At 61.3% G+C, this 54,709-nt stretch carries 62 protein-coding genes (2 of these 62 cut by a window edge); 31 read left to right on the top strand and 31 right to left on the bottom strand.

What is annotated here, in order from left to right:
* From K3177_RS02530 to K3177_RS02520, 3 genes are all read right to left on the bottom strand, one after another.
* Positions 1-131, bottom strand: partial view of a glycosyltransferase family 4 protein gene (locus tag K3177_RS02530; protein ID WP_221596853.1) — the beginning only. Its footprint begins 952 nt before the window's first position; the window shows 131 of its 1,083 coding nt (coding positions 1-131); it begins with the start codon at positions 129-131; the stop codon falls past the left edge of the window.
* Positions 128-1,012, bottom strand: coding sequence for a UDP-2,3-diacylglucosamine diphosphatase (locus tag K3177_RS02525; protein WP_103024699.1), 885 nt, complete (start codon positions 1,010-1,012; stop codon positions 128-130). Before K3177_RS02525 ends, K3177_RS02530 begins: the two co-directional genes overlap by 4 nt.
* 100 nt (positions 1,013-1,112) lie before the next feature.
* Complete coding sequence (locus K3177_RS02520; RefSeq protein WP_247714196.1) at positions 1,113-2,150, bottom strand: NAD(P)H-quinone oxidoreductase; 1,038 nt, start codon at positions 2,148-2,150, stop codon at positions 1,113-1,115.
* 83 nt (positions 2,151-2,233) lie between these two features.
* On the opposite strand from K3177_RS02520, the gene K3177_RS02515 reads away from it, so the two are divergent.
* The 8 genes from K3177_RS02515 (at position 2,234) to K3177_RS02480 (ending at position 12,080) form a co-directional block, all read left to right on the top strand.
* Complete coding sequence (locus tag K3177_RS02515; protein ID WP_103024700.1) at positions 2,234-2,434, top strand: DUF1192 domain-containing protein; 201 nt, start codon at positions 2,234-2,236, stop codon at positions 2,432-2,434.
* A 129-nt stretch (positions 2,435-2,563) separates the two neighbouring features.
* Entirely contained in the window at positions 2,564-4,951 is a 2,388-nt protein-coding gene (clpA, locus tag K3177_RS02510; protein WP_103024701.1) for an ATP-dependent Clp protease ATP-binding subunit ClpA, read from the top strand.
* Between the two features lie 229 nt (positions 4,952-5,180).
* Positions 5,181-6,119, top strand: a complete 939-nt coding sequence (locus tag K3177_RS02505) for an ABC transporter ATP-binding protein (RefSeq protein ID WP_221596852.1) — start codon at positions 5,181-5,183, stop codon at positions 6,117-6,119.
* Positions 6,119-7,624: an ABC transporter permease gene (locus tag K3177_RS02500; RefSeq protein WP_221596850.1), complete on the top strand. Its 1,506-nt coding sequence runs from the start codon at positions 6,119-6,121 to the stop codon at positions 7,622-7,624. Before K3177_RS02505 ends, K3177_RS02500 begins: the two co-directional genes overlap by 1 nt.
* A 48-nt stretch (positions 7,625-7,672) precedes the next feature.
* Positions 7,673-8,680 (top strand): ligase-associated DNA damage response exonuclease, encoded by a 1,008-nt coding sequence (locus K3177_RS02495; RefSeq protein WP_221596848.1) that lies wholly within the window; start codon positions 7,673-7,675, stop codon positions 8,678-8,680.
* 66 nt (positions 8,681-8,746) lie between these two features.
* Positions 8,747-9,784 carry an OmpA family protein gene (locus K3177_RS02490; protein WP_221596846.1) on the top strand — a complete coding sequence of 346 codons (1,038 nt, stop codon included), beginning with the start codon at positions 8,747-8,749 and terminating at the stop codon, positions 9,782-9,784.
* 4 nt (positions 9,785-9,788) lie between these two features.
* Complete coding sequence (locus K3177_RS02485) at positions 9,789-11,381, top strand: cisplatin damage response ATP-dependent DNA ligase (protein WP_221596844.1); 1,593 nt, start codon at positions 9,789-9,791, stop codon at positions 11,379-11,381.
* A 30-nt stretch (positions 11,382-11,411) separates the two neighbouring features.
* Entirely contained in the window at positions 11,412-12,080 is a 669-nt protein-coding gene (locus K3177_RS02480) for a YoaK family protein (protein ID WP_221596842.1), read from the top strand.
* Here K3177_RS02480 and K3177_RS02475 read toward each other — a convergent pair.
* The 6 genes from K3177_RS02475 to K3177_RS02450 are packed head-to-tail and all read right to left on the bottom strand — an operon-like array spanning position 12,077 to position 16,675.
* Positions 12,077-12,358: a DUF167 domain-containing protein gene (locus K3177_RS02475; RefSeq protein ID WP_221596840.1), complete on the bottom strand. Its 282-nt coding sequence runs from the start codon at positions 12,356-12,358 to the stop codon at positions 12,077-12,079. The genes K3177_RS02480 and K3177_RS02475 overlap by 4 nt on opposite strands.
* Complete coding sequence (locus K3177_RS02470) at positions 12,339-12,926, bottom strand: gamma carbonic anhydrase family protein (RefSeq protein ID WP_221596838.1); 588 nt, start codon at positions 12,924-12,926, stop codon at positions 12,339-12,341. The genes K3177_RS02475 and K3177_RS02470 overlap by 20 nt, the downstream gene beginning before the upstream one ends.
* A complete protein-coding gene (locus K3177_RS02465; protein WP_221596837.1) occupies positions 12,923-13,480 on the bottom strand; it encodes a GNAT family N-acetyltransferase in 558 nt (185 codons plus the stop codon). The genes K3177_RS02470 and K3177_RS02465 overlap by 4 nt, the downstream gene beginning before the upstream one ends.
* On the bottom strand, positions 13,473-14,036 hold the full coding sequence (locus tag K3177_RS02460) for a GNAT family N-acetyltransferase (protein ID WP_221596835.1): 564 nt from the start codon (positions 14,034-14,036) through the stop codon (positions 13,473-13,475). The genes K3177_RS02465 and K3177_RS02460 overlap by 8 nt, the downstream gene beginning before the upstream one ends.
* Entirely contained in the window at positions 14,029-15,027 is a 999-nt protein-coding gene (gene hemB / locus K3177_RS02455) for a porphobilinogen synthase (RefSeq protein WP_103024712.1), read from the bottom strand. The genes K3177_RS02460 and hemB overlap by 8 nt, the downstream gene beginning before the upstream one ends.
* Before the next feature lie 43 nt (positions 15,028-15,070).
* A complete protein-coding gene (locus K3177_RS02450; RefSeq protein ID WP_345725343.1) occupies positions 15,071-16,675 on the bottom strand; it encodes a peptidoglycan DD-metalloendopeptidase family protein in 1,605 nt (534 codons plus the stop codon).
* A 270-nt stretch (positions 16,676-16,945) separates the two neighbouring features.
* On the opposite strand from K3177_RS02450, the gene K3177_RS02445 reads away from it, so the two are divergent.
* The 7 genes from K3177_RS02445 to K3177_RS02415 all read left to right on the top strand — a co-directional run bounded on the left by K3177_RS02445 (position 16,946) and on the right by K3177_RS02415 (position 23,043).
* Positions 16,946-19,381 (top strand): helicase-related protein, encoded by a 2,436-nt coding sequence (locus K3177_RS02445; protein WP_221597425.1) that lies wholly within the window; start codon positions 16,946-16,948, stop codon positions 19,379-19,381.
* Between the two features lie 10 nt (positions 19,382-19,391).
* On the top strand, positions 19,392-19,649 hold the full coding sequence (locus tag K3177_RS02440) for an RNA-binding S4 domain-containing protein (protein ID WP_103024714.1): 258 nt from the start codon (positions 19,392-19,394) through the stop codon (positions 19,647-19,649).
* A gap of 50 nt (positions 19,650-19,699) precedes the next feature.
* Positions 19,700-20,038, top strand: a complete 339-nt coding sequence (fdxA, locus tag K3177_RS02435; RefSeq protein ID WP_103024715.1) for a ferredoxin FdxA — start codon at positions 19,700-19,702, stop codon at positions 20,036-20,038.
* 252 nt (positions 20,039-20,290) lie between these two features.
* Complete coding sequence (locus K3177_RS02430; protein WP_103024716.1) at positions 20,291-20,824, top strand: CarD family transcriptional regulator; 534 nt, start codon at positions 20,291-20,293, stop codon at positions 20,822-20,824.
* A gap of 161 nt (positions 20,825-20,985) precedes the next feature.
* Complete coding sequence (locus K3177_RS02425) at positions 20,986-21,723, top strand: head GIN domain-containing protein (RefSeq protein ID WP_221596833.1); 738 nt, start codon at positions 20,986-20,988, stop codon at positions 21,721-21,723.
* Between the two features lie 119 nt (positions 21,724-21,842).
* On the top strand, positions 21,843-22,661 hold the full coding sequence (locus K3177_RS02420) for a head GIN domain-containing protein (RefSeq protein ID WP_221596831.1): 819 nt from the start codon (positions 21,843-21,845) through the stop codon (positions 22,659-22,661).
* A 55-nt stretch (positions 22,662-22,716) separates the two neighbouring features.
* Entirely contained in the window at positions 22,717-23,043 is a 327-nt protein-coding gene (locus K3177_RS02415; RefSeq protein WP_103024719.1) for a hypothetical protein, read from the top strand.
* Here K3177_RS02415 and K3177_RS02410 read toward each other — a convergent pair whose 3' ends face one another.
* Positions 23,044-23,973 carry an L-threonylcarbamoyladenylate synthase gene (locus K3177_RS02410; RefSeq protein ID WP_221596829.1) on the bottom strand — a complete coding sequence of 310 codons (930 nt, stop codon included), beginning with the start codon at positions 23,971-23,973 and terminating at the stop codon, positions 23,044-23,046.
* Positions 23,974-24,019: 46 nt separating this feature from the next.
* Here K3177_RS02410 and K3177_RS02405 point away from each other — a divergent pair, with 46 nt between their 5' ends.
* Positions 24,020-25,759, top strand: a complete 1,740-nt coding sequence (locus tag K3177_RS02405; protein ID WP_345725342.1) for an acyl-CoA dehydrogenase family protein — start codon at positions 24,020-24,022, stop codon at positions 25,757-25,759.
* 1 nt (position 25,760) lies between these two features.
* Here the strand turns inward: K3177_RS02405 and K3177_RS02400 are convergent, their stop codons facing one another.
* Positions 25,761-27,215 (bottom strand): PQQ-dependent sugar dehydrogenase, encoded by a 1,455-nt coding sequence (locus K3177_RS02400; RefSeq protein WP_221596825.1) that lies wholly within the window; start codon positions 27,213-27,215, stop codon positions 25,761-25,763.
* Between the two features lie 76 nt (positions 27,216-27,291).
* Here K3177_RS02400 and K3177_RS02395 point away from each other — a divergent pair, with 76 nt between their 5' ends.
* Entirely contained in the window at positions 27,292-27,774 is a 483-nt protein-coding gene (locus tag K3177_RS02395; protein WP_221596823.1) for a GAF domain-containing protein, read from the top strand.
* A 117-nt stretch (positions 27,775-27,891) separates the two neighbouring features.
* Positions 27,892-28,773 (top strand): glycine zipper 2TM domain-containing protein, encoded by an 882-nt coding sequence (locus K3177_RS02390; RefSeq protein WP_221596821.1) that lies wholly within the window; start codon positions 27,892-27,894, stop codon positions 28,771-28,773.
* On the opposite strand, the gene K3177_RS02385 is transcribed toward K3177_RS02390, so the two are convergent.
* The 10 genes from K3177_RS02385 to K3177_RS02340 form a co-directional block, all read right to left on the bottom strand.
* Entirely contained in the window at positions 28,770-31,112 is a 2,343-nt protein-coding gene (locus K3177_RS02385) for a fimbria/pilus outer membrane usher protein (RefSeq protein ID WP_221596819.1), read from the bottom strand. The genes K3177_RS02390 and K3177_RS02385 overlap by 4 nt on opposite strands.
* A 40-nt stretch (positions 31,113-31,152) precedes the next feature.
* Positions 31,153-31,890 (bottom strand): fimbrial biogenesis chaperone, encoded by a 738-nt coding sequence (locus K3177_RS02380; RefSeq protein ID WP_221596817.1) that lies wholly within the window; start codon positions 31,888-31,890, stop codon positions 31,153-31,155.
* Between the two features lie 51 nt (positions 31,891-31,941).
* Positions 31,942-32,427, bottom strand: coding sequence for a Csu type fimbrial protein (locus K3177_RS02375; protein WP_221596815.1), 486 nt, complete (start codon positions 32,425-32,427; stop codon positions 31,942-31,944).
* A 170-nt stretch (positions 32,428-32,597) separates the two neighbouring features.
* A complete protein-coding gene (locus K3177_RS02370; protein ID WP_221596813.1) occupies positions 32,598-33,095 on the bottom strand; it encodes a Csu type fimbrial protein in 498 nt (165 codons plus the stop codon).
* A gap of 75 nt (positions 33,096-33,170) precedes the next feature.
* The gene (locus K3177_RS02365) at positions 33,171-34,145 is read right to left on the bottom strand and encodes a ParB/RepB/Spo0J family partition protein (protein ID WP_221596811.1); all 975 of its coding nucleotides are present in this window, start codon (positions 34,143-34,145) and stop codon (positions 33,171-33,173) included.
* Entirely contained in the window at positions 34,142-34,933 is a 792-nt protein-coding gene (locus K3177_RS02360; protein ID WP_103024727.1) for a ParA family protein, read from the bottom strand. The genes K3177_RS02365 and K3177_RS02360 overlap by 4 nt, the downstream gene beginning before the upstream one ends.
* On the bottom strand, positions 34,930-35,556 hold the full coding sequence (rsmG, locus tag K3177_RS02355; RefSeq protein WP_221596809.1) for a 16S rRNA (guanine(527)-N(7))-methyltransferase RsmG: 627 nt from the start codon (positions 35,554-35,556) through the stop codon (positions 34,930-34,932). Before rsmG ends, K3177_RS02360 begins: the two co-directional genes overlap by 4 nt.
* The gene (gene mnmG / locus K3177_RS02350; RefSeq protein ID WP_221596807.1) at positions 35,553-37,406 is read right to left on the bottom strand and encodes a tRNA uridine-5-carboxymethylaminomethyl(34) synthesis enzyme MnmG; all 1,854 of its coding nucleotides are present in this window, start codon (positions 37,404-37,406) and stop codon (positions 35,553-35,555) included. The genes rsmG and mnmG overlap by 4 nt, the downstream gene beginning before the upstream one ends.
* 58 nt (positions 37,407-37,464) lie before the next feature.
* Positions 37,465-38,730, bottom strand: coding sequence for a tRNA uridine-5-carboxymethylaminomethyl(34) synthesis GTPase MnmE (gene mnmE, locus K3177_RS02345; protein ID WP_221596805.1), 1,266 nt, complete (start codon positions 38,728-38,730; stop codon positions 37,465-37,467).
* Between the two features lie 14 nt (positions 38,731-38,744).
* Positions 38,745-39,008: a DUF6489 family protein gene (locus K3177_RS02340; protein WP_221596803.1), complete on the bottom strand. Its 264-nt coding sequence runs from the start codon at positions 39,006-39,008 to the stop codon at positions 38,745-38,747.
* Between the two features lie 97 nt (positions 39,009-39,105).
* Here K3177_RS02340 and K3177_RS02335 point away from each other — a divergent pair, with 97 nt between their 5' ends.
* The 3 genes from K3177_RS02335 to K3177_RS02325 are packed head-to-tail and all read left to right on the top strand — an operon-like array spanning position 39,106 to position 41,815.
* Positions 39,106-39,804 carry a dienelactone hydrolase family protein gene (locus tag K3177_RS02335; protein ID WP_196847272.1) on the top strand — a complete coding sequence of 233 codons (699 nt, stop codon included), beginning with the start codon at positions 39,106-39,108 and terminating at the stop codon, positions 39,802-39,804.
* Positions 39,805-39,821: 17 nt separating this feature from the next.
* Entirely contained in the window at positions 39,822-41,420 is a 1,599-nt protein-coding gene (locus K3177_RS02330; protein ID WP_420493661.1) for an FMN-binding glutamate synthase family protein, read from the top strand.
* On the top strand, positions 41,417-41,815 hold the full coding sequence (locus tag K3177_RS02325; RefSeq protein ID WP_221596802.1) for a nuclear transport factor 2 family protein: 399 nt from the start codon (positions 41,417-41,419) through the stop codon (positions 41,813-41,815). Before K3177_RS02330 ends, K3177_RS02325 begins: the two co-directional genes overlap by 4 nt.
* A 12-nt stretch (positions 41,816-41,827) precedes the next feature.
* Here the strand turns inward: K3177_RS02325 and K3177_RS02320 are convergent, their stop codons facing one another.
* The 4 genes from K3177_RS02320 to hemE all read right to left on the bottom strand — a co-directional run bounded on the left by K3177_RS02320 (position 41,828) and on the right by hemE (position 45,222).
* Positions 41,828-42,226 carry a BLUF domain-containing protein gene (locus K3177_RS02320; RefSeq protein WP_221596800.1) on the bottom strand — a complete coding sequence of 133 codons (399 nt, stop codon included), beginning with the start codon at positions 42,224-42,226 and terminating at the stop codon, positions 41,828-41,830.
* 67 nt (positions 42,227-42,293) lie between these two features.
* Positions 42,294-43,559 (bottom strand): transcription termination factor Rho, encoded by a 1,266-nt coding sequence (gene rho, locus K3177_RS02315; protein ID WP_103024735.1) that lies wholly within the window; start codon positions 43,557-43,559, stop codon positions 42,294-42,296.
* A 160-nt stretch (positions 43,560-43,719) separates the two neighbouring features.
* Positions 43,720-44,163: a CopD family protein gene (locus K3177_RS02310; RefSeq protein ID WP_221596798.1), complete on the bottom strand. Its 444-nt coding sequence runs from the start codon at positions 44,161-44,163 to the stop codon at positions 43,720-43,722.
* 33 nt (positions 44,164-44,196) lie between these two features.
* A complete protein-coding gene (gene hemE / locus K3177_RS02305) occupies positions 44,197-45,222 on the bottom strand; it encodes a uroporphyrinogen decarboxylase (RefSeq protein ID WP_221596797.1) in 1,026 nt (341 codons plus the stop codon).
* A 379-nt stretch (positions 45,223-45,601) separates the two neighbouring features.
* Between hemE and K3177_RS02300 the strand changes: the two genes are divergently transcribed.
* From K3177_RS02300 to K3177_RS02265, 9 genes are all read left to right on the top strand, one after another.
* Positions 45,602-46,387 carry a pyruvate, water dikinase regulatory protein gene (locus tag K3177_RS02300; RefSeq protein WP_234003251.1) on the top strand — a complete coding sequence of 262 codons (786 nt, stop codon included), beginning with the start codon at positions 45,602-45,604 and terminating at the stop codon, positions 46,385-46,387.
* The gene (locus K3177_RS15275) at positions 46,384-46,989 is read left to right on the top strand and encodes a Maf family protein (protein ID WP_247714193.1); all 606 of its coding nucleotides are present in this window, start codon (positions 46,384-46,386) and stop codon (positions 46,987-46,989) included. The genes K3177_RS02300 and K3177_RS15275 overlap by 4 nt, the downstream gene beginning before the upstream one ends.
* A complete protein-coding gene (aroE, locus tag K3177_RS02295; protein WP_345725341.1) occupies positions 46,986-47,840 on the top strand; it encodes a shikimate dehydrogenase in 855 nt (284 codons plus the stop codon). The genes K3177_RS15275 and aroE overlap by 4 nt, the downstream gene beginning before the upstream one ends.
* Positions 47,837-48,451, top strand: coding sequence for a dephospho-CoA kinase (coaE, locus tag K3177_RS02290; protein ID WP_221596793.1), 615 nt, complete (start codon positions 47,837-47,839; stop codon positions 48,449-48,451). Before aroE ends, coaE begins: the two co-directional genes overlap by 4 nt.
* A 41-nt stretch (positions 48,452-48,492) precedes the next feature.
* Entirely contained in the window at positions 48,493-49,188 is a 696-nt protein-coding gene (gene dnaQ, locus K3177_RS02285; protein WP_221596791.1) for a DNA polymerase III subunit epsilon, read from the top strand.
* Between the two features lie 78 nt (positions 49,189-49,266).
* Positions 49,267-49,836: a ribosome hibernation-promoting factor, HPF/YfiA family gene (gene hpf / locus K3177_RS02280; protein WP_103024742.1), complete on the top strand. Its 570-nt coding sequence runs from the start codon at positions 49,267-49,269 to the stop codon at positions 49,834-49,836.
* Between the two features lie 15 nt (positions 49,837-49,851).
* On the top strand, positions 49,852-50,316 hold the full coding sequence (locus tag K3177_RS02275) for a PaaI family thioesterase (protein ID WP_196847265.1): 465 nt from the start codon (positions 49,852-49,854) through the stop codon (positions 50,314-50,316).
* Positions 50,317-50,321: 5 nt separating this feature from the next.
* Positions 50,322-50,660, top strand: a complete 339-nt coding sequence (locus tag K3177_RS02270) for a DUF1491 family protein (protein WP_221596789.1) — start codon at positions 50,322-50,324, stop codon at positions 50,658-50,660.
* Positions 50,661-50,862: 202 nt separating this feature from the next.
* Positions 50,863-51,516, top strand: coding sequence for a cell wall hydrolase (locus tag K3177_RS02265; RefSeq protein ID WP_221596787.1), 654 nt, complete (start codon positions 50,863-50,865; stop codon positions 51,514-51,516).
* Between the two features lie 56 nt (positions 51,517-51,572).
* Here the strand turns inward: K3177_RS02265 and xth are convergent, their stop codons facing one another.
* Genes xth through K3177_RS02250 form a run of 3 tightly spaced genes read right to left on the bottom strand, consistent with a single transcriptional unit; the run spans position 51,573 to position 53,189 of the window.
* On the bottom strand, positions 51,573-52,358 hold the full coding sequence (gene xth, locus K3177_RS02260) for an exodeoxyribonuclease III (protein WP_221596785.1): 786 nt from the start codon (positions 52,356-52,358) through the stop codon (positions 51,573-51,575).
* Positions 52,359-52,396: 38 nt separating this feature from the next.
* Positions 52,397-52,726 (bottom strand): HesB/IscA family protein, encoded by a 330-nt coding sequence (locus K3177_RS02255; protein ID WP_221596783.1) that lies wholly within the window; start codon positions 52,724-52,726, stop codon positions 52,397-52,399.
* Positions 52,727-52,757: 31 nt separating this feature from the next.
* Complete coding sequence (locus K3177_RS02250) at positions 52,758-53,189, bottom strand: CBS domain-containing protein (protein ID WP_221596781.1); 432 nt, start codon at positions 53,187-53,189, stop codon at positions 52,758-52,760.
* 112 nt (positions 53,190-53,301) lie between these two features.
* Between K3177_RS02250 and K3177_RS02245 the strand changes: the two genes are divergently transcribed.
* On the top strand, positions 53,302-53,592 hold the full coding sequence (locus K3177_RS02245; protein ID WP_221596778.1) for a hypothetical protein: 291 nt from the start codon (positions 53,302-53,304) through the stop codon (positions 53,590-53,592).
* On the opposite strand, the gene K3177_RS02240 is transcribed toward K3177_RS02245, so the two are convergent.
* The 3 genes in view from K3177_RS02240 to K3177_RS02230 are tightly spaced (at most 17 nt apart) and all read right to left on the bottom strand, a layout consistent with a single transcriptional unit that may run on beyond the window.
* Positions 53,589-53,963, bottom strand: a complete 375-nt coding sequence (locus K3177_RS02240; protein WP_221596776.1) for a (2Fe-2S) ferredoxin domain-containing protein — start codon at positions 53,961-53,963, stop codon at positions 53,589-53,591. The two genes, K3177_RS02245 and K3177_RS02240, sit on opposite strands and share 4 nt — an antisense overlap.
* Before the next feature lie 16 nt (positions 53,964-53,979).
* Positions 53,980-54,468 (bottom strand): DUF2497 domain-containing protein, encoded by a 489-nt coding sequence (locus K3177_RS02235; RefSeq protein WP_103024751.1) that lies wholly within the window; start codon positions 54,466-54,468, stop codon positions 53,980-53,982.
* A gap of 17 nt (positions 54,469-54,485) precedes the next feature.
* Positions 54,486-54,709 carry the 3' portion of a TolC family outer membrane protein gene (locus tag K3177_RS02230; protein ID WP_196847259.1) on the bottom strand. It continues 1,294 nt past the right edge of the window, so the window shows 224 of its 1,518 coding nt (coding positions 1,295-1,518); its start codon lies off the right edge, out of view; its stop codon occupies positions 54,486-54,488.

Here is a 54,709-nt window from a genome sequence, read left to right as displayed (position 1 = left end):
CACGTCGTCGACAGCGTGCGCACGACACCGTTCATCTGCGGGTGCCAGGCATCGGTGATGATGGCGATGCGCTGCGGGGTCTGGGGAGCAATCGACCGGGCCGGCCCGGGAATGGATTGCATCAGGGTCATGCAGCCTCGGGCACCGTCACGGCGACGTCATGACGCCCGGCGTCGCGCCGCGCGACTTCTTCGGGCCAGTTGAGGATTTCCATGCTTCCGTCGAAATGTTCGACCAGCGCATTGCATCCTTCGACCCAATCGCCATCGTTCCAGTATTCGACGCCGTCGAAGTCGCGAAATTCCGCGGTGTGAATGTGGCCGCATACCACCCCGTCGACGCCGCGTTCGGCGGCTGCGCGGGCAACCACTTCCTCGTATTTGGAAATGAACTCGACCGCGTTCTTGACCTTGTGCTTGGCCGCGCGGGAAATGGACCAATAGGGCAGGCCCAGCCGTTTGCGCAGGCTGGCCACCCAATTGTTGAGCTTCATCATCAGGTGATATGCGGCATCGCCGATGAAGGCGAGCCAGCGATGCGCCAGCATGATGGTATCGAATTCATCGCCGTGCAGCACCATCAGGCGCCGACCGTCGGCGGTTTCGTGGAAGGCGGCACGCATGATCTCCACCCCGCCGAAGTTCATGCCAGCGAAGGGGCGGATCATCTCGTCGTGATTGCCCGGGATATAGACGATACGCGTACCGCGCTTGGCGCGCTTGAGAATGCGCCACACGATGTCGTTATGTTCGGCCGGCCAGTAAAACTTCTTCTTTAGCCGCCAGCCATCGATGATGTCGCCGACCAGATACATGGTTTCGCTGTCGGTGTGGTCGAGAAAGTCGATCAGCAGTTCGTGATTGCACCCCTTGGTGCCGAGATGGACGTCGCTGATCCAGATCGTGCGGAAGCGGCGCCGTTCCCCCAGCGTGCGCTCCGGCACGCTGGGCCTGATCGATGGAAAATTCGCCACCTTGTGGGCGGCGTCGAAGTGTTTGGGCAAATCGTTCATGGGCCAGACCCCCGATCACTGTCGGGTATGCCCTAGCCCATGATTGTTACAGGCGATTCACAGTGCCGTTACGGAATGGCGACATTGCGACGATTGCGCGTCAGCTTTCGGCGACCTCCAGCACGATTTTTCCGATATGATCGCCGCCCTCCATGCGGGCATGGGCCGCCCCCGCTTCGGTCAGCGGGAAAATCTTGTCCATGACGGGCGCGATGGTGCCATCCTCGAACAAAGGCCAGGCGTGATTGTGGATTTCGTCGGCCAGCAATGCCTTGAAATCGTCGGAGCGCGGCCGAAGCGTGGAGCCGGTCAGCGACAGGCGCTTGCGCATCACGGTCGCCATGTTGATTTCGGCCTTGAGGCCGCCCAGCACGGCGATGGTCACATGGCGCCCATCATCGGCCAGGCATTCGATATTGCGCGCGACATAGTCGCCCGACACCATGTCCAGCACCACATTGACGCCCTTGCCGCCGGTGAAGGCCTTCACCTCCTCCACGAAATCCTGGCTTTTGTAATTGATGGCGAGATCCGCCCCAAGGTCGCGGATCGCCTGGCACTTTTCCTCGCTCCCCGCGGTTGCGATCACCGTGATGTCGAATGCCTTGGCGAGCTGGATCGCCATGGTGCCGATCCCGCTGGTGCCGCCATGCACGAGCAGCGTGTCGCCATCGCTCGCCCAGCCGCGTTCGAAGACGTTGTGCCACACCGTGAACAGCGTTTCCGGAATGGCCGCAGCCGTGGCCATGCTCATCGTTTCGGGAACGTGGAGGCAATGGGCCGAATGGGCGAGGCAATATTCCGCATAGCCGCCGCCCGACACCAGGGCGCAGACCCGCCGATTGATCAGTTCGGGCGCTGCGCCCTTGCCGACGGCCACCACCGTGCCCGACACTTCGAGCCCCGGAATGGGCGAAGCGCCCGGCGGCGGCGGGTAGAAGCCCTGCCGCTGGATCACATCGGGCCGGTTGATGCCGGCATGGGATACGCGGATGAGAACCTGATTCTCGCCCGGTTCGGGCACCGGCAATGTTTCGGGACGCAAAACATCCGGGCCTCCCGGATCGTCAAAGCCCATTGCGGTCATCGTCTCGGGCAAATCGGCTGCCACTCGCGCCCCCGTTATCTGTCTGGTCATAGTGGCGCTACTGCCACTTTTGCGGTGCAATACCGTTCGTACCCGTTGACAGCAACCGGGCATCCTTGCGAGATTGCCAATCGATGGATGACGATGACCGTCCACGCCCCCGAGGCGATGCCGCGAGCAAGCTCGCCACCGAAGACCTCGGCCCTTATTCGCAGGACGAACTGCAGGAGCGGATCAGGCTTCTCGAATCCGAAATCGTCCGCGTCGAGAAACACCGCCTCTCCGCCGCTGCCCACCGCGATGCGGCAGAAGCGTTGTTCGGGCGAAAGGAATAGTTGGCGATGCGGGGGCTGATATTTTCCGGCTCCGCACCCATATTCGCCATGCATACAGCAATGGCTAACCTCCGGCCCGTAGGCTGTTTCCAGTTCGCCCCAAGCGAGTCGCCCAAGAAAGACAACTGAATGCCCAGCTTTGCAGCCAACCTCGAAAAGACCCTCCACGCAGCGCTCACCGACGCAGGCGAGCGCCATCACGAGTACGCGACTCTGGAGCATCTCCTTCTCGCGCTCATCGACGATGACGATGCCGCGCAGGTGATGAATGCGTGCGGCGTCGATCTGAGCGAACTGACGGCCGTGGTGAAGCAGTATCTCGAACAGGAATACCAGTCGCTGCAGTCGGACGAGAGCGCCGACCCGCAGCCAACCGCCGGTTTCCAGCGCGTCATCCAGCGCGCCATCCTGCATGTGCAGTCTTCCGGCAAGGATACGGTGACCGGGGCCAACGTACTCGTCGCCCTGTTTTCCGAACGCGACAGCTACGCCGTCTATTTCCTGCAACAGCAGGACATGAGCCGGCTCGATGCCGTCAGCTTCATCAGCCACGGCATCGGCAAGGGCGGCAAGCAGATCGAAAACCGGCCACCCGACGGCGCGGAAGGCGGCGAATCGCAGGCCGAGGAAAAGGCCGGCGAAAAGGGCAAGAAGGAAACCGCGCTCGACCAGTTCACGGTCAATCTCAACAAGAAGGCCGAAGACGGACGGATCGATCCGCTGATCGGCCGCGGCCCCGAAGTCGACCGCACCGTCCAGATTCTCTGCCGCCGGAGCAAGAACAATCCGCTGTATGTCGGCGATCCGGGTGTCGGCAAAACGGCGATCGCCGAAGGTCTCGCCCGCAAGATCGTGGAAGGCGACGTGCCCGAAGTGCTGCAGGATGCAGTGATCTATTCGCTCGATATGGGCGCGCTGCTTGCCGGTACCCGCTATCGCGGCGACTTCGAAGAACGGCTCAAACAGGTCGTGAACGAACTCGAAGGCATGCCCGAAGCGATCCTGTTCATCGACGAAATCCATACCGTGATCGGTGCCGGTGCGACCAGCGGCGGGGCGATGGACGCCTCGAACCTGCTCAAGCCCGCATTGTCCAGCGGTGCGATCCGCTGCATCGGATCGACCACCTACAAGGAATTCCGCAATCACTTCGAAAAGGACCGCGCCCTGCTGCGGCGCTTCCAGAAGATCGATGTGAACGAACCCACGATCGAGGATACGATCAAGATCCTGAAGGGTCTGAAGTCCGCATTCCAGGATCACCACAAGGTGACCTACACGGTCGATGCGCTGAAAACCGCGGTGGAATTGTCGGCGCGCTACATCAATGATCGCAAACTGCCCGATAAGGCGATCGACGTGATCGACGAAGTCGGCGCGATGCAGATGCTCGTGGCCCCCAGCCGCCGCAAGAAGAAGATCACCGCCAGGGAAATCGAAGCGGTTATCGCGACCATGGCGCGCATTCCTCCCAAGTCGGTATCGAGCGACGACAAGAAGGCGCTCGAGAATCTCGAACGCGACCTGAAGCATGTGGTTTTCGGGCAGGATGCGGCGGTGCACAAGCTGTCTACCGCGATGAAGCTCAGCCGTGCAGGGCTGCGGGATCCGGACAAGCCGATCGGCTCTTTCCTGTTCTCCGGCCCCACCGGCGTCGGCAAGACCGAAGTCGCCCGCCAGCTTGCCTCCATCATGGGGATCGAACTCAAGCGCTTCGATATGTCCGAATATATGGAACGCCACAGCGTTTCGCGGCTGATCGGTGCGCCTCCGGGCTATGTCGGCTACGATCAGGGCGGATTGCTGACCGATGCAGTCGACCAGAACCCGCATTGCGTGCTGCTGCTCGACGAGATCGAGAAGGCGCATCCCGACCTGTTCAACATCCTGCTGCAGGTGATGGATAATGGCCGCCTGACCGACCATCACGGCAAGACGGTCGATTTCCGCAATGTCGTGCTGATCATGACCACCAATGCCGGGGCAGCCGACATGGCGCGCAGCGGTATCGGCTTCGGCGATGTCAGCAAGGAAGATGCGAGCGAAGAAGCGGTGAAGCGGATGTTCACGCCGGAATTCCGCAATCGGCTCGATGCGATCGTGCCATTTGCCTATCTCGGCAAATCGACGGTGGGCCGCGTGGTCGACAAGTTCATTCTCCAGCTCGAACTCCAGCTGGCCGAACAGAATGTCGACATCCAGTTCGACAAGGAAAGCCGGTCCTGGCTGGCGGACAAGGGTTACGACCGCCTCTATGGTGCCCGTCCGATGGGCCGGTTGATTCAGGAGAAGATCAAGCAGCCTCTCGCCGAAGAACTGCTGTTCGGCAAACTGGCCGATGGCGGCGAGGTGTCGGTAACGATGAAAGACGGCAAACCGTCCTTCGAACTGACCCCCGCCCCGCCCAAGGCGAAGAAAAAACCAGCGGCCAAGAAAAAGGCCGCCCCGAAACGCAAGTCGGCTCCGAAAAAACCCGAAGCCGATACGCCGGAAGGCGCCGACGAAACCAAGGGCTGATCAAACCTGCAATCGATGAAGGGGCACCACCGGGAACGGTCGGTGCCCTTTTTTCTATCCGCGACGGTCATTGGGTAAATATCTTCCGAGGGCGGGCCGTCGGGAATTTTTTCGGCAAATACCAGCTAGCGACACCCCTCGATGGGGCTCTGTTGATCGTTCACCGAGCCACGCTTGTGAAGGTGGACAGCTTCACTTACGCCCTACCGGTACATAGTCGGGGGGATGCATGTCGGTTCTCAAAATATCCAATCTGGTCAAGCGGTTCGAAGGCGTGGTCGCTGTCGACGACCTGTCGTTCTCGGTCTCCCCAGGCGAGATTTTCGGATTTCTCGGTGGTAACGGCGCCGGCAAGACAACGACCTTGCGCATGGTGCTCGACATCATCCGTCCGACGTCAGGGACGATCAGTGTGCTGGGCAGCCCGCCCGACCGACGCAATGCGCAGGCCATCGGTTTCCTCCCGGAAGAGCGTGGTCTGTACGCCGGAATGAGCGCGATCGACACGATCGTGTATTTCGGACGGCTGAAGGGGATGAAGCCCGCCGATGCCCGTAATCGCGGAATGGAACTTCTCACCCGCTTCGATCTCGCCGACCGCGCCAAGAGCGATATCGGCGACATGTCGAAGGGGATGGCCCAGAAGGTCCAGCTTGCCACTTCGCTCGTCAACGATCCCGAACTGCTGATGCTGGACGAGCCGTTTTCAGGTCTCGACCCGGTTAATCAGGGGCTGCTGGAAAACGAAATCCTGCGCGCATCCCATCGGGGCGCAGCGGTGATCTTTTCGACCCATGTGATGCAGCACGCCGAACGCCTGTGCGATCGCCTGCTGCTGTTGCGCAAAGGCCGTAAGCGGTTCGAAGGCACGCTGGATAAAGCGCGCGCGGCCTTGCCCGCGCGGCTGGTCGCTATGGCCAAATCGGATCTTTCGCTGATCCCCGGCGTCGCCCGCGCTGAACGTGGCGAGGCACATGGCGATGGTTGGCACGACTGGACCCTGCATCTATCCGATGGCGTCGATCCCGCTACGGTCCTCGAACACTGCAGCGCAAATGCGATTGCGCTACGCCGCTGGGACGAACACCGGGCAAGCTTGCACGATGTGTTTGTTCAGTTGGTCGGGGCGGATCCCGATCAAGCGGCGATGGAAAGGGAGGCCGCCTGATGAGCCCGTCGATCGACATGAATAATGTGCTGCTGGTCGCGGGGCGCGAAATTCGGCAGATCCTCAAGATGAAGAGCTTCTGGCTCACTCTGCTGATCCTGCCCGTCGCATTCGCGCTCGGGCCGATTTTTGCTGAGAGTTTGGATGACGATGAGCCCACCCGGGTAACCGTGGTGGATCGGTCCGGAGGCGATGCGGCGCAGGCTCTGAAGGCGCGGTTCGCGGCCGAAGATGCCCAATGGCTGCTGCGCGACCTGTCGCGCTACGTCCAGCGCTACGGACTGGAACAGGCCGATCCGAAAGCAAGCTGGGCGCGATATGACCGCTGGTATACCGACGCGGACATCGCGGCGTTCGAGCGGGCGGGCGGGCTGGACGCCGCTCTTGAAAAGATCGCTGCCGTCCGGCCGGAGGGCGTCCCCCAATTCGAGCCTGATCCGCCCGCCTATGCCTTTTCCGCTCCGTCAGCAGAACTCTCTGCCGCAAGGGGAGGGGATTTCGGTACCGAGGCCCGTGCCCTGTTCGATGCAGATGACGATGCTTCGCCGGAAATCGTTGTTCTGATCGGCGAGAATTACCCCGCCGATCCGCGTATCCAGCTCTTCTCCGCCAACCAGCCCCGCGGCAGCTTCGTCACTACGATGCAGGAAGTGCTGACAACCGATCTGCGGGCGCGCCTGTTGGCCGCTCAGGGCGTCTCACCTGCGAATGCGGCGGCCGTGCAAAGCGCAAGCCCCGTCATCGCGGTCGATACACCTCCTCCCGGCGGCGGCGCGCGCGAGGCCTTGCTGGTACGCTCGATCGTGCCGCTGGCCCTCGCCTATATCCTCGTGATGAGCCTGATGCTTTCGGGCAGCTGGATGCTGCAGGGCTCGGTGGAGGAGCGCTCCAACAAGCTCCTCGAATCGCTCCTTGCCTGTATTCGCCCGGAAGACCTCATGTACGGCAAGCTCCTGGGCTCGCTCAGCGTCGGTCTGCTGATGATCCTCGTCTGGGGCGCCTGTGCAGGCGTTGCCGCTTATGCGACGCAGGGCGCGATATCGGATATGATCCGCCCCGCGCTCGATCCGGTCTCCAGCCCCGGCATCATCGCTGCGATCCTGTTCTTCTTCATCGCCGGCTACATCGCGATTTCCGCCCTGTTCGTGGCGATCGGTGCGATGGTCGATTCGATGAGCGAGGCGCAAGGCTATCTTATGCCCGTAATGCTCCTGATCCTGCTGCCGGTGACCTTCCTGATTCAGGCGATCCTGGCGGGGAATTCGGGCTGGATCGTACAGGTTCTCACCTGGGTTCCGCTATGGACGCCGTTCACCGTGCTGGCGCGCCTCGGAATGGGCATCGAGTGGTGGGAAATGGTCGGTTCGGGCGTCCTGCTTGCCGGTGCCATCGTAATCGAGCTGGTCCTGATCGGCCGGCTGTTCCGGGCCAGCCTGCTCTCAACCGGCCAGAAACCAAGCCTGAAGCGCGTTATCGAGCGTCTGCGCGCCTCTCCCGCTCGATAGCTGGCACCTGCGCGGGAACGCTTGTGCGTTCCCGCGCTTGAATCGGGGATGGCCGCCGCCCCCTTCTCCTGGATCAAGCCCGAACCGCACGGTATTCACATCGTCCCTGCCGATTGCTGGGTCGATCCCAGCCGCGCGGTCGACCGGGCGCTGGTGACGCACGGCCATGCCGATCATGCGCGCGGCGGGCATGGGCAGACCGTCGCCACGCCCGAGACACTGGCGATCATGGAGTTGCGCTACGCGACTCGCGACGGAGCGACGCCAGTCGCCTATGGCGAGACCATCCGGCTCCCCGGCGGCGTCGATGCGACCTATATTCCGGCAGGGCATGTCCTCGGCAGCGCGCAGATCCTCCTCGAACATGCGGGAGAGCGCGTGATCGTCACCGGCGATTACAAGCGACGCCACGACCCCACCTGCCCGCCTTTCGAAGTCACACCGTGCGACATCTTCATCACCGAGGCGACGTTCGGCCTGCCGGTCTTCTGCCACCCGCCGATCGAGGACGAGATGGCCAAGCTGCTCGATCGCCTCGCCGCGCACCCGGACAGCTGCGTGCTGGTCGGCGCCTACGCCCTGGGCAAGGCGCAGCGTGTCATCGCCGAATTGCGGCGCGCGGGGCACAAGGACCCGATCTACCTCCACGGCGCGATGGAAAAGATGTGCCGGCTCTATGAAGAACACGGGATCGACCTCGGCGAGCTGCGACTGGTTGCCGATCATGCCAAGGACGATATGCGCGGATCGATCGTCATCTGCCCGCCGTCCGCCCTCAACGATCGCTGGTCGCGCCGCCTGCCAGAACCGATCACCGCCATGGCCAGCGGCTGGATGCGCATTCGCCAGCGCGCGCGCCAGCGCAATGTCGAACTGCCGCTGATCATTTCCGATCATGCCGACTGGGGCGAGCTTACCCGCACGATCCAGGAAGTCGGCGCGCAGGAGAACTGGATCACCCACGGGCGCGAGGATGCCCTGCTGCGCTGGTGCCAGTTGCACCAGAAGCGCGCACGCGCACTTGCCATGGTCGGCTACGAGGACGAGGACGATTGACCGGAACGAGCACGCGGTTCGACAGTTTTTCCAACCATTCGCGTAAGGCGAAAAAGGGAGATTGCGATGCGTAAGACGTTGGCAACACTATCGATGGCCGCAATTCTGGTGGCCGGTTGTTCGGTAAAGGAAGACGACAACCAGGCCGAAGGCTCCACCATTTCGACAAGCGATCAGGCTGACGAAGCAGCCGCCTCCGACGATGGCGCGCTGTATGCCGATGGCGAAGCAATGCCGCTCGATATCGAACAAACGCACCCCACCGGCACCAGCATCGCGCTCGAATCGATCCGCGCAACGCCTACCGAAACGCTTGTCACCATGACGATCAACAATGGCGCGGATTTTCCGGTGACGCTGAACGGCTTCGGCGGCGCCTATCTGTTCGGTCCGGATGGCGGAAAGCTCGAAGTCCAGGCTCCCGCCAATAACGAAAGGCTCGAAATCCCTCCCGGCCAGCAGGTTCGGGCAGAACTCGTCTTCAAGGGTCGTCTCAGCCAGGGCGGGCCCGCAACTCTCTTCTTCAACGAAGCAAAATATCTGGAAGACGACGATTCGCGTTATCCGGGCTTCCGCATTCCGATGCAGCTGACCAGCGCCGCCTTCACCGAAGACGGAGCAAAAAAAAAATCTAGTTCGCTTCGGCTGATCGGCTCCGCGCCGGGCGCGTCGGCGCGATCGGCCAGCTCGGTCTCCACGCTGCGCTCCGAACTGGAAGCGAAGGAAACCGATCGCGGTACGCTCGTGTCGCTGCCCGGCGACGTCCTGTTCGATACGGACAAGGCCGAAATACGCGCCGCCGCCCGGCCCACGCTCGACAAGCTGGCTGAACTGATCAAATCCGATTCCTCGGCCAAGGTGGCCGTGGAGGGCCATACCGACAGCCAGGGCGACGATGCCTACAATCAGCGCCTGTCGGAACGGCGGGCGCAGGCGGTCCGCGACTATCTGAAAGATGTACGCCAGGTCCCGGCAGACCGGATGACCGTAAAGGGCCTCGGCGAAAGCCGGCCCGTGGCGCAGAACATGACGCCGGACGGGAAGGAAAATGCCAGTGGCATGCAGAAGAACCGCCGCGTCGAAGTGGTCATAGCCAAGAGCTGACGGCTTGGAGCAGTTCGCCGCCCTTATCGATGCGCTGGTCTATACGCGCAGCCGCAACGAGAAACTGCGGCTGATCGCCGAATATCTTCGGGCGACACCCGATCCCGATCGCGGCTGGGCGCTTGCCGCCCTGTCCGACGGGCTGGATTTTCCGGCCGTCAAATCTTCCACCATCCGCAATCTGCTCAAGGATCGGATCGATCCGGTGCTATGGACACTCAGTCGCGATTTCGTGGGCGATACCGCGGAAACGGCCAGCCTGCTGTGGCCCGCGCCCGAACATCCCCCCTCGCCCCCGGGGGTGACCGAAACGGTCGAACTGCTCGAAGGGATGAACCGCAAGACCGTCGTCTCCGAACTGCCCCGGCTGCTCGACCGGCTCGATGCATCCGGCCGCTACGCCCTGCTCAAGCTCGCCACCGGGGGTATGCGGATCGGCGTTTCCAGCCGCCTGGCCAAGACCGCCTTCGCGCAGGCCTTCGACGTCTCGGTCGACGAGGTGGAGGAATATTGGCACGGTCTCGCCCCTCCCTATCCCGAACTGTTCGACTGGGCCGCCAACGGCGAAGCGCCGCCCGACATGGCGAACCTGCCGACCTTCCGCCCCTTCATGCTGGCCCACCCGCTCGAAGAAACGGTGGTCGATCTGGCGGATTATGCGGCAGAATGGAAATGGGACGGTATCCGCGTGCAATTGGTACGGGCGGGGGACGAAACGAAACTGTTCTCCCGCTCGGGCGACGATATCTCCGCAACCTTCCCCGAACTGCTCGATGTGCTTCCCTTTCCCGCCGTTCTCGATGGCGAACTGCTGGTGCGCGGAACGCATCAGGGTGGGGAAGAAGGGGGCGCAGCCAGCTTCAACGCGCTTCAACAGCGGCTCGGGCGCAAGACGGTGTCCAAGAAGATGCTGGCCGAAGCGCCCGCGTTCGTGCGGCTTTACGACGTGCTGCTTCTCGACGGCGAAGATCTGCGCGCCCTTCCCTGGACCAAGCGGCGCCAACGCCTGGAAAAACTGATGGATCGCCTGCCCGAAAGCCATTTCGACCTCAGCCGGGTGGTCGACGCGCGCGATTTCGAACATCTGGGCGAAATCCGCGAAGGCAGCCGGGATGACGCCATCGAAGGGCTGATGCTGAAACGCAAGGACAGCCCCTACATCGCCGGACGCCGGGTGGGATACTGGTACAAGTGGAAGCGCGATCCGCTGCTGGTGGATTGCGTCCTGATGTATGCCCAGCGCGGCAGCGGCAAGCGGTCGAGTTTCTATTCCGATTACACCTTCGGATGCTGGGACGGCGATCCCGATGCCGGGGCGGACCTCCTCCCGGTCGGCAAGGCCTATTCCGGTTTCACGGACGAGGAACTGAAGAAGCTGGATCGCCATGTGCGGCAGAACACGGTCAACCGCTTCGGGCCGGTGCGCGAAACGGACAAGAGCCTGGTCTTCGAAGTTGCCTTCGACAGCGTACATGACAGCAAGCGCCACAAATCCGGCCTCGCCATGCGATTTCCCCGCATTCACCGCATCCGCTGGGACAAGCCACCGCACGAAGCCGATCGCATCGAAGCGCTGAAGGCGCTGATCAAGGATTGATTTCAAACCCGCGGTGGGCATGGTGCCGGCGTGCACCGTTACGATCCCGCCCGCAGGAAACTCGCGCTCGGCCTCGCCTTTCTGGCAGGCACGGTGGATGCGACAGGCTTCATCAGGACCGGCGGATATTTCGCCTCCTTCATGTCGGGCAATACCACCCGGCTGGGTCTGCACATCGCCGGGCAGCCGTCGATCGCCTACATCCCGTTTGCGCTGATCTGCGGCTTTGTTACCGGCGTGGTGCTGGGATCGCTGCTTGCATCGCGCTGGCCTGACTGGCGCAAGAGAGCCCTGCTGGCCGCCGTCACCCTGGTCCTCGGCGCCGGTGCGATCGCCAGCATGCTCGGATCGACGGTCGGGTTTCTCGCCGCATCGGCGCTCGCCATGGGAATGGCGAACAACGTCTTTACCAAAGATGGCGAAGTGACCGTCGGCGTGACCTATATGACCGGGGCGCTGGTCCGGTTCGGACAGGGCCTTGCCGCGCGCATGTCGGGCCGTTCTCAGGAAGGTTCGCGCGGCTACGGGTGGCTCTGGATGGCGCTCGCTCTGGGCGCGATTGCCGGCGGGATGCTCCACAAGCTTGTGCAGGATCACTCGCCGGCGATCCTGTGCGCGATGGCCTTCCTGCTGTTTTGCTACGCCGCCCTGGTGGAAAAAGGTCGAACGGACGATCCGCCCGCGGACGAGGGGATCTAGAGAGCGATCCGCAGCAGTTTCTCGCGCGAAGTTGCGCCGCGCAACAGTTCCACGCGTGACGGCGCCAGATCGAGCGCGCGCGCGACCAGCCGGATCACGGCCGTGTTGGCGGCCCCTTCCTGCGGCTTGGCGCGTACTTTCACGCCGACGCCAGTGCCGGTGATCGTAATGGTTTCGCTTCGTGCGCCCGGGGTGGCCCGAACGGCAAGGCGTCCCTGCTCGTCGATCAGGGCGCGCAGGGCGTCCGCATCGGGCAGGTCAGCGGGTAAGCGCTTCATCCACCGCTGCCGCGTGATGCCTGGCGTTTTCGGCGTAATGCGCCACGCCCATCCGCATTCCCGCGATTGCCGCATCGTCGAGATCGCGCATCTTTCGTGCAGGCCGCCCGCCCCATAATTCGCGCGGGCCCATCACCTTGCCTTCGGTCAGCATGGCGCCTGCAGCCAGCATCGAATCGCTGGCGATAACCGCCTTGTTCATTGCGATGGCACCCAGTCCCACGAAGCCGCGGTCCTCGATCATGCAGCCATGCACCATGGCCATATGCCCGATCAGCACGTCGTCGCCGATGATCAGCGGCGATCCGTCAGGGTCGCCCGGGCGCTCCGGATCGCAATGGCAGACACTGCCGTCCTGGATATTCGTCCGTTCGCCGATGACGATGCGGCTGACATCGGCACGCAGCACGCAATTGTACCACACCGAACTGTCGGCACCGATCTCGACATTGCCGATGATGGTACAACCGGGCGCGATGAAGGCGCTGTCATGGATCTTCGGCGTGTGGCCGTGAATCGGAATGATGGTGACGCCCGGTCGGGACGCAGGGGGGCGGCTCGCGGTCATCGTGTGCTCTCCCATTGCTCGCGCGAAAGCGAATACTGGATCGTCGGATTGTCCTCGGCCGGATAGGCGGGGTCGGAGAAATCCAGATCTTTGCGGCGCACCATGCCGAGCTTTTCCATCAGTTTCCAGCTGCCGATGTTGGCATGGCTGGTCAGCGCGACGACATGGGGCGCCCCGACACGGGTAAAAGCCCAGTCGAGCACGGCATGCATCGCTTCTTCGGCATAGCCGCGCCGCCAGCGATCCTCCCGCACCAGCCAGCCGATCTCGTGATCGCCCTGGTTCTGCGCCAGCGGATTGTCGACCTGCTTGATGCCGCAGTGGCCGACCATTTCGCCGCTGGCCTTTTCGATCATGAACAGGAAGCTGAAACCATGCTGCGCATAAAGCGCGCGCGATTTCGCATGTTTCGCTTCGATCTCCTGCAGCTCTTTCACGCCGCCGAGACGCGCCATCACGGTCGGCGTATTCAGCACGCGATCCTGTTCCGCCGCATCGCCTTCTTCAATCGTGCGCAGGATCAGCCGGTCCGTTTCGGCAATGATGTCAGCCACGGTCCGTGCTCCATGCATCGCGGTCGATCGAATAGACGATGGTCGGGTTCCACGGTTCTTCGTAGCGGTTGTCGACATAGTCGAGCTCTTCGCGCCGGGTCATGCCAAGTCGTTTCATCAGGCCCCAGCTCGCCGTGTTGCCAGGAACCGTCAGGGCGAAGACTTCTTCTGCGCCGAATGTGTCGAAAGCGGCATTGAGCGTCGCCGCGGCCGCTTCCCTGGCATAGCCCCTGCCCCAGGCATCTTCGCGCAGGCGCCAGCCCACCTCGAACTCGCCCGTCAGCGTCGATCCCGGCGCGTCGGCGCGCTTGATACCGCAGAAGCCGAGCATGGCGCCGTCTTCCCTGCGCTCAACGACCCAGAAGCAGAATCCGTTCTTCGCGCGGCAGGCCTCGACCCGGGCGCGCTGCTTGTCGCAGCCCGCATCGTCGAGCACGTCGCCCAGCCATTGCATGACCGCGGGGGTGTTGGTGACGCGGAAGAACTCGTCCCAGTCGGCATCGCCGCGCCAGTCGCGCAGGATCAGCCTTTCGGTCTCCAGACGGAACTCAGCCATTGAGAAGCTGTGCGGCGCGCGGGGCGTGATAGGTCAGCACGCCGCTGCATCCGGCGCGCTTGAAGGCGAGCAGCTTTTCCATCAGCAAGGCATCGCGGTCACCCACGCCCGCTGCAGCACCGGCTTCGATCAGCGCATATTCTCCGCTCACCTGATAGGCGAAAACCGGGACGTGGAATTCCTGTTTCGCGCGCCAGATGATGTCGAGATAGGCCAGCCCCGGCTTGACCATCACGCTATCCGCCCCCTCGGCAATATCCATCGCGATCTCGCGCATGGCCTCATCGCCATTGGCGGGATCCATCTGATAGCTTTTCTTGTCGCCCTTCAGCAGGCCGCCCGACCCCACGGCGTCACGGAACGGGCCATAGAAGGCAGAGGCATATTTGGCCGCGTAAGCCATGATCTGGACATTGGGATGCTGGTTCATCTCCAGCGCCATGCGGATTGCTCGCACACGCCCGTCCATCATGTCCGACGGCGCGATGATATCGGCCCCGGCATTCGCCTGGTTCACGGCCTGATCCACCAGCACCGCGACCGTATCGTCGTTGAGGACATAGCCGCTGTCGTCCAGCAGCCCGTCCTGCCCGTGGCTGGTATAGGGGTCGAGTGCGACGTCCGTCAGAATGCCGATGTCCGATCCACAGGCATCGCGGATCGCCTTGATGGCGCGGCACATCAGATTGTCGGGATTGAACGCCTCGGCCCCATCGTCGCTGCGCTTGTTCGGCTGGGTGTTCGGGAACAATGCGACACATGGAATCCCCAGATCAAACGCTTGTTTCGCATGCTTTGCGATACCGTCGACGGACCAGCGCGATACTCCGGGCAGGCTCGCAACCGGCTCCTCCACACCCTTGCCGTCGGTGACGAACAGCGGCCAGATGAGGTCCGCCGGCGTCAGCACGGTTTCGCGATACATCGCGCGGCTCCAGCTGCTCGCACGGGTGCGGCGCATGCGGGTGTTGGGATAGCTTGCGTTTGTCATACAAGCGCTCTGCCGCAAGCACGCACGCGGCGCAATCGCCGGGCTACTTCTTCGGCAGCGCAAGCCTGTCGATTTCGCGCACGGGCGCTTCGGCAGCGACTTCGGTGGCGGTCTGTTCCAGCTCGGCAAGCGCGGCCCCGGGCTCGACCGTCTTCATCTTGGCCAGAGTATCCTTGAACCGCTGCAGTTCAGCCCCCGCAAGCTGCGCCCGCGTCACATACTGGACCGATGCGGGATCGATGGCGCGCCCGTTGCGATACATCTCGTAATGGAGATGCGGCCCGGTCGACAGGCCGGTCGAGCCGACATAGCCGATCACCTGCCCGCGCCGTACATTCTGCCCGCGGTCCACGGCGATGCGGCTCATGTGGCAATAACGCGTATCGATGCCGCCACCGTGGCGCAGCTTCACCGCATTGCCGCATCCGCCAGCGCGCCCTGCCGACAGCACGCGGCCATCCGTGACTGCGACGATGGGCTGGCCGTGGCCCGCCTTGAAATCGAGCCCCGAATGCATCCGGCGATAGCCGAGGATCGGATGGCGGCGCATGCCGAAGCGCGAGCTCATACGACCCGGCACGGGCGCCATCAGGCCGCCGCGTTGCTCCCCGACACCCGATGCCTCGTAAAACTCGCCATCCTTGCCCCAGCGCATCAACTGGACGGCAGGTTTTTCGCCCCGGTCCAGACCCGCATAAAGCAACTGGCCCGCCTGCCGTTCGCCCGTGGCGGCACGGCGATGCGCGACGATGAAATCGAATGTATCTCCGGACCTGACTTCCCGGTCGAGGTTCACGTGCTGGCCCAGCGTCTTGAGATAGGCCTGAACGGCGCTCGCCGGTGCTCCCGCCGCTCGCGCCGAGCGGTACAGACTGTCGCCCACCACACCGCGTATCCGCAAAGGCGTATCGTCAACGCGTATAATCTTGCGGGTAAGTGAAAGATCGGCGCCATCGTGAAGGCGGCCAACGTCCAGTTCGAGATCGAACCGCGCGCGAAATGCGATCGACTGCAACGGCCGGGGTTGGCCAGGTGCCGTACGGCGCCCCAAGGTGATGTCGAACTGCGTGCCCGATTCCAGGTCCGACAGGGGGATTGCCCCTGCGACAAGCGCGGCTACGCGATCGGTGTCGCCCACGCCGACACCAGCCCGGCGCAGCATGCGTTCGAAGCTGTCGCCCTTGGCCAGCGTCGCGACCATCTCGATCGTGGGTCGCTCCGGCGCTGCAGCAAGCGGCGCGACGAGAGCGGTCGCCCCCATGTGGCGGCCACTGTCTGCACCGAGTCCCAGTGGCAGAATCATCTGGCTGCGAAACTCGTCGCGTACAGCATCATCGATATGCGCAGGTGGCGCAGCCTCGAGCGGTGCGAAAGTCGGCCAGAAAGCTAGAGCGGCCGCACTCAGGCCTAGAAAGGTTCCTAGCCCGCGGAACCAGCGTTTGCTGCCGATTTCACTGCCAAGGTCGGGTGCCAGGTCCAGTCTGGCGATGCGGCCCGAAAGGCGTTCGCGCATGGCGGACCACGAAAACTTGGGAAGAGGCAGGTTGGGCAGAATCTGGTCGTGCGCAAGCGCTGCGGCCGAGCCATTTCGCCCACCCGTCGCCGACTGCAGATCCGCTTCGTCACTGTCCGTATGGGACGTATACACGCCTGTCCCTCCGTATTGGCCGCCCGATGCGTGTTCGGTGCGACCCAATCCCGCTTAAAGAGCCTGTGCCCGCTTTGCCTGCCAAAACAAAGTAAAGACGGGCTTAACTTGCGGCCATGCGAGTCCGGATTGCGGTGAATCGAACTTCCGGCGCGCCGCACGGTTGCCCTGAGGCCCGCTCACTGCCACCTAGGGCACGTGCAGAGAAGCGCTATCAAGGCAGTCCTCGGACCCACCAATACCGGCAAGACGCATCTGGCGATCGAGCGCATGGCCGCGCATTCCAGCGGCTGCATGGGCTTCCCGCTTCGCCTGCTTGCTCGCGAAGTCTATGACCGCGTTCGCGCGATCAAGGGCGATGACGCCGTGGCGCTGATAACTGGCGAAGAGCGTATCGAGCCGAAAGGGGCGCGTTACATGTGTTGTACCGCCGAAGCGATGCCGCGCGATGGAGCGGGCGCCGCCTTCGTTGCCCTGGACGAAGCACAAATCGGAGCGGATCGCGAGCGGGGGCATATCTTTACCGATCATTTGCTCAATACGCGTGGGCGCGAGGAAACGATGCTGCTGGGCGCGGCCACGCTAGAACCGCTGGTGCGCCAGCTGGTGCCCGAGGCAGAGATTTCCGATCGTCCCCGGTTCTCCACCCTTACCCACATCGGGCCGCGCAAGCTGTCGCGCCTTCCGCCCCGAAGCGCGATCGTCGCTTTTAGTGCCGAGCAGGTCTACGGCGTGGCCGAAATGCTGCGACGCTTTCGTGGCGGTGCCGCGGTAGTGATGGGCGCACTCAGCCCGGAGACGCGCAACAAGCAGGTCGCCTTGTTCCAGAATGGCGAAGTCGACTACATCGTTGCCACCGATGCAATCGGCATGGGGCTGAACCTTGACGTCAACCATGTCGCCTTCGCCGGCCTGTCAAAATTCGACGGGGTCCGGATGCGCCGGCTTTTTCCCGCGGAAATGGCCCAGATCGCCGGGCGGGCTGGCCGTCACCAGCGTGACGGGACCTTTGGCACGCTCGCCGGGACGAACAAGCACGGCACGGCGCCCGAATTTACCGAAGAAGAAGTCTATGCGATCGAGGAACATCGGTTCGCGCCGCTCACCCACCTCTACTGGCGCGAGCCGGAACCGCGCTTCGATTCGCTTGCGACGCTGATCACGGATCTGGAGACACCGCCGGGTGATCCTGCATTGCGCCTTGCCCCGGAAGCCATCGACCTGGCCACGCTCAAGCGCCTGGCGGACGAACCGATTGGAGCCAATGTCCGGGGCGCAGGCATGGTGCGCCGGTTCTGGGAAGCCTGTTCTTTGCCGGACTTCCGTCAACGCGGCGCCGATGTTCACGCCCGTTTCGTCGCGCGATTATGGCAGGACCTTGCGCAAGGCTATCTCGGCGCCGATTATGTCGCGGCGCGCATCAGCGAACTCGACAACATGTCCGGGGACATCGATACGCTGCAGGGGCGGATCTCGGCGATTCGCACTTGGGCCTATATTTGCCAGCGACCCGATTGGGTGCTGGCGCGTGACGAAATGGCGTCGCGAGCGCGCGCCGTCGAAGCCAAATTGTCGGATGCGCTCCATGCGCGGCTGACCGAAAGATTCGTGAACCGAAGGACGGCGATATTGATGAAGTCGCTAGGACAGGATGCAGGCATGCTGCCGATTGAATTGAATGACAGTGGCGAGGTTAGCGTGGAAGGCGAAGTGCTGGGCCACGTTGAAGGATTGCGGTTTAAGGTGGATTCCTCTGCCCGCCACGAAGACCGGCGCATGCTTCTCGCGGCCGCGGAAAAGGCGCTGCCCAAATTGCTAGGGACGAAGGCTGACCAGCTGGTTGCTGCAGACATGGAAGGTGTCGAGCTGGCACGCGGCGCCATACGGTGGAAGGGCGAGGTTCTGGCCGAACTCGAACGTCGCGACGGGAGCATAAAGCCAGTGCTGAAACCCAGTCGTGAAGTGTCTGCATTGCCCGAAAATGCGCGCAACAATTTGATGGCCGGGCTGGAAAAATGGCTCGACAAGAAGCTCCAGCCTCTGGAGCCGCTTGAAAAGATGCACCATGCGGCAAGCAATCCGGATGCCGGGTCGCAAGCGCGCGCTCTGCTGCTCAATCTCATTGCCGGGCATGGTTACGTTACGCGCGACAGAGCGGGGATGGAGCATTTGCCCAAGGAGATGCGACCGTTCCTGCGAAAGATAGGGGTGACCTTCGGAGCCCTGGACGTCTTTGCGCCAGCCTTGCTGAAACCCGCCCCACGGCAATTGCTCAATATGCTCGGCGTGGATCGCAGACCTTTGCAGGAAGCGATGCTGCCGGTGATTGCGGAAACCAAGAAACTCCCCTCGGGCTATCGCGCCGCGGGTACGCAGGCCATCCGTATCGATCTGGCAGAGAAGATACTGCGCGCGGCGCATGAAACGCGGGCGAAGGCGCAAAGCAAGGACCGCAGACGCAAATTCGTGCTCGACTATGCCCTGCCGATATCCATCGGTTTGGAGGAAGATAACATCTCCCGCTTGCTAGGGAACGCTGGTTTTCGGGTGCAGAGAGCAAAGCCGCTGCCCGAAGGCCAATTCGGTCCGCCGCGACCCGATCGCTGGGAATGGCGGCCATCGCGCCGCAAACAAGAGCGACCTACCCCCGTGAAACCCCGTGAAGGGAGTGCCTTTGCCGCACTTGCCGATCTGGTGCGTACATGACGAGATACGTGTGAGGATCGACAGGCTGCTGTGCCATTTGCGCTTCACACGAACGAGGAGCGCGGCACACAGGCTGATCGACGAGGGCCATATTCGCCGCAACGGCGAACGCGTCAGGCGTTGTTCGCGCGACATCGTCGAGGGCGACATCCTCACCTTGCCGCTCGGTAACACGGTAAAACTGATCGAAATCCTCGCGTTGCCGGAACGCCGCGGGCCGCCCCGGGAAGCACAAGCCTGTTATCGGGAGCTTGACCCCAACGGATAATCCGCCCTAGCAGCGCGATCAGGCAAACAGTTCCAGGGATTACGCCACCAATGACCTATGTCGTCACCGACGCCTGCATCAAGTGCAAGTACACCGATTGTGTAGAGGTGTGTCCGGTCGATTGTTTCTACGAGGGCGACAATATGCTCGTCATCAATCCCAGCGAATGCATCGATTGCGGCGTTTGCGAGCCCGAGTGCCCCGCTGAAGCGATTCTCCCCGACACGGAAGATGGCCTGGAAAAATGGCTTGAACTGAACACCAAGTTCAGCGCCGAATGGCCCAACATCACCCAGTCGAAAGAACCGCCGGCCGATGCCGACGAGCACAAGGACGAAGAAGACAAGTACGACAAGTACTTCTCGGCCGAGCCCGGCGAAGGCGACTGATCGCTTGCGGCCGTTGCCGCTCTCAGTTGAACGCTGCATCCTTGCCAATTGCGATTCGCAATTTTGTTGCGGCTGTGCTATATAATGCAACAACTGAGCTGGCTTGCTCCCGGCCAGGTGAGATAATTGAAAGGGCACGCCGCTTCCAGCAACGTCACAACCGGGTTTACACTGCACTCTCGCATGGGTCGCAGTCGGGCCTTTCTTGACGCTGCTGCCTTCGCGCCGCGCTCCGACGAAAGGAAAGATTGCATGGCTAGCAAGCCTGATGCCTTCGACGTTGGCGATTACGTTGTTTACCCCAAGCACGGTGTGGGCCGTGTCATCGAGCTCCAGAGCGAAGAAATCGCCGGCATGCAGCTCGACCTTTATGTCCTCCGCTTCGAAAAAGAGCGCATGACGCTGCGCGTTCCGGTCAACAAGGTCGAATCCATCGGCATGCGCAAGCTGTCTTCCGACAAGACGCTCAAGGAAGCGATGGAAACTCTCAAGGGTAAACCCAAGGTCAAGCGGACCATGTGGAGCCGCCGTGCGCAGGAATACGAAGCCAAGATCAACTCGGGTGAAATCGTGCTGATCGCTGAAGTGACTCGCGACCTCTTCCGTCCCGACGATCAGCCGGAACAAAGCTATTCCGAACGGCAGATCTTCGAAGCCGCGTCCAGCCGGCTCGCGCGCGAACTCGCCGCAATGGAGAAGACGGACGAGCCGACTGCGCTCGAGAAAATCCTCGACGTGCTGCGCGAACATGCGCCGCAATATTACGAGAATGCCGAAGACGCGTAACGCGCTTGATTAATCGAACACGTAAGGGGCGCCATGCGGCGCCCCTTTTTGTTGGCGCCACTCCGGCCATAATCCGCCAATCGATTACATTTGTCGACGAACGCGTTGGACGTGGTTATTCCGCGGTGCGAATGATGCAGTCTGCAATTTGGAGACTGCACATGGTACGCACTTTGACGATAGCTGCACTCGCGCTGGCAACCGTTACCGCCATCCCGACAACGCCCCTGCTTGCAGAAAAGACATGGCGCTCGACACTGGATGACGGCCGCCTGATCGGCGAGACGAGCACTGCCACGCAGCGCTTCGAAAAGGTCACTCTGGCAGGCAACGACAGGGTGTCAGTCACGCGAGGCAATCAGTGGCGAATCCGCGCCTCCGGCAGCCCAGCCGTGCTGGCCGAACTGCGTTATGTCGTCGATGACGGGCAATTGGTCATCGGCCGCCGCTGGCGCCGCGAACCGATAAAGGGCACAGCCAGAATCGAAGTCACCGCGCCGTCGGTCGCCTCTGCCACGCTTGCTGGATCGGGCAATCTCATCGTCGATAGTATGAGCGGATCGGATATCGGCGCTACGGTCGCAGGCTCCGGTACGCTGGAGATCGGCCGGGTGAAAGCTACGCATCTGTCAGCAGCAATTGCAGGATCGGGCGATCTGAAGATCGCCGGCAATGCAGACGACAGCAGTATCATTATCGCCGGGAGCGGAGATATCGATGCAACCCGCCTTCGTGTCGGTCGATCGGCCGTATCGATCGCGGGATCGGGTGGTGCCAGGTTCAGTGCCAACGGCCCGGTGAAGGCAAGTATCGTGGGTAGCGGCAGCGCCATCGTCACGGGTACCACTGACTGCTCCCAGACCCGCATGGGATCTGGACGTCTCTCCTGCTCACGCTGAGCCGCATCCATCGTCGATCCAAATCGGATGACCGAATACATCTTTCCTGCCTTGATGATGATCGAGTACTGTATTATATCAGCAATACGGACTGCCGCAGCGAGAGGAATACTACCGCGATGATCCACCGAATTCTGAAAGGCCTTGCCCCGCTCGCAGCCTTGGCTGGAGCAGCACTTGTAACAGGGTGCGACAACATGAACATCCACATCGGTGATGGCGACGGTGTGCCGCTGGCTGAGCTGGATATGAGCGGTGCGGCGCCGACCGAACTTGTTCTTGCCGGACCGGACAAGGTAATTGTCACCGAAGGCGAAAAACTGGACATCGCCGTCTCCGGAGAAGACGCGGCAGTCGACGCGGTGCGTTTTTCGCTCGACGAGGGCTCTTTGGGCATAGGCCGCGCCAAGGATATAGGAAAAATCAGTGGTGTGGCCACCATTCGGGTGACGATGCCCAGCCTTACGGCGATGGTGCTTGCAGGATCGGGCGATATCGAGGCAGCCTCCATGCGAGGCAAAGCCGATGTCACCATCGCTGGATCGGGGAAAGCCAAGGTCGCCCGGTTCGACGCTGATTCATTGGATCTGACCATTGCTGGATCGGGAAGCTTCGAAGGCGCCGGAACCGTCGATATGCTGGATATGACCGTAGCCGGATCCGGGAAGGCCGATATGGCCGGGCTCAAGGTCGGCAATGCCGACATATCCGTTGCCGGCTCAGGCGATGCCGAATTCGCCTCGGACGGGAAGGTTGATGCCAGCATCATGGGCTCGGGAACGATCACGGTAAACGGCCGCGCAGACTGCACAGTTAACGCGATGGGGTCAGGCACGCTCAACTGCCGCGATATCCGGACGGCGACGCAGGAACAAACTGCACCTGACGCCCCTTCGAGCCCGACCGCGCCGGATGCTCCAGCAGCACCCGAAACGTAAGTTCATCGACGGCTCACGCTATTTAGGCTAGGCGGCGCGGCGAGAGGATTTCGCCATGCGCCGTCTAGCCTTAATCATTCTGCTGCCTGTGACCCTTGCCTTGCCCGGTTGCCTTGCAAAGACAGTGGTGGATGTTGCCACGCTGCCGGTGAAGGCAGTCGGCAAGGGTGTCGATATGGCCACTACCAGCCAATCTGAAGCCGACGAGAAGCGCGGCCGCGAAATTCGCCGTCGGGAAGCCCGACTTGCCCAGTTGGAACGGGACTACGACAAGCAGCTCGACCGCTGCAAGGATGGCAATCGCCGGGCCTGCGACGATGCGCGCAACAGTTACGCCGAGATGCAGCAGATCATTCCATCGATACCGGTCGAGCCCGAGTGATCAATCGGGCGGAGTGGCGGCACGGCGTAGCCGGTCGTTGATCGCAATTCCCACGCCCACTTCCGGAATTGCCGCGACCGCGATGCGAGGTTTGGCCGACAAGGCTCCCTCGTGAAGGCAGGCATAGAGGCGTGACGCCGCTTCCGTGAGATCACCGTTGTCCGACAACGAGCAATCGCCCGCCAGATCACCGAAGCCGATCAAGAACTCGTCTGGCGCAACTTCTGAAGCCATTAGCCGAACGGGCTTGCCCGGTGCGTAATGGCTCGCAAGCTGCCCCGGCGCTTCGATATTCTTTCCATCTGCCGCCGAGGCCGCGAGAAGTATGGGACCTGGGCGCAAAACGACGACATATCCATCCGCACGAACCGCCGCAATCGTCGATTCCAGGCCCTGCTCGCACACGCCGCCGTCGATCACCGCGTCGATCCTGCCGTCGAGCGATGCGAGAACATGTGCCGTCGAGGTCGGGCTGATGAAACCGCTGCGATTCGCGGATGGCGCGGCGATCGGCAGACCGCTATTCTCGAGCAAGGCGCGCATGACGGCGTGCGAGGGCATGCGTATCGCGACCGTTTCAAGCCCCGCTGTCACGGCCTCGGCAAGACCGGCATCTCGGCGGCGCGGGAGCACAAGGGTGAGCGGTCCCGGCCAGTGCTCTGCCGCCAGCTTCTCCGCTACGTCGGAAAAGTCGGCCAGCTTGCGCGCCAGTTCCAGCGATGCCACATGAACGATGAGCGGATTGAAATCGGGTCGACCTTTTGCGCCATAGATCCGCGACACCGCCTCGTCGTTATCTGCGCGCGCGGCAAGGCCATAGACCGTCTCGGTAGGTACGGCGACGAGACCTCCATCGCGCAATATCTGTGCAGCGCGTGTAATTTCGTGCGCATCGGTCCCTATCGTTTCCGTAACGTATTTGCCGCTCATGCCCGCGCGCTATATCTCGTTCGGCACAAAGCCAAGAGGATTACCCGTGACCTACACCCCCGCCACCCAGGACCAGTTGCTCGCCATCCGCGTAAACGCCGGAATCGCCGATTTGGCGAACAGCGAAAAATTTGCCGCCGCCGAACCGGATATGGTCGAGGCCATCGTGGCCGGCATTGGCGAATTTGCTGCTGGGGAATGGGCGCCCCTCAATCGCATCGGCGATATCGAGGGCGCAAAACTGGAGAACGGTGTGGTCCGCCTTCCTGACGGATTTGCCGAAGCCTATGCGCATTATGTCGAACAGGGCTGGAATGCCATTTCCGGACCCGTCGGGTTCGGCGGACAAGGCCTGCCGTTTACCCTGTCATGCAATGTTCTCGAAAACCTCGGCACGGCAAACATGGCCTTCAACCTGCTTCCAATGCTGAGCGTTGGCGCCATCGAATCGCTCGACCATCATGGCTCTGCGGAACTTCAGGAAAAATACCTTCCCAAACTGGTGAGCGGCGAATGGTCGGGAACTATGAACCTGACCGAGCCTCAGGCTGGTTCGGATGTCGGTGCACTGCGTACGACCGCCAGACCCATCTCGGAGGGAGAGCACGCAGGCAAATATCTGATCAAGGGTCAGAAGATCTACATCACTTGGGGTGAACACGATCTCGCCGAGAATATCATCCACCTCGTGCTCGCCCGGCTGCCCGACGCGCCCGAAGGTACCCGCGGTATTTCGCTGTTCGTGGTGCCGAAGTACCATGTGAAGGAGGACGGGTCGCTCGGATCCCACAATGACCTGCGATGCGTAAGCGTAGAGCACAAGCTCGGCATTAACGCCTCGCCCACCTGCGTTATGAGCTATGGCGACAATGACGAATGCATCGGCGAACTGGTTGGTGCCGAAAATCGCGGGCTGATGGCGATGTTCACCATGATGAACAATGCGCGCATAAATGTCGGCAATCAGGGGGTTCAGATCGGCGAACGGGCGACGCAGCAAGCCTTTGCGTACGCGCAAGAACGCGTGCAATCCGCACGCGCCGGATCGCCCAACAGATCATCAGTGGCCATCATCGATCATCCCGATGTCCGCCGCATGCTGCTACGCATGAAGGCCCTGACTGAAGGCGCGCGTGCGCTGCTGTATTATACGGCGGGACAGGTCGATCGCGGGACGCTGGGCGATGCCGGCGCCCGTATGCGCGGCGAGGTTCTTACCCCGCTGATCAAGGCCTGGGGAACCGATATTGGTATCGAAGTGGCAAGCCTGGGTGTCCAGGTCCATGGCGGCATGGGATTCATCGAGGAAACCGGGGCCGCACAACACTGGCGCGATTCGCGCATTGCGCCGATTTACGAAGGCACGAACGGTATCCAAGCCGCCGATCTCGTCACCCGCAAGCTCGCGCTCGACGATGGCGCTTCCTTGGCGACGCTGACGGCCGACGTTGCCCGAGATGCGCAGGACGAACCGACGCTTGCTGGGCTTGCTGCCGATTGCGACACAGTGGCGAAATGGATGCGCGCTGATGCCAGCGTGGACGATCGCCTAGCCGGGTCGGTTCCCTTCTGCACCATGCTCGCGGTGGCCGTTGCCGGATGGCAATTGCTGCGCCAGCTGCGGGCGATCAAGGCCGGCGCTGCGCCGGAGTTGGCGACCACAAAGGCCGCTAGCGTTCGGTTCTTTCTCGACCGGATCGTGCCCGAGGCACGTGGCCTAACCGCGGCAGCGACCGCAGGCGCCGAATCGCTTTACACGCTGACCGCCGAGCAGTTGGCGGGGTAGGCTATTCCGCCGTCACCCGGCGCGCGTAATCGTCTGCACCGAAGGTAGCTTCCTGTCCCCGCAGTTCGCGCTGCGGGGGCAAACGGTCACCGGTGATCCGGCCGATTGCGCCCTGCCCCTGTGCACCGGGGGCGAAGACACGCCAGATGATTCCGGCGGTGTCGTCGGACACGAGCAGAGACCCATCGCCCGCCCATTCGACCCAGGTCGGACGACCACGCGTCGTCCCATCGTCTTTGAGGAAGCCGGTCAGCACGGGCACGGGCTTACCGGTAGGGTTCCCGCGCTCGTCGAATGCAACATAGACGACGTCATAACCAGACGGCGGCTTGCGGTTCCAGGATCCATGCTGGGCGACGAATGCGCCGCTGCCGAACCTGTCGCCCATCTTTGCGCCTTCTTTACTAAAGACAAAACCGAGGGCAGCCACGTGCGGTCCCAGGGCATATTCGGGGGTACGAACGTAGTTGATATATTCGGGGATCGGATATTTCACGCGGCGATCGAAGTTGTTGCCGTAATAGACCCACGGCCAACCGTAATTCGCACCGATCGGCACATTGGTCAGATAATCCGGCACCAGGTCAGAACCGAGCATGTCGCGTTCGTTGACGGTGGTCCATAGTTCTCCCGACCATGGGCTGAAATCGAGCCCATTGGCATTTCGCAAGCCGCCTGCGAACATGCGCTGGCGGCCAGTCTCAAGGTCGATTTCCCAGATCAACGCACGGCCTTCTTCGACCTCGAGTCCCTTGTCGGCAATGTTCGTATCCGACCCGACAGCCGCGTAGAGGCGGTTGCCGTCGGGATGCAGCGCCAGGTTGCGCATCCAGTGTCCGCCCCCGGGCGCAAGATCGGCGATCTTGCGTGGCTGGCCCGATACACGAGTGGCCCCCAGCTTGTAAGGATAGGCAAGCACGGCGTCGTTGTTGGCGACGTAGAGCGTGCCATCACCCCAGGCCAGACCGGATGGAGAGTTGAGGCCATCCAGCAGTACCTGGCGAATTTCGGCTTTGCCATCGCCGTCCGCATCGCGAAGCAGAACGACCTGGTTCGGCGATTCTCCAGTGGCACCGGCGCGCGACATCAGCAGATTGGCAATCCATCCGGTGATACCGCCGCTCTCTTCGCTCTTCGGGGCGCGGGTCAGCGAAACGAGGATGTCGCCATTTGGCAGCGCCTGCAGGGTACGCGGATGATCCAGCCCTTCCGCAAACCGATTGACTGCAAGCCCTTCCGCAGCAGCGGGAACTTCGTTGGCAGCCCATCCCACCGGCTTGGCGACCGCGACAGTGGGAATGCTTTCCGCATTCGCTTCCTGCAATGTCGGGTCGGTCCCGACGACATCATCGAACGGAACGTCGGCCGTATCGCCGCGTGTGAGGAAATAACCCGCGACGGCAACGACCAGCAGGATGACAACGAGCGCGATGCCCAGTTTCTTGAGAATACTCATGCGCACCGGATAAGCGACCGCGCGCCGCGGAGCAATGGGGCTTGCGAGCAGCCAGTTCGCCGCTACATCGCCCGGCATGTACGATTTTCGCCCCGCTCCCGATACGCCCAAGCCCGAAACCTACCGCCAGCTGCTCGATGCAGCCGATGCGCTGACCGCGGGCGAACCGGACGCGGTGGCCAATATGGCGAATATCGCGGCCTTGTTGTGGGATTTCCTGCCGGATCTGAACTGGTCGGGTTTTTACAGGGTCGTGGACGGGCAATTGGTGCTTGGCCCCTTCATGGGTCGCCCGGCCTGTATCCGCATTCCGCTCGGTCAGGGTGTCTGCGGCATAGCTGCGAGCAAAGGCAAGACTCAGCTCGTAGAAGATGTACACGCCTTTCCCGGGCACATCGCCTGCGATGCGGTAACCAATTCGGAGCTCGTTGTGCCCGTTGCGCGCGATGGCCATGTCATTGCGGTGATCGATCTCGACAGTCCGAAACCGGCCCGCTTTGACTCTGAAGACGCCGCGGGCATCGAGGCCGTCGCCGCCATGTTATCTACGCGGATCTGACAACCCCTGCCCCATCACGGCACACCCGCGAGCGCGCTTTTGCGCGCGGGTTGGCGGCTGCTAACGAATGGCGATCACGAACGGGCTCGAGCCGAGTCGCCCGAAGGAGCACGCATCATGAACGCTCGCGCCGCCATTGTTCTTACTGTCTCCAGTCTGGCGTTGATACCGTTCGGCGCCTTCGCACAGAGCACCATACCCTATGAGGTCGGGCAGTATGAATTCGCACAGCCCTTGCCGGAACTCGATGATGATGTCGTCACGGAAACGGTGACAGAGGACGCAGCGGAAGCCGAACAAGCTGTGCAGAGCAACGCAGCCCCCGTCTTCGTGAGCAATCCGACGATCCAGACGATCGATCCGTCGGATTCAGCCTATGCTGGCAATGAAACCGTCCCGGCGGCTCGCTCCATCCCTGCCCGCGCAGGTGCCGATTTCGTTACCACGCCAACACCGGCAGCAGGGCCCGCTCCCGTGATCTATCGCGATGCGTCCCGTAGCGCGCCGGGGCCTGGTACCAGTCGGACGGAAAATGTCCCGGGGACGACCACTTACAATGCCGCGACCTATCTGCCGGCGGGTGGTCAGGTTGTTGCCTTCGATCGGTTAGCCTGGCTGGATGAATGCCGCGCTCGCCTGGACACGTATGACAATCAAAGCGAGCGCGGAAAGGTTATGGGTGCCTTGATCGGGGGTGTCGCCGGAGGCGTTCTGGGCAACCGCATCGCCGGCGCGGGCCATCGCGCCCCAGGTACGCTCATTGGTGCGGGCGCAGGCGTTGCCGCAGGCATGGCCATCGGCGATGCCATCGACGATCGCAACCGATCGCGCAGCGACAGCTACGGGCAATGTGAAGCCTATCTCGACGATTACATGCGCAGTGTAACCGCCGAAGCGGGAAGCGTTCAGTACGTTCAGCCCGGGCAGTACATGCTGGTGCCGGTTACCGTTTCGGTGCCTCAACGAGTAATTTACCGCGAGCGTACATCGGGCAACTAATCCTTGAGCGCGATGGCGCGTGATGTGCAATGCGCCACAAGTTCGGGCATTTCGAAGCTGTCGGGATCGAATTTCGGCAAGCCAGTCCGGCACTTGTCGCGCACATCTGCCCCAGGGGCGATCCAGTCATCGGTGGACAGGCCGTTAAAATCCACCAGGCCATCAAACGCGACCATGTATTCACGGCCCGATGGCAAGGCCACGATGGTGCTGCCGACCGGTAACGGTTCGCCGCGTTCATCGATTACTCGCAGCAGCACGGACCGATACTCCTCTATGTCCATATCGACCAGAACCACGCCACCGCGCGATGCCTGCATCCTGCGGAATGTGGACCTTGCTACGGCGGCCGAAGGAAGCTTGTCTGGGGCGATATCGAACTGCATCGGTACGAGAGGGGTGATGCGCGTAACCAGCAGCCGCCCGCTGTCGTCCGAACGGCCGACTTCCCGATGCTCATGGGTCACCGTAACGCCCCCCACGTTGCCGGTGCGCACCAGCGCATAGGCATCCGATGCCCTGTCTCGCGCAAAGATTCGCTTGTCGGCGATGACCAGCGATCCTTCCGCTCGCACGCGCGCGGCAACATTCCCCGCCGCATATTCGGCATCCGCTGCCACGCGCGCAAACGGCGCGCGATAGGCAACCGTCCCCGCATACCGCGAACGCTCGCCGACCCTTGCATGTGCGGCATAGCCGAACTCGCCGATTTCGGTATCTGGCCGGAAATAGCTGAGCTGTGCGGCCACGGTCTCCGCCGCCGTGTGCTGCAACGATGCGCTGGCGCTCGTGCGCGGCCCGAACCTCATGTTGAGATTGAGCCCCGCCACAAGTTCACTACGGCCCGCGGACTTGCGAAAGCTGACATCGGCTGCGAGCGTCATCCGGTCGGTCAGTTCATGACGCGCCGCCGCGCGCAGAACGGTTGTTTTCTCCGCCGAAATCAGTTGCGACGGATCGAAAGGCCTCGACAGGCGAGCTACAGAGAACTGAAATCGTGTTGAATCGGCAAGGTCAAAATCCAAAGACCCTATGAATTGTCTGGGGACCGGGCCGTCGCCGGACTGGGCCGCAATGTCGCGATATCCTTTGGTCGGCAGCACTGCCTCTACACGGCCGGAGACACCCCTCCCGACCGATTCGGCACCGAGCTTCAACAGAGCTCCCATTTCACGAGAAGTGCGGCTGTACCGCGCCTCGCCGTAAAGCATGGCCACCGCGCCAATTGTGCCTTGCGCCTGAGCGCCCACATTCCACAGTCCGACGCCCGCTTCGCCGGACATGCCGACGGTGAGTGACCTTGTCAGTCCTCTTCGGACGTAGAACGTTCCGACAAGGTCTCGATAGTCATTGCTACGTGTACCGAATCTTCGTCGGATCCAGCCGGTGGCCGCCCCCCACTGGCTGAGGCCTTTGTCCAGCATTTCCGGGGCGGTATATATTCGCGCTGTCTGGACCGTCTCCTGCCCAAGTTCATCGCGCAAGACGACGGACACTTCGCCACGCCCCGCGGCCATCGGGATGTTGTGGACGCGAAACTCGCCCGCCTCGATCTCCGAAGACTGGAAGCGGCGGTCGTTGACGATAAGATCGACGGATGTCGGTACTGCCACCTGCCCTTGAAATTGTGGCAGCGGATTGGTGATGAGATCTGGCCTGAGCGCGAAATCTGAGCCGATTTGTATGCCGCCAACCCGGAGCGGGCGCTGCACTTCGCTACCTAGGGTGATCACGTCGCCAGCGCTGATCAGAAGAGCCTTTTCGGGCAGGGCAAGTGTCGCCGTTGTGTTGAGGCGAACCAATTTGTCCTCCGAAGCGTCTACGTTCGTGCGATAGGTGAAGGCACTGCCAAGGATGAGATTTCCGTAAGTCACCCGTGGCGCGACATATGCGCCCAAATCGCTTTTGCCACCGGATCGGGTGGCGGTCAGGCTGTAATCGACGATCCCGGCGAGGAGAGGCGACATTTCTCCGGGGTCATAGTTGCGCCGCGCAACATTTACGTCGTTGGGCCCATCGCCTTTTCGATATCTCTTTACCGTGAGCTGCTGGGTAATCCGGTCGAATTCGAACCGGGCTATCTGCATTGTCTTGAGTTTGAGATATCCGCTACTTTCCTCTTCTATAGGTAGGCCAGCAGCCACCGCGGATTCGGCCAGAATGGCAAGCTCACCATCGATCCACTTGAGGTCGACCATGCGTTTTTGCTCAACGCCGTCGACGAAGATCGCACTCAGCCCGGGCCCATCTTTTTCGGCCTCCACGGCACTCTTGAGAGTGAGATCCCTTTCGATCGCAAACGGATCGTTCGCTTGGGCGAACAGGCTGACGGGCGCCATGAAGACGCCCGTCGCAACCAGCCAAGCCGCAGCGAATGATTTAGCTGCAGATAACAGGAACCTGGACACGCTGCGTGTCGCCCTCGATACGCGCCTGAAGGGTTAGCGGTCCTGTGGGACACCCCGCTGGCAGCTTCCATTCGAGCCATGAGCCGCCGTGCACGTAATGGAGCGATGCTCCATCGATTTCGACCGGTGAATTAACCGTGTTGGTAAGGGCCAAACTAACCATACGAGCGGATTGTTGACCGCGATTTGCGACCCGCAACGTATCGCCATTAACGGTCCATTCTAGATCGGCGGGGATTGCCGCCGCGCGGTCCACGAACATCGGAATAGTAAAACGGATACGCGTCATCGCGGTACCGCTTTGCGCCTGCTCGGGATCAGGTAGCTGATCAATCGCTACTCGATAACGGCGTTCACCCTCAGGCGGGAGCGCGCGGCGTTGTACGCGAAAGAACTGCGTATCGCCGGGCTGAATGACCACAATCGCCGGTGAAACGAGTACATCCGTCGTAGGGGCATAGACGTCTTCGCCATCGGATTGTGTCCAGTCGAATGCTCTGACCTGGATACCGATCGGTCGATCCGAAGGATTGATAACCCGGAGCGTCTCCTGCATTTTCTCACCATCCATCTCGAGACGGAGCGGCGCTACCGTTACGCGCGCCGACGGAGCCGATGAGGTAGCGTTGGCCGGCGCTTCCTGGGCGAGCACTCCGCTAGACGGTATGAGCGAAGCAGTAGCCAGTATGGCTGCGAGACGTGTTATCATGATTGGCTATCCGGAGTGGCGACCGGCGGGCCGAAACCCGCCGGACGAGGATCAGAAGGTAACCGTGACGGCAACCGAGTCCGAATAGGTGTCGGCCGCTACGTTGCCTGCAGTCGAAGGAATGCGACCGCCGATAGTGAGCGTCTGCGCGCTGCCAGTACCAGTTCCAGCCGCGATGGCATTGTTGACGGCGAGAAGCGTGCCCGAAGCAGGAACACCGAGATAGAGGCTGTACGGAATCTTGTCCGTGCCCGAGCCGGCCATGTAGCGCTGGCCCGCATTTGCGTTTCCGCCGGCCCCCATAGTTACGTTGAAGTCGGAACCGTCGGTGCATGTGAGTGACATCGAGGTGCTGGTGTCGTGGTTGGCGCCGTTGAGCACGCCCAGTCCAGTCCAGGCCAGTGTAGCGTCGCTTACCTCGCATGATTCGAGGACTTCGGCGGTGACGGTCAGAGTGGCCGAGTTGGTACCGGCAACGGCGGGCGTTGCAGCGACCACACCGGCAGCACTGGCGGCGACCAGAATAATCTTACGCATTTGTTGATCTCCTAAACCCTGTTCCAAGCGGGTGATTCGGAAAATACTTACTGGCGGTATAGATTCCGTTAAGCAGGCCGCGAGGGTTCGGAATGACAGCGCGTCCGAGTGCATCTCTCCATTAAATTGTTGATTCTACGAGTGGAGAAAGGTGCGGCGCAAGAGATGCGCTAGAATTCGACGGTTACTGTGACGCTGTCTTCATAGCGTCCGGTCACAGCAGACCCGTCGAAGGTCAGTTCGCCATAGACGGGAAAAGCGATTGATCCGGTCGAGCCTGAATTGCCGCGAACCTGCCCGGCACGTTGATCGGTCCAGCGACGGGAATAGGCTGGATCGGAGTAGAGATTGTATCGCATGTACGCCCCGCTCGTCGCGTTGCGCATTCTGCGGTTGATGCCTTGGCTGTGCTGGCCACGGTCCATGGAGATCGCAAAATCGAGATTGGCGGTACACTGAACATCGACCGCACCTGTCGATCGAAGGGTACCTCTCGTTCCGATGATCAAGCCAAATGCGACGTCTGTAGTCGTGACGGTGCACCCGTCGACGATTGCCACATTGACCTGGAGATCGGCCGCATTTTCCCGCGCCTCAGCGGGAGTGTGAGCAGCGCCGAGAGCTGCCGCGCCGATCAATATCGGACAAAGGCGAATGGGAAGTGCCATAGCAGGTCAGTAGTGACCCGTATTGCACCATTAGGGTAAACAAAGGGTTTGAGGGCACGTTGGAGTGCTGCCCTGCTAAATGTCTCCGCCCGTAAGTCTCTGACAGATCAGATCTAATTGATCTAGCGTGCGATACCGGATTGTCACGCTTCCGGTGTTTGGTGTGGCATCCGTGGTAATCTTTACCGGCATGCCGAGGAATTCTTCGAGATGCCCCTGCACGGCCGAGATATCCGCATTTCCCTCCGCTGTCTGCTCCGGTCGCGCCTTTTCGCCACTGCCACTCTTACGCGGTTTTCGCGTCAGGGCCTCCATCTGACGGACGGACAGGCCTTCGGAGACAGCCTTTTGAGCCATCTCCGGCGCATCTTCACGTCCGATAAGCGCGCGCGCGTGGCCCATGGAGAGCGAACCTTCTGCCAGAAAGGTAAGCACGGTATCCGGGAGCGCCAGAAGACGTTGAAAGTTGGCGACGTGGCTGCGTGACTTGTCGACCAGCTTGGCAATATCAGCCTGGGTCATGCCCTCGTCTTCCGCGAGCTTCTGATAGGCCCGCGCTTCTTCGACGGGGTTGAGGTCCTCGCGCTGGAGGTTCTCGATGAGGGCGAGAGCCATGACCTCGCGCTGGTCGAGTTCTCGGACGAGTGCCGGGATCTGGTGCAACCGCGCTCTCTGCGCAGCGCGCCAGCGGCGTTCGCCGGCGACGATGCGGTAACGCCCCCTGCCCAGCGGCGATACGATGATCGGCTGAATGACACCGCGCTCGGCGATGGACGACGCGAGCGAATCTAGCGCTTCTTCATCGAAGCGGGTTCTTGGCTGTCCGGGTAGCGGTTCGATGTCGGCCACCGGGATCGAAGCCAGGCCTTCCGACATGGTTGCGCGCCCGGAACTGTCCGGCATCGACGATTGATTACTGTCGTTACTTGATTCCCGCGCCACCAGCGGTTCCTCGCGACGCGTTTCCCCGAGCAGGGCGCCAAGACCTTTGCCGAGCTTCTTCTTGCGGTCGATGGGATGCGCTCCTCGTTCAGCGTTTGTCTGGCTCATGCGGCTTTCCGGTTTTCAGGCAACCGCCCGATAAGCTCACGAGCGAGACCGATATAAGCACGGCTGCCCGGGCAGTTGTGGTCGTAGACGAGAGCCGGCATGCCGTGGCTCGGCGCCTCCGACAGGCGGACATTGCGCGGGATCACGCTCTCGAACACGAGGTTACCGAGGCAATCGCGCACATCGTCGGCGACTTGGTCAGTCAGGCGATTGCGTCGATCGAACATCGTCAGGACGACACCGACGATGCCCAGCGAGGAATTGAAACCCTGCTGAACCCGCTCAACGGTCTGAAGGAGCTGGCTGAGCCCTTCCAAGGCAAAGAATTCGCACTGCAGGGGTACGAGCAGGGTATCGGCAGCACACAGGGCGTTGAGTGTCAAAAGCCCCAGTGACGGGGGGCAATCGATGAAACACACGTCGTAACCGGTGAAACCACCGGGAGTTTGTTGATGAAGTGCATGCGTAAGACGAGCGGTTCGATCGTCGACGGAAACCAGTTCGACTTCGGCGCCGGAAAGGTCCTGGGTGGCCGGGACGATGTCGAGTCCGGGAATTTCGGTCGGTTGGGCGCATTCGGACAATGTCGCCTGTTGAAGAAGGAGATCGTAGCTGGTGTTTTCACGTGCGGAACTGGCGACCCCGAGGCCCGTCGAAGCATTGCCTTGGGGATCGAGATCGATCAGCAGCGTTTTCCACCCGGTTGCCGCCATCGCCGTGGCGATATTGATCGCGGTGGTCGTCTTGCCCACCCCGCCCTTCTGGTTGGCTATGGCGATGGTGATCATTGGTTCTTGCTCCATTGTCCGCGGCCGACGACAATTCCTGCGTCCTGATCGGTGAGAGATTGTTCCACGTGAAACATCTTACCGTGATTCTTCGGCAGGTCTTTTACTTCTTGCGATGCAGACCGCCCCTTCGGCAACACCCAAAAGGTATCCTTTGTGGAGAAGCGTGCGGATAACGCGAGCAACCGATCCAGAGGCGCAAAGGCGCGGGCAGAGATTGTGCCGGCAGGGAACGCCTCTACACTCTCGAGACGAGCGCCTTCTACACGACAGTTCTGCAGGTCGAGTTCGGCAATCATGCGCTCAAGCCATTCCACCCTTCGCTTCCGCGATTCGACAAGTACAACCGACAGTTGAGGGCGCATGACGGCGATGACGAGACCGGGGAACCCCGCGCCACTGCCGAGGTCGAGCCATGATGAGCCCTCCCCGCCCCATTTCAGGAGTTGGGCCGAGTCCGCAATATGCCGCTGCCACACCGTTTCGAGTGTTGCACGTGCAACAAGATTCTGACGCTCGTTCTCCTGTGCCAGTTCAGCCGTGAGTGTTTCGAGCTTATCCATAGCAGCGGCGTCACACAGATCGGACACGTAGTGCTTTGCCTGATCTTCGTCGGTGATCATGCCGCTCTGCTTTCCAGCTTGCGCGCATGAACGAGCAAAGCCGCGATGGCTGCAGGCGTTACGCCGCGAATCCTACCGGCTGCTGCCAGCGATTCCGGCTTCGCCCGTGAGAGCCGCTCTATCATTTCATTCGACAGGCCAGGCACCTGATGAAAAGGAAAGTCGCTGGCCAGAAATTGCGCTTCGTTCGCACGCAAATCGGCCAACTCTGCATCCTGTCGCGAAAGGTACGGGGCATAGAAGGCGTCTTCCGCCATCTCCACGGCTAGGGGATCCGACGCATCAACCTCGCCGGTCCATGCGCGCAGTTCTTCCAGAGTAGCATGACCGCCACCGATCCATTCCGAAACTGGACGGGGACCCAAATCACGTTTCACGTGAAACCCCGCATCTGCCAGAGTTTTCGAATGAAGGGGAGCCTCAAACTGCCGGGAATAGCGCACCCTGCGCTCTTCGCGTCGTTCATACCACTCCGCCCGCTCTGCTCCAACGATGCCACTGGCGATGCCCAAGGGGGTCAGCCGCGTATCCGCATTGCTCGCACGGAGCCGCAAGCGATATTCCGCCCTCGACGTCAGCATACGATATGGCTCGGTAATGCCCTGCAGGGTCAGATCATCCAGCATAACCGCGATGTAAGAATTGGACCGATCCATCTGGACGGCTTCGCCGCCAGTTACACGCGCGGCGGCGTGCATCCCAGCGACCAGACCCTGCGCGGCAGCCTCTTCATAACCGGTCGTCCCGTTAATCTGGCCCGCACAATACAAACCGGGGATCGCGTGTAACTCAAGGGATGACGAGAGAGCGCGCGGATCAATGTGATCGTATTCGACGGCGTAGCCTGGAACCGCCATCTCAACCCTTCCCAGACCATCCATCTCCCGCAGCATAGCCAACTGCACGTCCGCGGGCAGCGAGGTAGAGATGCCGTTGGGATAAACGAGGCTGGTATTCAGCCCCTCCGGTTCGAGGAAAACCTGGTGACCATCCCGATCGGCAAAGCGGTGAATCTTGTCTTCGATCGATGGACAATAGCGGGGGCCCGCAGCGCCGATAGCCCCAGAGAAAAGCGGCGACCGATCGAGATTGGCGCGAATAATCTCATGAGCGCGTTCGTTGGTGCGCGTGATAGCGCAGAAAATCTGCGGATTGACGCGCCGGGTAGAAAGCGCACTCATGGTCCAGACTTCCTCGTCCGAAGCTTGCTCTTCCAGACGCGCCCAGTCGATGGTCCGACCATCCAGCCGGGGCGGTGTGCCAGTCTTTAGCCGGCCCATGGGAAGCGCTGCATCCCGCATCTGTGAAGCGAGCCGGTGCGCTGCGCCCTCCCCGATACGGCCGCCTTCGAACCGCTCTTCCCCTCGATAAAGAACGCCGCCGAGGAACGTGCCTGTGCACAATATTACCGCAGAAGCCTCGAGCCTGTCGCCACTCGCCAGCTCGATCCCGGCAACTCGATCTCCCTCCAACCGGAGTGCGGCTACCTCTCCCTCTACCAGTTCGAGCAACGAGTCCTTGCGAACCACCTGCTGAACGGCCTGGTGAAACAGATACCGATCCGCTTGTACACGGGGGCCCCATACCGCACTGCCCTTGGACCGATTGAGCATGCGATAATGAATCGCCGCAGCATCCGCGGCCCTGCCGATGACTCCGTCAAGAGCATCCACTTCCCGAACCAGATGACCTTTGCCCAAGCCGCCGATAGCCGGGTTGCAACTCATCGACCCGACCTTGTCGATATCAAGCGAGACAAGCGCAACGCGCGCACCTATGCGCGTAGCAGCGCAGGCTGCTTCGACGCCGGCGTGACCGCCACCGACTACAACTACATCGAACTGGTGCATGCAGGCGCTTTACTGAAGGCACGCTTGCGCGTCAAAGGCCCATGTTTCACGTGAAACACTATTTACCGATGCAAAACCGACCAAACAAAGCGTCGAGCATCTCTTCCGTAGAATCCCGACCAACCAGACGATCAAGCGCCCGCCGCGCGGCCCTGAGATTCTCGGCAGCGATCAACAAATCCGAATGTGTATCTACAACCTCCAGGCTCTGCGCCGCAGTCTGGGCCCATTCCCGCTGCCTACGATTGAAGGCGATCTGATCGACAGGAGGTAAAACTTCCCGCGCCTTCTCAACCAACATGTCCGTCAATTCAGACAAGCCAAATCCAGTTACAGCCGAAACTTCCAAGCCTTCCGACTGCCCTGCCCCAAGGTCGGATTTCGCGCTGATCTGGATCGCGCCAGCAGGCAGATCATCCGGAGCGCCGAGCCATAGAACAATGTGCCCATTCGCAACCTCCTTGCGCGCGCGTTCGATGCCCATCTCTTCGATCGCACCTGCGCCGCTATCGCGCATACCGGCTGTATCGACCAAAACGAGGGGAACGCCGCCGATAGAAACCGGGCGTTCAAGGACATCCCTCGTGGTCCCGGCCTCACTCGTCACGATGGCTGCATCGTCGGACAGCAATGCGTTGAATAGAGACGATTTTCCGGCATTGGGAGGTCCGGCAAGTACGACGCGAATGCCGTCCCTCAACCTCTCGGTCGCCGGTCGCTGCGATGTCGCCCGGATTTCGCCAATCAGTTCGTCGAGTTCACGTGAAAAGGATGCAGGAAGCGATACATCATCCTCATCCGCGAAATCGATCACCGCTTCGATTGACGCGGCGAGGCCAAGTACACGGTCCCGCCATCCTTCAATCCGGCGGGACAAATCTCCCCCAGCTGCGAGCAGCGCACCGCGGCGCTGCAATTCGGTTTCAGCTGAAAGTAAATCGGCCAGACCCTCGGCTTCAGCCAGATCGATACGGCCATTGCTGAAGGCGCGGCGGGTGAATTCACCCGGTTCCGCTTCCCGTAACCCGTCGATACTGGACAATGCCGCAAGAAGGGCCGCAACCACCGCCCGCCCCCCGTGGCAATGAATTTCCGCAAGATCCTCACCCGTGGCCGTATTCGGTCCCGCGAACCACATCACCAGCGCCTGATCCAGCGCATCACCCTCGCCATTCCGCAATATCCTCAACCGCGGCGAGCGGGGCGGCGGAAGCCCGCCTGCCATCAGCGACAGAGCTTCCCCTGCCCGAGGACCGCTGATCCGTATAACGCCGATGCCTGCAGGTGGCGCGCCGCTGGACAGCGCGTAAATCGTGTCAGCCATCGGGCGAGTTTACCTCAGTCGCTATCTGTAGGCTTGCTCTGCGACGAAGATCGACCGGCGTTGGCCCCTTCCATGAAACTCTGGAACAGTTTGAAACCGGCCTGACCCATCGGGGCGAGCTGCTTGGCATATTCCTGCAGCTGATCGGTGCTGCTTACGCCCTTCATCGCTTTCGACATCATGTCGACATAAACGGCGTTCGCCTTGCCCACATCGGGAAGACCCATGAAAGTCCGCGCCTCTTCAGGCGTGCAATCGATTTCGACGTGGACCTTCATTGCGTTTCCTCCGTTATGGTATGCGAGATCCTATTTGGGTCCGCACACCGCGTCACGCAAGCACAGACACCAATCAAATCGAGGGAGCCCCCCGCCCATGAGCGAAACCGTCACCGTAACGAGCCTGACCGACAATGAAGAATTCGACGCCTATGTCGCGCGCCCTGCGGACACACCGAAGGCGGCCATCGTCGTGATCCAGGAAATCTTCGGGGTAAACGCCGGCATCCGGCGCAAATGCGACAAGCTGGCAGAAGACGGCTATCTTGCCGTTGCGCCGGATTTGTTCTGGAGGCTCGAGCCGGGCATCGAGCTCGACCCCGATGTCGAACCGGAATTCCAGCGCGCGCTCGACCTGATGGGCAAGTTCAACCAGGATCAGGGCATTCGCGATATAGAGGCGACCATTCATCACATCCGCGAACGCGAAGGTGTGAAAAAGGTCGGTGCCGTCGGCTACTGCCTTGGCGGCCGCTTGGCTTATATGACCGCAGCGCGAACCGATGCGGACGCCACAGTCGGCTATTACGGGGTTGGTATCGACGAGTTGCTGCGCGAGAAGAATGCCATCGCCAATCCGCTGATGCTGCATATTCCGACCGAAGACGGCTTCGTCGACAAGGACACGCAGAAAGCAATGCATGACGGTCTGGACGATCATCCCAAGGTGACGCTCTACGACTATGAAGGGCTGGACCACGGCTTTGCTACCGAATTCGGCAAACGGCGTAGCGAAGATGCCGCGCAGCTGGCCGACAAGCGTACGGCAGAGTTCTTCGCCGAACACCTAGGCTGATGCGCAATCTCGCGCATATGCGCGAATCGTCCGAACTGTTCATGCGGTTTGGCCCGACGTTGGTCGTCGTGCTGCTGACCACCCTGTTCGGTATGGTCGGATCGCTGCGCTGGGGCCTGGTCTTCACGATCCCGTTACTGGTCGTGGCGGTGTATGACTTCTGTCAGCGCCGCCATACCTTGTGGCGGAATTATCCGCTGCTCGCCCATGTGCGCTGGATGATGGAAGACCTGCGCCCCTATGCGCGGGCCTATCTGGTAGAGGGTGACCTCGAAGGGCGGCCCTTCAACCACCAGCAGCGTGCGCTGGTCTATGCGCGATCGAAGGGCCAGCTCGACAGCCACCCGTTCGGCACGGAACTGGACGTATATTCGGACGAATACGAGTGGCTTGCCCATTCGATGACACCGAATGCCGATGTACCCGCGGAATGGCGGGTCGATGTGGGCAGCAGCCAGTGTGACAAACCCTACTCCGCGGCGCTGCTCAACATCTCGGCAATGAGTTTCGGATCGCTGTCGGCCAACGCGATCATGGCCCTGAACAAGGGCGCAGCGGCGGGCAATTTCTACCACGACACGGGCGAAGGCGGCATCTCGCGCTATCACCGTTCGCATGGCGGGGACCTCGTCTGGGAAATCGGCAGTGGCTATTTCGGATGCCGCAAGGACGACGGATCGTTCGATCCGGACCGGTTTGCCGACAATGCGCGCGACGACCAGGTCAAGATGATCGAAATCAAGATCAGCCAAGGCGCGAAGCCGGGTCACGGCGGTGTATTGCCCGGCACCAAGGTAACGGAAGAAATCGCCGAAGCGCGCGGCGTGACCGTTGGCACGGATTGCATCTCGCCCGCGGCGCATTCGACCTTTTCGACACCGATCGGCATGCTGGAGTGGGCCGCAAAACTGCGCGACCTATCCGGAGGCAAGCCGATCGGCATGAAACTGTGTGTCGGCAAGCCGCACGAAGTCTTTGCCGTGATCAAGGCCATGCGGGAAACCGGCATCGTGCTCGATTACATCGTCGTCGATGGCGCAGAAGGCGGCACGGGTGCGGCGCCGGTCGAGTTTTCGAACCGGGTGGGCATGCCTTTGCGCGAAGGGTTGATCCTGGTTCGCAACGCTCTGGTCGGGTCTGGGCTTAAGCCCGAGATAAAGCTGGCGGCGGCGGGAAAGGTGCATTCCGGTGCGGGCATGGCGATGAATTTCGGGCTCGGCGCGGATTTCTGCAATGCCGGCCGCGCCTTCATGTTCGCGCTTGGCTGCGTCCAGTCGCTCAAATGCCATACCGATGCCTGCCCTACCGGCGTCGCCACGCAGGACTCGACCCGGCAACGCGGGCTCGTGCCGATGGAAAAGGCCGAACGCGTAACGCGCTTCCAGCGGCATACGCTGCATTCCTTCCGCGAAATGGTGATCGCCATGGGACTCGATAATCCCTGGCAGATCGCGCCCCATCTGATGTCGGAGCGGATCAACGGGGTGCAGTCCGACAGTTTCGAGCATCTCTATCGATTCCTCGGACCCGGCCAGCTGCTCGACTCTCCGGAATCCACCCCCTATGCCAAAGCCTGGGCAGCCGCGCGTGCGGACACGTTCAGGGAGGTAGCATGAGCGCAGAACTCGGCTTGCAGAAGTGGCACAAGGTCATCGAAGAAGGCAGCGCGCCGGACGCGCTGGCAGCGATCATCCGCGACGACGCGGTATTCCATTCGCCGGTCGTGCATACGCCGCAGGAGGGTCGCCAGATCGTGGTCGCCTATCTAGCGGCGGCCGGGCAGACGCTCGGCAACGACAGTTTCCAATATGTGCGCGAGCTCGTCGATGGCGATAACGCGATGCTCGAGTTCACGACCGAGATGGATGGCATCCATGTGAATGGCATCGACCTCATCCGCTTCGACGAGGATGGCATGATCGCCGACTTCAAGGTGATGGTGCGGCCCCTGAAGGCCGTCAACAAGGTCTGGGAACAGATGGCGGCGATGCTGGAGCGTCAGAAAGGCTGATTTATCAAGATCTTACGCAGCCATGCGCGGCGTCATGATGGTTTCGATCAGACGCGCTATCGTCGCCTGCGAAATTTCGGTCTGCCGCAGTTTCTGCTCGAGTATCCGGGCGTCACCGCCAGATACGGCCAGCCGCTCCATCCGCCAGTTCGGGAAACAGCGCCCGCGCCCTTCCCGGCGCTCCAGCACCTCGAGGCGCTGGTGCCTGCTGTCGGCCTTGAGATCTTCTAGCAAGGCGTCGAGAGACGCGGCAGGGCCTTCGACGAACTGAACGAATGTGTCGTGGGCGTAGACCAGAAAACCGGTCACATCCCGCGTGGGATTGTTACGCGCGGACGTCTCGATAATCTTGAAAACATCGCCCGACTGGAAATCGTCGCTCGCGTATGAAACGTAAATCAGTTGCTGCATAAATCTTCCTTGCAGCAACTGATACGTCCGACGTGTCTAACAGGTCGTTAACCGCAAATGGTTGTATTTACTGGTTCATATTGGCGAAGAAATCTTCGTTGGTCTTGGAATCCTTCATCTTGTCGAGAAGGAATTCCATCGCGTCGATCGTGCCCATCTGCATGAGGATACGGCGCAGGACCCACATCTTGGAGAGCTTGTCCTTCTCGACCAGCAGTTCTTCCTTGCGCGTGCCGGACTTGCCGACGTCGAGAGCGGGGAAGATGCGCTTGTCGGCGACCTTGCGATCGAGCACGATTTCGGAGTTACCCGTGCCCTTGAATTCTTCGAAGATAACCTCGTCCATGCGGCTGCCGGTATCGATCAACGCCGTGGCGATGATGGAAAGCGAGCCGCCCTCCTCGATATTGCGGGCCGCACCGAAGAAGCGCTTGGGCCGCTGCAGGGCGTTCGCATCGACACCGCCTGTCAGCACCTTGCCCGAGCTGGGAACCACGGTGTTGTAGGCACGGCCGAGACGGGTAATCGAATCGAGCAGGATGACGACATCCTTCTTGTGTTCAACCAGGCGCTTGGCCTTTTCGATGACCATTTCCGCGACCTGGACATGGCGATTGGCCGGTTCGTCGAAAGTCGAGGAGATAACCTCGCCGTTGACGCTGCGTTGCATGTCGGTGACTTCTTCCGGGCGCTCGTCGACGAGCAGCACCAGCAGGAAGACTTCCGGATGGTTGTCGGTAATCGCCTTGGCGATGTTCTGCAGCAGCACGGTCTTACCGGTGCGCGGCGGCGCAACGATCAGCGCGCGCTGGCCCTTACCCTGCGGCGAGATGATGTCGATCACCCGCGCGCTCTTGTCCTTCACCGTCGGATCGAGCGTATCGAGCGTCAGCTTTTCTTCGGGATAGAGCGGCGTGAGATTGTCGAAGTTGGTGCGTGTGCGCACATTGGCCGGATCTTCGTAATTGACCGAAGTCAGGCCGGTCAGGGCGAAATAGCGCTCGCCTTCCTGAGGTGCGCGGATCTGGCCTTCGACCGTATCGCCGGTGCGCAGGCCCCATTTGCGGATCTGGTTGGGCGAAACGTATATATCGTCCGGGCCGGCAAGGTAATTCGCTTCGGGCGAACGCAGGAAGCCGAAGCCGTCCTGCAGCACTTCGATCGTGCCGATGCCCATGATTTCTTCATTGTATTCTTCATCGTCCGCCAGTTCGCGCAGGATGCAGAACATGAGATCCTGGCGGCGCATTGTGCCCGCCGCTTCGACGCCCAGTTCTTCGGCCATCGCGACCAGATCTGCCGGAGCTTTTGCTTTGAGGTCTTTAAGATGCATGTGGTTATACTCGGTATTCGGTTGGGATGGCCGGCGGGTCGGTAGGGGCTTGGAGAAAGCAGACCCGGCCTCGTCAGGATGCGAAGCCCGTAGCCGGTTGATGATGCGCAGTTACGCCCGCGTCAGGGGGGCGTCAATTCACAAAGCGACGTACCGAAGCTCAGAACGGTTTGACGACAACCAGCACGACGATGATGGCGAGCGCGATCCCGGGAAATTCACCCCAGATCCGCAATTGCTTTTCCGTCATCGGGCGCTCGCCCGCTGCCATTTTCTTGGATCGTGCGACCATTATGCCGTGGAACGCCGTCAGAAGCACCACAAACAACAATTTGGCGTGAAACCATCCCTGGTCCCATGCACCGATCGACATCGCCAGAAGCAGGCCCAGAACCCAGACAACGATCAGGCTGGGTGTGAGGATAACCTTTCGCAGCAGACCCATCCTTTTCGCCCACAGAGCCGATTCTTCGGATCCGGGCGCCGCTGCATGCAGATAGATCATCTGACGGGGCAGCATGAACAGACCGGCCATCCAGAACACCATGAAAATGATGTGGCCGGCCTTCAGCCAGTAGTAGGTCATGGCGAGGACATCCTGCATTGCCCGAACATGTAATGACCGCTCACGCCCTCGTCACCCCTTGAAACTACGAACCGTCGCAATCAGCCGATCGACATGTTCGATCGGGGTGCGCCGGTCTATCCCGTGACCGAGATTGAAGACATGCGGGCGGTCTGCAAAGGCTTCGAGGATCAACCGGACGCGGTGCTCCAGCCGATCGCTGCCGGCGAGCAGCAGCAGCGGATCGAAATTGCCCTGCACGGGCATGCCGGCGGGTAATTCGCGGGCCGCCCAGTTCGGGTCGATCGTTTCATCCACTCCCACCGCCTGGACCCCGGTTTCGCGGGCGTAGGCCGGCAATTTCTCCCCTGCCCCCTTCGGGAAACCGATCACCGGCGTATCGGGATGGCGTGCACGCAGCGCGGCGACGATCCGCGCATTCGGCGCAATCACCAGCCGCTCGAATTCGTCGGGTGCAAGACTGCCTGACCAGCTGTCGAATAGCTGCACCGCTTCGGCGCCAGCATCGATCTGTCCCGAAAGATATTCGATCGTTTCGCCCACGATCGCATCCAGGATCGCGTCGAGCTTGGCTGGATCGCGATAAGCCATGGCCCGGGCATCGTGCTGGTCGCGGCTGCCCTCGCCCGCCACCATGTAGGTCGCAACCGTCCAGGGGCTGCCTGCAAAACCAAGCATCGTCACATCATCGGGAAGTCGCTGGCGACAGCGCCGGACGGTTTCGTAGATCGGATCGTAGCGCGAACGGTCGCAGGTCAGGGCATCGAGTGCTGCATCGACCAGCGGCGGCGACAGCTTGGGACCCTCGCCCGCCAGAAATTCCAGATGTTGCCCCAGAGCGTGCGGCACGATCAGGATATCGGAAAACAGGATCGCTCCGTCGAAGCCAAACCGGTCGATCGGCTGCAAGCTTATTTCGCAAGCCGCTTCGCTGTCGTAGGCCATGGCGAGAAAGCCGCCCTTTTCCGCCCGCAGCGCGCGGTATTCGGGCAGGTAACGACCAGCCTGGCGCATGAGCCAGAGAGGCACCTGCGCACCGCGCTTGCCGTTAAGCGTATCGAGAAGAAGACCGGGCATCGATGAGTCCAATCCAATAAATAATATTATTTATATAGAGGTTGAAGGAGTCTGTTGGCCCTGTGGATTTCAGGGATAACTGGCCCCTGCCCGATTTCTCCCGCGCTGCAAAGGGCAACCTCTGCAATGCGACTCGCCCGCCGTGTTGAGTCGAGTCAAACTTATCCTCGCTGTCCCCACCCCTGCGCATAAATCGGATTTGCTGTGCGGGAATCGGCCCGTGAAAGACTCGTTTCGTGGAGGGTTTTTCGTCCCGAACTTGTCGCCAGCTTTCTCCCGTGGTTTATGCCACCCGTTCTCCACAGGCTGCAGGACCGCCAAAATCTCCAATCGCGTGCATCTCCATCTGCTGTCAGATTCGACCGGCGAAACGCTCGAAATGCTCGCCAAAGCGGCCCTTGCGCAGTTCGAGGATGCCGATGTCGTACGCCACTTCTGGCCGATGGTCCGCAGCCGGCAGCATCTTGAACGGATCCTGCCCGAGCTCAAGGGCAATCCGGGGCTCGTATTGTTCACGCTCGTCAATCTGGACACTCGCACGCGGCTCGAAGAAGCATGCGGCCAACTGGGTCTGCCGGCTGTCCCGATCCTCGACCGGGTGACGGAGGCGCTGGAGAAGGCGCTCGGCCAGGAAGCGCATGGACGGCCGGGCCGGCAGCACGCCATGGACCAGGCATATTTCAATCGCGTCGAGGCAATCCAGTTCACCATCGCCCATGATGACGGGATCGGCTGGGAGAACTGGGAGGAAGCGGACATTGTCCTGGCGGGCGTCTCGCGCAGTTCGAAGACTCCGACCAGCATCTACCTCGCCAATCGCGGGTACAAGGTCGCCAACATTCCGCTGGTGGTGGAAAGCCCGCCGCCGCCCAAACTCTACGAATTGCAGAACCCGATGGTGGTGGGGCTCACGACCGCGCCCGAGCGGCTCATCCAGATCCGCCGCAACCGGCTGCTTACTCTGAACGAGGAACGGGAAACCGACTATGTCGATAACGAGCGCGTGAAGGACGAATTGAAGTTCGCCCGCCGCATGTTTGCCGATAATGGCTGGGCGGTAATCGATGTAACGCGGCGTTCGATCGAGGAAACTGCCGCCGCGATTATTCGGCTCCACAACGAACGAAAGGCGCGGGGTACGCGCCAGGGAGCAAAGCCCATATGACGAAACTCGGCGGAACCGGCATCGTGCTCGCCTCGAACAGCGCGTCGCGCAAGGCGATGCTCGAAGCGGCGGGCGTCTCGTTTACCGCGCAAGCGGCAGATGTGGACGAGCGCGCGCTCGAAGCGGAGATGGACTATGCCGACCCTGCCGAGATTGCACAGGCGCTGGCCGCGGCGAAGGCAGCCTCGGTTTCCGCAAGCCGGCCGGGCGATCTGGTGCTGGGATCGGATTCGCTGGTCGAGTTTGATGGCAAGCGGTTCGACAAACCCACCAGCCGCGAGAACGCGGCAGACCATCTGCGGTCTTTTTCCGGTGGGGTAATGACATTGCACAGCGCTGCAGCGCTGGCGCGTGATGGCCAGATCCTTTGGGTCGGGTCCGACTTTGCAAGGTTGCATGTACGTGAATTGAGCGACGCGTTCATCGAAACCTATCTCGATGCGGAATGGCCCGCAGTAAGCCAGTGCGTTGGCGTATTCCGTATAGAAGGCCCGGGCGCGCAGCTCTTCGACGGTATCATGGGAGACCAGTTCACCGTGCTGGGGATGCCCCTGCTGCAGGTGCTCGATGCCTTGCGGGAAGAAGGCGCCTTGCTGTCGTGACGCGCCATGCCGAGGTGATCGGCGATCCGATCGCGCAATCCAAATCGCCCGCGATTCACGGTTTCTGGATAGAACGGCTGGGGCTGGACGCCGATTATCGCGCGACACAAGTCGATGCGGGTGGACTTGCGGACTATGTTGCAGACAGGCGCAGGGCCTCGGATTGGTGTGGATGCAATGTCACCATGCCGCACAAGCAGACAATCATGCCACTGCTCGACCGCCTCGAACCACTGGCAAAGCAGGTTGGCGCGGTGAACACCGTCGTAAAAGCGGCTGATGGAAAGCTGGTTGGGCGCAATACCGATGTGGCGGGATTTCTCGAACCCTTGACCGATCGACTTCGCCAGCAGCATTATTTCCGCATGGCGCGAGTAATCGGAACAGGCGGCGCTGCACGGGCGATCGTTTCGGGTCTCGCAAGAGAGGGCTTCACCCTCGTCGTCGCGGGACGGGACCGGGCCAAGGCCGACGCCCTGCTGGAGGAACTGGACCCAAGCGGGGAACACCATGCAGCACAGATCGACCACTTTGCTGCGGCCACGGACTTCGTCTTCGACGACCGCAAGGGCTGCTGCGATCTGGTCGTCAACGCTTCGCCCCTGGGAATGAAAGGCAAGCCGCCGCTGCCCTTCGACTGGAGTCATGCTCCGCCGGGTTCGATTGCTTACGATATCGTCACGGACCCCGTGGATACACCATTTTTGAAATCCGCTCGCGAAGCCGGGTTCGAGACCATCGATGGACTGGCGATGCTGATCGGGCAGGCGGCCGCAGCATTTACGCACTTCTTCGGAATAGAGCCGCCGCGTGAATTCGATGGGGAATTGCGGGAAAGACTCATGGCATGAGCCGCCCCCTCATCATCGGCCTTACCGGCTCAATCGGCATGGGAAAATCGACCGTAGCGGCCATGTTCGAGGCTGCAGGGGTGCCCGTATTCGATGCCGATGCCGAAGTGAGGGCCATGCAGGGACCCGGCGGCGAACTGGTTGCTGCCATTGAGCATGCGTTCCCCGGCACTACGGACGAAAGCGGCGTTTCGCGCGAAACGCTTGGCGCGCTGGTCTTCGGCAATGCCGCAGAATTGGCGCGGCTGGAATCCATCGTCCACCCTGCCGTTGGACAGAAGCGTCAGGCCTTCATGATCGAACATTCGGGAGCGCCGGTCGTCGTCTTCGACATCCCACTCCTGTTCGAAAAAGGTGGCGCCGCTGCAGTAGACCGGGTCGTGGTCGTTTCGGCATCGGCTGAAAAACAGAGGCAACGGGTACTTGCCCGGCCCGGCATGACCGAGGAAAAATTTACCCAGATCCTCGCCATCCAGACTCCCGACAGCGAAAAGCGCGAGCGGGCGGACCATGTGATCGATACCGGCACCAGCCTTGCCGAGACGGAAGATGCAGTTCGCGTGCTGATCGAAGAATTGAAGTCTGCGCCACGGCGGCAAGGCTCGCTGTAACCCCCTTGTAATCTGCGGCCACGGGGCCGATAGAAGTGTGGATGCGTGAGATCGTATTCGATACCGAGACAACCGGCCTGGATCCCAAGACGGGGGACCGAATGGTGGAGATCGGCTGCATCGAGATGGTCAATCTCGTGCCGACGGGCGCAACATATCACGCCTATTTCAATCCCGAACGCGACATGCCGGCAGGCGCCGAAGCCGTTCATGGTCTTTCGGCGGCATTCCTGTCGGACAAACCCCTGTTTCGCGAAGTGGCGCAGGAATTGCTCGACTTCATCGGGGATTCGCCGCTTGTCGCGCATAATGCCGGCTTCGATTTCGGCTTTCTCAATGCGGAACTGGCACTGATCGCCAAGGAACCGGTGTGTACGACGCGCATGGTCGACACGGTGGCTATTGCGCGCAAGCGTCACCTGGGTGCCAAGCTTTCGCTCGATGCGCTGTGCAGCCGCTACGGGATCGATCGCAGCCACCGGGTCAAACACGGCGCGCTGCTCGATGCCGAGTTGCTGGCGCAGGTCTATGTAGAACTGAAGGGCGGCCGCCAGATCGGATTGGAACTGGCAGCTGAGGCGGCGATGGCCGAGATCGCTGGCGAGCAGACTATCGTTGCGGTGCGAAAGGCTCCCGCGGGGCCGCGGCGCGAACCGCGTCCGCATTTCGCCAGCCAGGCGGAACTTGCGCGGCATCGGGAATTCATGGCGGAAATCGAAAACCCTCTCTGGGGCTAGATTCCCGGCAGGTGGAAACCGGCAGACGGGCCGGAGAGTTGGGGTCGCACGGGGGACGATAAAGGAGAAAACGACAAGATGGACATTCGCGTTTCCGGCCACCAGATCGACACTGGCTCCGCCCTGCAGGAACATGTCGACGATCGACTGAACTCCATCGTCGATAAATATTTCAACCGCGCAATTTCATCGCACGTCACCTTCGGCAAGGGGCCGGGTGGCGCCTTCACCTCCGATATCGTGACGCATGTGATGCAGGGCCTCATCCTGAAGGGTCATGCCGAAGCGCATGATGTGCATCAGGCATTCGATGCCGCCGCGAGCAAGATCGAAAAGCAGTTGCGCCGGTACAAGCGCCGGATAAAGGACCGTCACGAACAGGCCGCTCACGCGGTACGCGAAACGGAAGCCGCCTATACGATCCTGGCAGCGCCCGAACCCGACAATGACGAGGAAGTCACATCGGACAGCCCGCCGATCGTCGCCGAAACCAAGGCCATGATACCCGAATGCAGCGTTGCCGATGCGGTCATGCTGCTGGATCTGCAGAACGCCAATGGCCTGTTGTTCAAAAATGCCGGTAGCGGGGCCCACAATATGGTCTATCGCCGGCACGACGGGTCGATCGGCTGGGTCGAGCCGCGCTAGGGGAGAGAGGGAGCAATGACCGGGGCCGCATCCAGCGGGGCACAGCGCCATCACCGGGCGCTGGAAAGCCTCTACGCTTCGGCGCCGGTCAATGCGCTCTTCGCATCCCGCCTCGAAATCACGGGCGAAGGGGCTGCGCGCATCACCTTCAATGTGACCGAAGAGGTCTATCACGCCGCTGGGGCAGCCCACGGCACGATCTATTTCAAGATGCTCGACGATGCCGGATTCTATGCAGCGAACACCTTCGTTTCCGACCGTTTCCTGCTGACGACATCGTTCAATCTCCATTTCACCAAGCCGGTGCGGATCGGCGAAGTGGTCGCGGAAGGCCGCTGGGTGAGCGGGCGCAAGCGGGTATTCGTGGCGGAATCGCGGCTGGTCGACGCCGAAGGCGACGAGATCGGCCGGGGAACCGGGACATTCATGCGCTCGCACATCCCTTTGTCCAGCCTGCCCGGTTATCTGGCCGAAGGTTGACGGCGATGTCCGATGCCCGCCTGCCCGCGCATCTGGAAGTATCTGGCCTCGTACGCACCGTGGAATCGGCGGGCGGCTTTGGAATGGTTATCCAGAAGGGGGAAAAAGACGCGGGCGTCATCCTCGTGTTAACCACGCATAATGGCGCGAATACAATGCTTTGGGAGCGTATGCCGCAGCGTGACGGCTCCCGCGCCTTCATTTGCACCCGTGAGCAAGATACTGAAAACAAAACAGATTTTGATGAATATCTCGCCCGCAGACGCGCTTCAGACCCGGATTGCTGGGTGATCGAGCTGGACGTCGAAAACGCAGAACGCTTCATCGCACAGGGCGCGCATTAACTTGACTTGATTGCAATTGAGACTATTTGGCCGCTCAACTTCGATGCGCAGGCGGCGTAGGACGGCAATGGGGTCGGTACGCATGCACGCAGACGGGGGGTGGTCGGCAGGCCAGTAAACGGATCCGCATTTCAGGACGCAACCAACGCGCCAAGGACCCCGACCTGCGACAGACTGCCAACCGCTTAGTTGTCAGTGACAAATGATTCGCAAGACTACCGGTTTCACCGCGATTATCGCGGCAATTACCCTTACTATTCTTGCCGGAGCCGAAGGTTCCGGGGCCAATGCCCAGGTTGCGGCACATGCAACCGATCAGAATGCTACCGAGGCACAGCTTACCGAAGAAGTGGTGCCCGTCTTCGTAGAGAAGGCCGTAGTGCAGGAACCTCCCGGCGACGCGGAACTGCCAACTGAAAATTCAACCGATTCCAACGCCAGCAGTCTGCGCGAACTGGTTTCGACCATACCCACCGCGGGCCAGCTTTCCGACGAGATGCATTGCCTTGCCGGTGCCGTCTATTTCGAGGCACGCGGCGAACCGCTCGAAGGTCAGCTTGCGGTCGCTCAGGTAATCGTCAACCGCGCCGAAGATCGCCGGTTCCCTTCCAGCTATTGCGGCGTGGTTTACCAGCGTTCGCAATTCTCCTTCGTGAAGGGCGGCCGCATGCCCAAGGTCCGCACCGGCTCGGCCGCGTGGAAACGGGCAAAAGCGATCGCTCGCATTGCCCATCGCGGGTTGTGGGACAGCAAGGCGGGCGACGCGCTGTTCTTCCATGCAAATTACGTGCGACCGCGCTGGAGCCACCGCAAGGTCGCCCTCGCCACCATCGACACGCACGTCTTCTATCGCTGAGCGGCTGTAACGTCTGTTGTGCAGGGGCAGCCCATACAGGGCCCCCTCGCGCAGCCTCAGTCCCGCAGGTCCACCCAGACCGGGGTATGGTCGCTCGACTTTTCCCTGCCGCGATAGGCCTTGTCGACACCTGCGGCCGTCATGCGGTCGGCCAGTTCGGGCGACAGCAAGAGATGATCGATGCGGAAGCCGTGGTCACGCTGCCATGCGCCGGCCTGGTAATCCCAGAAGGTCCACACGCCGCCCCGGGGGTTGAGCGTGTCGATCGCATCGGTCCAGCCATCGGAAAGAAAGCGCGCATAGTGATCGCGTGATTCGGGTTGCATCAGCGCATCGTCCGCCATGGCCCTGACGGACCAGACATCCTTGTCTTCGGGGATGACATTGAAATCGCCGAGGACGACCGCCGGGACTTCGTCGTCCCAGATTTGGCGTGTCCGCTCGCGCAGCTTTTCCATCCAGGCCAGCTTGTAATCGAACTTGGGCCCCGGATGCGGATTGCCATTGGGCAGGTAGAGGTTGCAGATCCGTACCCCGTTCACGTCGGCTTCCAGATAGCGGGCCTGTTCACCCTCCCCTTCTTTCGGGCCGTCGATGCCGAGGCCGCGCTGTATTTCCTTGGGCTCTATACCGTCGGCCAGAATGGCCACGCCGTTGAAGCCCTTTTGGCCATGCCAGATGGCTTTGTAACCGATCGCCTCGAATTCGTCCGCGGGGAAGCCTTCGTCCATCGTCTTGATTTCCTGCAGGCAGGCGACGGTCGGACGGGTTTCCTCAAGCCATTCCTTGAGACGAGGCAGGCGGGCCTTGATACCGTTGATGTTGAAGCTGGCGATACGCATGGCGGACCTGATGCCCGAAACGCCAGCGCGGGTCTAATCTAAATGCCGAAGCTGGAACCGCAGCCACAGCCGGCAGCCGCCTGCGGGTTTTCGACTCGAAACGCGGCTCCGCCCAGCGATTCGACGAAATCGACGGTGCTCCCCGCGACCAGGTCGAGACTGACGGCATCGACTACCAGTTTCACGCCGGCATTCTCGCTGATCGAATCCTCGTCGTCCATGTCTTCGGCGAGCCCGAACCTGTACTGGAAACCCGAACAGCCGCCTCCTTCGACGGACAGACGCAGAATCGCAGGCTTGGCCTGCTTTTCGGCGATTGCCGCAATACGGGCAGCGGCAGCGTCGGTCAGGGTGGGTGCTGGTGTCATGGCCAAGATGTAGGTTGTCCCGAGCCCGGTCTCAAGCGGTACGGATATATTCGCGCATGGCTTCCGCCTCGTGCTGGATTTCGTCCAGACGCGCCTTGACCAGGTCGCCGATCGAAATGAATCCGCACATCGTCTCCCCGTCGACAACAGGCAGATGGCGGATTCGGCGCTTCGTCATGAGTGTCAGCGCATCGAGAACGGTCGCCGATCTTTCGACGGTGATGGCCGGGGCGGTCATTACCTCGCCGATCGGACGCTCCAGGCACGCATCACCTTCGTCGGCCAGACGATAGATCACGTCGCGCTCGGAAAAAATGCCGACGATCTGGCCGCCTTCCATGATGGGGACCGCGCCGATGCGTTTCGATGCAAGGAGCGCGATCGCTTCGCGGACCGGCGCGTCCACAGTCGAGGATATGACGTTCGAACTTGCCCGTCCCTCGATCAGTCGGCTGATTTCCATGCGAGATCTCCTCCGTTGCTGTTCACCTAGAATGCCAGTTTCACAGGCAAAAAGCGAATCGGAAGCAGGCGGGCGTTGAATCGCGGTGCGATGACGGCCATGTGCGGTGGTGATGGTTCAGAAATCTCCCCTCGACGATCCTGAACAGGCTGCGTTTGCCTGGGCGCGTTATCGGCGGATCATGCGGTTTATGTTCCTGCTGACTGTCGGCATCGTCGCCATCGCCCTGGCCCTGCTGTACAAATATGGACACGAGGAAATCTCGATCCATTATTACATCGCATCTGCCCTGGGGATCGGGTTCACCATGCTGCTGACCAGCGCATTGATGGGCCTGGTTTTCCTGTCGTCCGGGACGGGTCACGACGAATCCATCGAAGACCGTCTTCGCGACGACGATTAATCGGCCGGGCGCAGCCGGTATTCTTCGACCGGGACGCCAGCGATCAGATGGCGCTGGATGATCGCCTCGAGCACCTCCGGTCCGCAGGAATGGTACCAGACGTTATCGGGCCAGACGACTGCAATAGGCCCGGCTTCGCAGATCTGCAGGCAATCGGCCTTGGTCCGCTGGACTGTCCCTTTGCGCCCGACAAGGCCAAGATCCTTCAAACGTTTCTTGAGGTAGTTCCAGGCTTCCTTGCCTTCTTCGCGGCGGCAGCATTTCTGCTTTTCCGAAATGGCGCACAGGAAGATCTGACGCTCTGCTGATGCGCCACCGGTTTTCGCCAGCGCCTTTTCGGCCTTGCGCGTGGATTTGGAACTGGCGGTCAAAGGGAGACTGATGGCCTTAACTGCGCTTGCCGGCGATCCGCGCGATTTCCGCCTTCACCAGGTCTTCGACCATGCCAGGCAAATTGTCGTCCAGCCACTGGGCAAGCATCGGTCGCAGCATTTCCCGCACCAGACCTTCCAGCGACGTTTCGCCGGACCGTACGATCTGCGGCTGCTTACCGGGCTTGGCCAGCATCGCCAGAGCAGCGAAATTCTGCCGCATCGCGTCGCGTGTATCGCCGCGAGTCAGCGCGTCCGTATCGGAATCGGCGCTTTCGCCATCATCGCCGGAGGTTGCAGATGCATCGTCGAGCGCGATCTCTTCGGCCAACTCGAGGACTTCGTCCGTTTCGCATTCGTCAGACGGTGATGCGCGTTCTTCGGTACTTCCGGTCGAAGAACGCCGACGGCGCTCGAGGATCATGCCTTCGCGATTGTCGCGTGCGATGACCTTCTTGATCGAGTCCAAAATTTCTTCGACCGACGGTTCACCCTGTTGCTGCATTGTCTGTCAGGCCCCTGTTAACGAATCGGTTCTTCCCGATTCGGTACACGAACGCGATAGCCTGATTCCAGAGTGTTTTCACCATCGGTCGGATAGCTTGCGTCCGGCGCAGGCACGTCCACCGTGCGGGTCGCTTCGGCTTCAGGGTCCGGATCGCGGTCCCAATCCCAGATCTTGCCGCGGACGCGTTCGTAGTTGAGCGCAGGATTATACAGCATTCCTTCGCCCATCAGGTTCAGGT

It is taken from the genome of Qipengyuania pacifica (assembly GCF_019711555.1).
GTDB lineage: Bacteria > Pseudomonadota > Alphaproteobacteria > Sphingomonadales > Sphingomonadaceae > Qipengyuania > Qipengyuania pacifica.
The sequence above is the reverse complement of the archived record's forward strand: the minus strand, read 5'-3'. Positions and strand labels throughout refer to the sequence as shown.

What these genes read in the sequence shown, in the direction of transcription:
- K3177_RS02525 (WP_103024699.1), bottom strand. Translation starts at nt 1,012, where the DNA reads ATGAACGATTTGCCCAAACACTTCGACGCCGCCCACAAGGTGGCGAAT.
- K3177_RS02520 (WP_247714196.1), bottom strand. Translation starts at nt 2,150, where the DNA reads ATGACCAGACAGATAACGGGGGCGCGAGTGGCAGCCGATTTGCCCGAG.
- K3177_RS02515 (WP_103024700.1), top strand. Translation starts at nt 2,234, where the DNA reads ATGGATGACGATGACCGTCCACGCCCCCGAGGCGATGCCGCGAGCAAG.
- clpA (WP_103024701.1), top strand. Translation starts at nt 2,564, where the DNA reads ATGCCCAGCTTTGCAGCCAACCTCGAAAAGACCCTCCACGCAGCGCTC.
- K3177_RS02505 (WP_221596852.1), top strand. Translation starts at nt 5,181, where the DNA reads ATGTCGGTTCTCAAAATATCCAATCTGGTCAAGCGGTTCGAAGGCGTG.
- K3177_RS02500 (WP_221596850.1), top strand. Translation starts at nt 6,119, where the DNA reads ATGAGCCCGTCGATCGACATGAATAATGTGCTGCTGGTCGCGGGGCGC.
- K3177_RS02495 (WP_221596848.1), top strand. Translation starts at nt 7,673, where the DNA reads ATGGCCGCCGCCCCCTTCTCCTGGATCAAGCCCGAACCGCACGGTATT.
- K3177_RS02490 (WP_221596846.1), top strand. Translation starts at nt 8,747, where the DNA reads ATGCGTAAGACGTTGGCAACACTATCGATGGCCGCAATTCTGGTGGCC.
- K3177_RS02475 (WP_221596840.1), bottom strand. Translation starts at nt 12,358, where the DNA reads ATGAAGCGCTTACCCGCTGACCTGCCCGATGCGGACGCCCTGCGCGCC.
- K3177_RS02470 (WP_221596838.1), bottom strand. Translation starts at nt 12,926, where the DNA reads ATGACCGCGAGCCGCCCCCCTGCGTCCCGACCGGGCGTCACCATCATT.
- K3177_RS02460 (WP_221596835.1), bottom strand. Translation starts at nt 14,036, where the DNA reads ATGGCTGAGTTCCGTCTGGAGACCGAAAGGCTGATCCTGCGCGACTGG.
- hemB (WP_103024712.1), bottom strand. Translation starts at nt 15,027, where the DNA reads ATGACAAACGCAAGCTATCCCAACACCCGCATGCGCCGCACCCGTGCG.
- K3177_RS02445 (WP_221597425.1), top strand. Translation starts at nt 16,946, where the DNA reads ATGGCCGCGCATTCCAGCGGCTGCATGGGCTTCCCGCTTCGCCTGCTT.
- fdxA (WP_103024715.1), top strand. Translation starts at nt 19,700, where the DNA reads ATGACCTATGTCGTCACCGACGCCTGCATCAAGTGCAAGTACACCGAT.
- K3177_RS02430 (WP_103024716.1), top strand. Translation starts at nt 20,291, where the DNA reads ATGGCTAGCAAGCCTGATGCCTTCGACGTTGGCGATTACGTTGTTTAC.
- K3177_RS02425 (WP_221596833.1), top strand. Translation starts at nt 20,986, where the DNA reads ATGGTACGCACTTTGACGATAGCTGCACTCGCGCTGGCAACCGTTACC.
- K3177_RS02420 (WP_221596831.1), top strand. Translation starts at nt 21,843, where the DNA reads ATGATCCACCGAATTCTGAAAGGCCTTGCCCCGCTCGCAGCCTTGGCT.
- K3177_RS02415 (WP_103024719.1), top strand. Translation starts at nt 22,717, where the DNA reads ATGCGCCGTCTAGCCTTAATCATTCTGCTGCCTGTGACCCTTGCCTTG.
- K3177_RS02410 (WP_221596829.1), bottom strand. Translation starts at nt 23,973, where the DNA reads ATGAGCGGCAAATACGTTACGGAAACGATAGGGACCGATGCGCACGAA.
- K3177_RS02400 (WP_221596825.1), bottom strand. Translation starts at nt 27,215, where the DNA reads ATGAGTATTCTCAAGAAACTGGGCATCGCGCTCGTTGTCATCCTGCTG.
- K3177_RS02395 (WP_221596823.1), top strand. Translation starts at nt 27,292, where the DNA reads ATGTACGATTTTCGCCCCGCTCCCGATACGCCCAAGCCCGAAACCTAC.
- K3177_RS02390 (WP_221596821.1), top strand. Translation starts at nt 27,892, where the DNA reads ATGAACGCTCGCGCCGCCATTGTTCTTACTGTCTCCAGTCTGGCGTTG.
- K3177_RS02385 (WP_221596819.1), bottom strand. Translation starts at nt 31,112, where the DNA reads ATGGCGCCCGTCAGCCTGTTCGCCCAAGCGAACGATCCGTTTGCGATC.
- K3177_RS02380 (WP_221596817.1), bottom strand. Translation starts at nt 31,890, where the DNA reads ATGATAACACGTCTCGCAGCCATACTGGCTACTGCTTCGCTCATACCG.
- K3177_RS02375 (WP_221596815.1), bottom strand. Translation starts at nt 32,427, where the DNA reads ATGCGTAAGATTATTCTGGTCGCCGCCAGTGCTGCCGGTGTGGTCGCT.
- K3177_RS02370 (WP_221596813.1), bottom strand. Translation starts at nt 33,095, where the DNA reads ATGGCACTTCCCATTCGCCTTTGTCCGATATTGATCGGCGCGGCAGCT.
- K3177_RS02365 (WP_221596811.1), bottom strand. Translation starts at nt 34,145, where the DNA reads ATGAGCCAGACAAACGCTGAACGAGGAGCGCATCCCATCGACCGCAAG.
- K3177_RS02360 (WP_103024727.1), bottom strand. Translation starts at nt 34,933, where the DNA reads ATGATCACCATCGCCATAGCCAACCAGAAGGGCGGGGTGGGCAAGACG.
- rsmG (WP_221596809.1), bottom strand. Translation starts at nt 35,556, where the DNA reads ATGATCACCGACGAAGATCAGGCAAAGCACTACGTGTCCGATCTGTGT.
- mnmG (WP_221596807.1), bottom strand. Translation starts at nt 37,406, where the DNA reads ATGCACCAGTTCGATGTAGTTGTAGTCGGTGGCGGTCACGCCGGCGTC.
- mnmE (WP_221596805.1), bottom strand. Translation starts at nt 38,730, where the DNA reads ATGGCTGACACGATTTACGCGCTGTCCAGCGGCGCGCCACCTGCAGGC.
- K3177_RS02340 (WP_221596803.1), bottom strand. Translation starts at nt 39,008, where the DNA reads ATGAAGGTCCACGTCGAAATCGATTGCACGCCTGAAGAGGCGCGGACT.
- K3177_RS02335 (WP_196847272.1), top strand. Translation starts at nt 39,106, where the DNA reads ATGAGCGAAACCGTCACCGTAACGAGCCTGACCGACAATGAAGAATTC.
- K3177_RS02330 (WP_420493661.1), top strand. Translation starts at nt 39,822, where the DNA reads ATGCGCGAATCGTCCGAACTGTTCATGCGGTTTGGCCCGACGTTGGTC.
- K3177_RS02325 (WP_221596802.1), top strand. Translation starts at nt 41,417, where the DNA reads ATGAGCGCAGAACTCGGCTTGCAGAAGTGGCACAAGGTCATCGAAGAA.
- K3177_RS02320 (WP_221596800.1), bottom strand. Translation starts at nt 42,226, where the DNA reads ATGCAGCAACTGATTTACGTTTCATACGCGAGCGACGATTTCCAGTCG.
- rho (WP_103024735.1), bottom strand. Translation starts at nt 43,559, where the DNA reads ATGCATCTTAAAGACCTCAAAGCAAAAGCTCCGGCAGATCTGGTCGCG.
- K3177_RS02310 (WP_221596798.1), bottom strand. Translation starts at nt 44,163, where the DNA reads ATGCAGGATGTCCTCGCCATGACCTACTACTGGCTGAAGGCCGGCCAC.
- hemE (WP_221596797.1), bottom strand. Translation starts at nt 45,222, where the DNA reads ATGCCCGGTCTTCTTCTCGATACGCTTAACGGCAAGCGCGGTGCGCAG.
- K3177_RS02300 (WP_234003251.1), top strand. Translation starts at nt 45,602, where the DNA reads ATGCTCGCCAAAGCGGCCCTTGCGCAGTTCGAGGATGCCGATGTCGTA.
- K3177_RS15275 (WP_247714193.1), top strand. Translation starts at nt 46,384, where the DNA reads ATGACGAAACTCGGCGGAACCGGCATCGTGCTCGCCTCGAACAGCGCG.
- coaE (WP_221596793.1), top strand. Translation starts at nt 47,837, where the DNA reads ATGAGCCGCCCCCTCATCATCGGCCTTACCGGCTCAATCGGCATGGGA.
- dnaQ (WP_221596791.1), top strand. Translation starts at nt 48,493, where the DNA reads ATGCGTGAGATCGTATTCGATACCGAGACAACCGGCCTGGATCCCAAG.
- hpf (WP_103024742.1), top strand. Translation starts at nt 49,267, where the DNA reads ATGGACATTCGCGTTTCCGGCCACCAGATCGACACTGGCTCCGCCCTG.
- K3177_RS02275 (WP_196847265.1), top strand. Translation starts at nt 49,852, where the DNA reads ATGACCGGGGCCGCATCCAGCGGGGCACAGCGCCATCACCGGGCGCTG.
- K3177_RS02270 (WP_221596789.1), top strand. Translation starts at nt 50,322, where the DNA reads ATGTCCGATGCCCGCCTGCCCGCGCATCTGGAAGTATCTGGCCTCGTA.
- K3177_RS02265 (WP_221596787.1), top strand. Translation starts at nt 50,863, where the DNA reads ATGATTCGCAAGACTACCGGTTTCACCGCGATTATCGCGGCAATTACC.
- xth (WP_221596785.1), bottom strand. Translation starts at nt 52,358, where the DNA reads ATGCGTATCGCCAGCTTCAACATCAACGGTATCAAGGCCCGCCTGCCT.
- K3177_RS02255 (WP_221596783.1), bottom strand. Translation starts at nt 52,726, where the DNA reads ATGACACCAGCACCCACCCTGACCGACGCTGCCGCTGCCCGTATTGCG.
- K3177_RS02250 (WP_221596781.1), bottom strand. Translation starts at nt 53,189, where the DNA reads ATGGAAATCAGCCGACTGATCGAGGGACGGGCAAGTTCGAACGTCATA.
- K3177_RS02245 (WP_221596778.1), top strand. Translation starts at nt 53,302, where the DNA reads ATGGTTCAGAAATCTCCCCTCGACGATCCTGAACAGGCTGCGTTTGCC.
- K3177_RS02235 (WP_103024751.1), bottom strand. Translation starts at nt 54,468, where the DNA reads ATGCAGCAACAGGGTGAACCGTCGGTCGAAGAAATTTTGGACTCGATC.